This is a genomic window from Actinomadura latina NBRC 106108, assembly GCF_001552195.1.
Taxonomy (GTDB): domain Bacteria; phylum Actinomycetota; class Actinomycetes; order Streptosporangiales; family Streptosporangiaceae; genus Spirillospora; species Spirillospora latina.
Genome location: NZ_BCQS01000001.1, coordinates 55556 through 110565, shown reverse-complemented (window position 1 = coordinate 110565; position 55010 = coordinate 55556). Strand labels below are relative to the sequence as shown.

At 70.9% G+C, this 55010-nt stretch carries 57 protein-coding genes and 2 pseudogenes (2 of these 59 running past the window's edge); 35 read left to right on the top strand and 24 right to left on the bottom strand.

Features of this window, described 5'->3' with window-relative positions:
* The 4 genes and pseudogenes from AL2_RS39990 to AL2_RS39680 all read left to right on the top strand — a co-directional run.
* A pseudogene (locus AL2_RS39990) lies at positions 1 to 536 on the top strand (helix-turn-helix domain-containing protein) (it extends 549 nt beyond the left edge of the window).
* A complete protein-coding gene (locus tag AL2_RS00535) occupies positions 536 to 727 on the top strand; it encodes a DUF397 domain-containing protein (RefSeq protein ID WP_067627898.1) in 192 nt (63 codons plus the stop codon). The pseudogene AL2_RS39990 and the gene AL2_RS00535 overlap by 1 nt, the downstream one beginning before the upstream one ends.
* Before the next feature lie 21 nt (positions 728 to 748).
* Complete coding sequence (locus tag AL2_RS35885) at positions 749 to 1009, top strand: DUF397 domain-containing protein (protein WP_083945801.1); 261 nt, start codon at positions 749 to 751, stop codon at positions 1007 to 1009.
* Positions 957 to 1088 (top strand): hypothetical protein, encoded by a 132-nt coding sequence (locus AL2_RS39680; protein ID WP_281181554.1) that lies wholly within the window; start codon positions 957 to 959, stop codon positions 1086 to 1088. Before AL2_RS35885 ends, AL2_RS39680 begins: the two co-directional genes overlap by 53 nt.
* 21 nt (positions 1089 to 1109) lie before the next feature.
* Here the strand turns inward: AL2_RS39680 and AL2_RS00530 are convergent, their stop codons facing one another.
* The 4 genes from AL2_RS00530 to AL2_RS00515 all read right to left on the bottom strand — a co-directional run bounded on the left by AL2_RS00530 (position 1110) and on the right by AL2_RS00515 (position 4363).
* On the bottom strand, positions 1110 to 1685 hold the full coding sequence (locus AL2_RS00530; RefSeq protein WP_067627890.1) for a GNAT family N-acetyltransferase: 576 nt from the start codon (positions 1683 to 1685) through the stop codon (positions 1110 to 1112).
* Positions 1686 to 1861: 176 nt separating this feature from the next.
* Positions 1862 to 2350, bottom strand: a complete 489-nt coding sequence (locus AL2_RS00525) for a Fic family protein (protein WP_067627887.1) — start codon at positions 2348 to 2350, stop codon at positions 1862 to 1864.
* Between the two features lie 54 nt (positions 2351 to 2404).
* Positions 2405 to 2914 (bottom strand): GNAT family N-acetyltransferase, encoded by a 510-nt coding sequence (locus AL2_RS00520; protein WP_168444621.1) that lies wholly within the window; start codon positions 2912 to 2914, stop codon positions 2405 to 2407.
* 60 nt (positions 2915 to 2974) lie between these two features.
* Positions 2975 to 4363, bottom strand: coding sequence for an MFS transporter (locus AL2_RS00515; protein ID WP_067627881.1), 1389 nt, complete (start codon positions 4361 to 4363; stop codon positions 2975 to 2977).
* A gap of 83 nt (positions 4364 to 4446) precedes the next feature.
* Between AL2_RS00515 and AL2_RS00510 the strand changes: the two genes are divergently transcribed.
* Positions 4447 to 5025 (top strand): TetR/AcrR family transcriptional regulator, encoded by a 579-nt coding sequence (locus AL2_RS00510; protein ID WP_067627880.1) that lies wholly within the window; start codon positions 4447 to 4449, stop codon positions 5023 to 5025.
* 38 nt (positions 5026 to 5063) lie between these two features.
* Here the strand turns inward: AL2_RS00510 and AL2_RS00505 are convergent, their stop codons facing one another.
* Complete coding sequence (locus tag AL2_RS00505; protein WP_067627877.1) at positions 5064 to 5483, bottom strand: nuclear transport factor 2 family protein; 420 nt, start codon at positions 5481 to 5483, stop codon at positions 5064 to 5066.
* Positions 5484 to 5570: 87 nt separating this feature from the next.
* Between AL2_RS00505 and AL2_RS00500 the strand changes: the two genes are divergently transcribed.
* Together AL2_RS00500 and AL2_RS00495 are read left to right on the top strand one after the other, a co-directional pair.
* Positions 5571 to 6425 (top strand): helix-turn-helix domain-containing protein, encoded by an 855-nt coding sequence (locus AL2_RS00500; RefSeq protein WP_067627874.1) that lies wholly within the window; start codon positions 5571 to 5573, stop codon positions 6423 to 6425.
* Positions 6422 to 6829 (top strand): phosphoribosyl-AMP cyclohydrolase, encoded by a 408-nt coding sequence (locus AL2_RS00495; protein WP_067627871.1) that lies wholly within the window; start codon positions 6422 to 6424, stop codon positions 6827 to 6829. The genes AL2_RS00500 and AL2_RS00495 overlap by 4 nt, the downstream gene beginning before the upstream one ends.
* Here AL2_RS00495 and AL2_RS00490 read toward each other — a convergent pair.
* Positions 6822 to 8684 carry a cellulase family glycosylhydrolase gene (locus AL2_RS00490; RefSeq protein WP_067627868.1) on the bottom strand — a complete coding sequence of 621 codons (1863 nt, stop codon included), beginning with the start codon at positions 8682 to 8684 and terminating at the stop codon, positions 6822 to 6824. The two genes, AL2_RS00495 and AL2_RS00490, sit on opposite strands and share 8 nt — an antisense overlap.
* 77 nt (positions 8685 to 8761) lie before the next feature.
* Here AL2_RS00490 and AL2_RS00485 point away from each other — a divergent pair, with 77 nt between their 5' ends.
* Entirely contained in the window at positions 8762 to 9352 is a 591-nt protein-coding gene (locus tag AL2_RS00485) for a TetR/AcrR family transcriptional regulator (protein ID WP_067627865.1), read from the top strand.
* A gap of 179 nt (positions 9353 to 9531) precedes the next feature.
* Here AL2_RS00485 and AL2_RS00480 read toward each other — a convergent pair whose 3' ends face one another.
* On the bottom strand, positions 9532 to 10194 hold the full coding sequence (locus tag AL2_RS00480; RefSeq protein WP_067627862.1) for a hypothetical protein: 663 nt from the start codon (positions 10192 to 10194) through the stop codon (positions 9532 to 9534).
* The gene (locus AL2_RS00475) at positions 10191 to 10796 is read right to left on the bottom strand and encodes an RNA polymerase sigma factor (RefSeq protein ID WP_245666228.1); all 606 of its coding nucleotides are present in this window, start codon (positions 10794 to 10796) and stop codon (positions 10191 to 10193) included. The genes AL2_RS00480 and AL2_RS00475 overlap by 4 nt, the downstream gene beginning before the upstream one ends.
* A gap of 115 nt (positions 10797 to 10911) precedes the next feature.
* On the opposite strand from AL2_RS00475, the gene AL2_RS00470 reads away from it, so the two are divergent.
* The 3 genes from AL2_RS00470 (at position 10912) to AL2_RS00460 (ending at position 14373) form a co-directional block, all read left to right on the top strand.
* Positions 10912 to 11427 (top strand): hypothetical protein, encoded by a 516-nt coding sequence (locus AL2_RS00470; RefSeq protein WP_067627851.1) that lies wholly within the window; start codon positions 10912 to 10914, stop codon positions 11425 to 11427.
* Between the two features lie 41 nt (positions 11428 to 11468).
* The gene (locus tag AL2_RS00465) at positions 11469 to 13592 is read left to right on the top strand and encodes a bifunctional polysaccharide deacetylase/glycosyltransferase family 2 protein (RefSeq protein ID WP_067627848.1); all 2124 of its coding nucleotides are present in this window, start codon (positions 11469 to 11471) and stop codon (positions 13590 to 13592) included.
* A gap of 172 nt (positions 13593 to 13764) precedes the next feature.
* Positions 13765 to 14373, top strand: a complete 609-nt coding sequence (locus AL2_RS00460; RefSeq protein ID WP_067627845.1) for a TenA family protein — start codon at positions 13765 to 13767, stop codon at positions 14371 to 14373.
* Positions 14374 to 14386: 13 nt separating this feature from the next.
* Here the strand turns inward: AL2_RS00460 and AL2_RS00455 are convergent, their stop codons facing one another.
* Together AL2_RS00455 and AL2_RS00450 are read right to left on the bottom strand one after the other, a co-directional pair.
* Positions 14387 to 15478 carry an alkene reductase gene (locus tag AL2_RS00455; protein WP_067627842.1) on the bottom strand — a complete coding sequence of 364 codons (1092 nt, stop codon included), beginning with the start codon at positions 15476 to 15478 and terminating at the stop codon, positions 14387 to 14389.
* Complete coding sequence (locus AL2_RS00450; RefSeq protein WP_083945797.1) at positions 15475 to 15891, bottom strand: RidA family protein; 417 nt, start codon at positions 15889 to 15891, stop codon at positions 15475 to 15477. Before AL2_RS00450 ends, AL2_RS00455 begins: the two co-directional genes overlap by 4 nt.
* Positions 15892 to 15962: 71 nt before the next feature.
* Here AL2_RS00450 and AL2_RS00445 point away from each other — a divergent pair, with 71 nt between their 5' ends.
* Positions 15963 to 16400, top strand: a complete 438-nt coding sequence (locus tag AL2_RS00445; protein WP_067627839.1) for a MarR family winged helix-turn-helix transcriptional regulator — start codon at positions 15963 to 15965, stop codon at positions 16398 to 16400.
* A 57-nt stretch (positions 16401 to 16457) separates the two neighbouring features.
* On the opposite strand, the gene AL2_RS00440 is transcribed toward AL2_RS00445, so the two are convergent.
* Genes AL2_RS00440 through AL2_RS00430 form a run of 3 tightly spaced genes read right to left on the bottom strand, consistent with a single transcriptional unit; the run spans position 16458 to position 20008 of the window.
* Complete coding sequence (locus tag AL2_RS00440) at positions 16458 to 18761, bottom strand: heavy metal translocating P-type ATPase (protein WP_067627836.1); 2304 nt, start codon at positions 18759 to 18761, stop codon at positions 16458 to 16460.
* Between the two features lie 32 nt (positions 18762 to 18793).
* Entirely contained in the window at positions 18794 to 19765 is a 972-nt protein-coding gene (locus AL2_RS00435; protein ID WP_157437934.1) for a DUF8832 domain-containing protein, read from the bottom strand.
* Positions 19766 to 19801: 36 nt separating this feature from the next.
* The gene (locus AL2_RS00430; RefSeq protein ID WP_067627830.1) at positions 19802 to 20008 is read right to left on the bottom strand and encodes a heavy-metal-associated domain-containing protein; all 207 of its coding nucleotides are present in this window, start codon (positions 20006 to 20008) and stop codon (positions 19802 to 19804) included.
* Between the two features lie 187 nt (positions 20009 to 20195).
* On the opposite strand from AL2_RS00430, the gene AL2_RS00425 reads away from it, so the two are divergent.
* Both AL2_RS00425 and AL2_RS00420 read left to right on the top strand, forming a co-directional pair.
* Positions 20196 to 21059: an Fpg/Nei family DNA glycosylase gene (locus tag AL2_RS00425; RefSeq protein WP_067627827.1), complete on the top strand. Its 864-nt coding sequence runs from the start codon at positions 20196 to 20198 to the stop codon at positions 21057 to 21059.
* A 99-nt stretch (positions 21060 to 21158) separates the two neighbouring features.
* Positions 21159 to 22019: an LURP-one-related/scramblase family protein gene (locus AL2_RS00420; RefSeq protein WP_157437933.1), complete on the top strand. Its 861-nt coding sequence runs from the start codon at positions 21159 to 21161 to the stop codon at positions 22017 to 22019.
* Between the two features lie 336 nt (positions 22020 to 22355).
* Here the strand turns inward: AL2_RS00420 and AL2_RS00415 are convergent, their stop codons facing one another.
* From AL2_RS00415 to AL2_RS38385, 4 genes are all read right to left on the bottom strand, one after another.
* Positions 22356 to 23225, bottom strand: coding sequence for a hypothetical protein (locus tag AL2_RS00415; protein ID WP_067627822.1), 870 nt, complete (start codon positions 23223 to 23225; stop codon positions 22356 to 22358).
* Between the two features lie 91 nt (positions 23226 to 23316).
* Positions 23317 to 24444, bottom strand: coding sequence for a helix-turn-helix domain-containing protein (locus tag AL2_RS00410; protein ID WP_210748028.1), 1128 nt, complete (start codon positions 24442 to 24444; stop codon positions 23317 to 23319).
* 220 nt (positions 24445 to 24664) lie between these two features.
* On the bottom strand, positions 24665 to 25084 hold the full coding sequence (locus AL2_RS00405) for an SSI family serine proteinase inhibitor (RefSeq protein ID WP_245666226.1): 420 nt from the start codon (positions 25082 to 25084) through the stop codon (positions 24665 to 24667).
* Positions 25085 to 25211: 127 nt separating this feature from the next.
* Entirely contained in the window at positions 25212 to 25397 is a 186-nt protein-coding gene (locus AL2_RS38385; RefSeq protein WP_210748029.1) for a helix-turn-helix domain-containing protein, read from the bottom strand.
* A gap of 139 nt (positions 25398 to 25536) precedes the next feature.
* On the opposite strand from AL2_RS38385, the gene AL2_RS00400 reads away from it, so the two are divergent.
* The 4 genes from AL2_RS00400 (at position 25537) to AL2_RS00385 (ending at position 30519) form a co-directional block, all read left to right on the top strand.
* On the top strand, positions 25537 to 25872 hold the full coding sequence (locus AL2_RS00400) for a rhodanese-like domain-containing protein (protein ID WP_067627813.1): 336 nt from the start codon (positions 25537 to 25539) through the stop codon (positions 25870 to 25872).
* A 155-nt stretch (positions 25873 to 26027) separates the two neighbouring features.
* The gene (locus AL2_RS00395) at positions 26028 to 27524 is read left to right on the top strand and encodes a purine-cytosine permease family protein (protein ID WP_245666224.1); all 1497 of its coding nucleotides are present in this window, start codon (positions 26028 to 26030) and stop codon (positions 27522 to 27524) included.
* 76 nt (positions 27525 to 27600) lie between these two features.
* The gene (locus AL2_RS00390; protein ID WP_083945796.1) at positions 27601 to 29607 is read left to right on the top strand and encodes a sensor histidine kinase; all 2007 of its coding nucleotides are present in this window, start codon (positions 27601 to 27603) and stop codon (positions 29605 to 29607) included.
* Between the two features lie 369 nt (positions 29608 to 29976).
* The gene (locus AL2_RS00385) at positions 29977 to 30519 is read left to right on the top strand and encodes an ATP-binding protein (RefSeq protein ID WP_245666222.1); all 543 of its coding nucleotides are present in this window, start codon (positions 29977 to 29979) and stop codon (positions 30517 to 30519) included.
* A gap of 192 nt (positions 30520 to 30711) precedes the next feature.
* Here the strand turns inward: AL2_RS00385 and AL2_RS00380 are convergent, their stop codons facing one another.
* On the bottom strand, positions 30712 to 31926 hold the full coding sequence (locus AL2_RS00380) for an arginine deiminase (RefSeq protein WP_245666220.1): 1215 nt from the start codon (positions 31924 to 31926) through the stop codon (positions 30712 to 30714).
* A gap of 30 nt (positions 31927 to 31956) precedes the next feature.
* Between AL2_RS00380 and AL2_RS00375 the strand changes: the two genes are divergently transcribed.
* From AL2_RS00375 to AL2_RS00365, 3 genes are all read left to right on the top strand, one after another.
* The gene (locus AL2_RS00375) at positions 31957 to 33162 is read left to right on the top strand and encodes an MFS transporter (RefSeq protein ID WP_067627806.1); all 1206 of its coding nucleotides are present in this window, start codon (positions 31957 to 31959) and stop codon (positions 33160 to 33162) included.
* 251 nt (positions 33163 to 33413) lie between these two features.
* Positions 33414 to 34598: an elongation factor Tu gene (tuf, locus tag AL2_RS00370; RefSeq protein WP_067627802.1), complete on the top strand. Its 1185-nt coding sequence runs from the start codon at positions 33414 to 33416 to the stop codon at positions 34596 to 34598.
* 186 nt (positions 34599 to 34784) lie between these two features.
* The gene (locus AL2_RS00365) at positions 34785 to 35663 is read left to right on the top strand and encodes an endonuclease/exonuclease/phosphatase family protein (protein WP_067627798.1); all 879 of its coding nucleotides are present in this window, start codon (positions 34785 to 34787) and stop codon (positions 35661 to 35663) included.
* Positions 35664 to 35736: 73 nt separating this feature from the next.
* On the opposite strand, the gene AL2_RS00360 is transcribed toward AL2_RS00365, so the two are convergent.
* Both AL2_RS00360 and AL2_RS37945 read right to left on the bottom strand, forming a co-directional pair.
* Positions 35737 to 37293, bottom strand: a complete 1557-nt coding sequence (locus tag AL2_RS00360) for a long-chain-fatty-acid--CoA ligase (RefSeq protein ID WP_083945794.1) — start codon at positions 37291 to 37293, stop codon at positions 35737 to 35739.
* An 87-nt stretch (positions 37294 to 37380) separates the two neighbouring features.
* Positions 37381 to 37551, bottom strand: coding sequence for a hypothetical protein (locus AL2_RS37945; RefSeq protein WP_168444622.1), 171 nt, complete (start codon positions 37549 to 37551; stop codon positions 37381 to 37383).
* A 238-nt stretch (positions 37552 to 37789) separates the two neighbouring features.
* On the opposite strand from AL2_RS37945, the gene AL2_RS00355 reads away from it, so the two are divergent.
* On the top strand, positions 37790 to 38521 hold the full coding sequence (locus tag AL2_RS00355; RefSeq protein WP_067627791.1) for a response regulator: 732 nt from the start codon (positions 37790 to 37792) through the stop codon (positions 38519 to 38521).
* Positions 38518 to 39648 (top strand): sensor histidine kinase, encoded by a 1131-nt coding sequence (locus AL2_RS00350; protein ID WP_245666218.1) that lies wholly within the window; start codon positions 38518 to 38520, stop codon positions 39646 to 39648. Before AL2_RS00355 ends, AL2_RS00350 begins: the two co-directional genes overlap by 4 nt.
* Positions 39649 to 39739: 91 nt before the next feature.
* Here the strand turns inward: AL2_RS00350 and AL2_RS00345 are convergent, their stop codons facing one another.
* Positions 39740 to 40096 carry a hypothetical protein gene (locus AL2_RS00345; protein WP_067627787.1) on the bottom strand — a complete coding sequence of 119 codons (357 nt, stop codon included), beginning with the start codon at positions 40094 to 40096 and terminating at the stop codon, positions 39740 to 39742.
* 229 nt (positions 40097 to 40325) lie between these two features.
* Here AL2_RS00345 and AL2_RS00340 point away from each other — a divergent pair, with 229 nt between their 5' ends.
* From AL2_RS00340 to mptB, 3 genes and pseudogenes are all read left to right on the top strand, one after another.
* A complete protein-coding gene (locus AL2_RS00340) occupies positions 40326 to 40661 on the top strand; it encodes an STAS domain-containing protein (RefSeq protein ID WP_067627952.1) in 336 nt (111 codons plus the stop codon).
* Between the two features lie 133 nt (positions 40662 to 40794).
* On the top strand, positions 40795 to 41538 hold the full coding sequence (locus AL2_RS00335) for a glycosyltransferase family 2 protein (protein ID WP_067627785.1): 744 nt from the start codon (positions 40795 to 40797) through the stop codon (positions 41536 to 41538).
* Positions 41535 to 42689, top strand: a pseudogene (mptB, locus tag AL2_RS39985) (polyprenol phosphomannose-dependent alpha 1,6 mannosyltransferase MptB); the annotation flags it as partial. The gene AL2_RS00335 and the pseudogene mptB, both read left to right, overlap by 4 nt.
* Positions 42690 to 42876: 187 nt before the next feature.
* On the opposite strand, the gene AL2_RS38910 reads toward mptB, so the two are convergent.
* Positions 42877 to 45093: a hypothetical protein gene (locus AL2_RS38910; RefSeq protein WP_067627780.1), complete on the bottom strand. Its 2217-nt coding sequence runs from the start codon at positions 45091 to 45093 to the stop codon at positions 42877 to 42879.
* A 54-nt stretch (positions 45094 to 45147) separates the two neighbouring features.
* On the opposite strand from AL2_RS38910, the gene AL2_RS00320 reads away from it, so the two are divergent.
* From AL2_RS00320 to AL2_RS00285, 8 genes are all read left to right on the top strand, one after another.
* Entirely contained in the window at positions 45148 to 46452 is a 1305-nt protein-coding gene (locus tag AL2_RS00320) for a glycosyltransferase 87 family protein (protein ID WP_245666216.1), read from the top strand.
* Positions 46452 to 46907, top strand: a complete 456-nt coding sequence (locus AL2_RS00315) for a DUF4446 family protein (RefSeq protein ID WP_083945792.1) — start codon at positions 46452 to 46454, stop codon at positions 46905 to 46907. The genes AL2_RS00320 and AL2_RS00315 overlap by 1 nt, the downstream gene beginning before the upstream one ends.
* 73 nt (positions 46908 to 46980) lie before the next feature.
* Complete coding sequence (gene pheA, locus AL2_RS00310) at positions 46981 to 47922, top strand: prephenate dehydratase (RefSeq protein ID WP_067627771.1); 942 nt, start codon at positions 46981 to 46983, stop codon at positions 47920 to 47922.
* A gap of 102 nt (positions 47923 to 48024) precedes the next feature.
* Positions 48025 to 49065 (top strand): hypothetical protein, encoded by a 1041-nt coding sequence (locus AL2_RS00305; RefSeq protein WP_067627769.1) that lies wholly within the window; start codon positions 48025 to 48027, stop codon positions 49063 to 49065.
* A 131-nt stretch (positions 49066 to 49196) separates the two neighbouring features.
* Positions 49197 to 49907 carry a DsbA family oxidoreductase gene (locus AL2_RS00300; protein ID WP_067627766.1) on the top strand — a complete coding sequence of 237 codons (711 nt, stop codon included), beginning with the start codon at positions 49197 to 49199 and terminating at the stop codon, positions 49905 to 49907.
* 168 nt (positions 49908 to 50075) lie between these two features.
* Positions 50076 to 50876 carry a class I SAM-dependent methyltransferase gene (locus AL2_RS00295; RefSeq protein ID WP_067627949.1) on the top strand — a complete coding sequence of 267 codons (801 nt, stop codon included), beginning with the start codon at positions 50076 to 50078 and terminating at the stop codon, positions 50874 to 50876.
* A 52-nt stretch (positions 50877 to 50928) separates the two neighbouring features.
* Positions 50929 to 52188, top strand: a complete 1260-nt coding sequence (serS, locus tag AL2_RS00290) for a serine--tRNA ligase (RefSeq protein WP_067627763.1) — start codon at positions 50929 to 50931, stop codon at positions 52186 to 52188.
* A 62-nt stretch (positions 52189 to 52250) separates the two neighbouring features.
* Positions 52251 to 53054, top strand: coding sequence for a Cof-type HAD-IIB family hydrolase (locus AL2_RS00285; RefSeq protein WP_067627760.1), 804 nt, complete (start codon positions 52251 to 52253; stop codon positions 53052 to 53054).
* A gap of 61 nt (positions 53055 to 53115) precedes the next feature.
* On the opposite strand, the gene AL2_RS00280 is transcribed toward AL2_RS00285, so the two are convergent.
* Positions 53116 to 53658, bottom strand: a complete 543-nt coding sequence (locus AL2_RS00280) for a bacterial proteasome activator family protein (protein ID WP_067627757.1) — start codon at positions 53656 to 53658, stop codon at positions 53116 to 53118.
* 13 nt (positions 53659 to 53671) lie between these two features.
* The gene (locus AL2_RS00275; protein ID WP_067627754.1) at positions 53672 to 54628 is read right to left on the bottom strand and encodes an NAD(P)H-quinone oxidoreductase; all 957 of its coding nucleotides are present in this window, start codon (positions 54626 to 54628) and stop codon (positions 53672 to 53674) included.
* A gap of 158 nt (positions 54629 to 54786) precedes the next feature.
* On the opposite strand from AL2_RS00275, the gene AL2_RS38905 reads away from it, so the two are divergent.
* Positions 54787 to 55010, top strand: the 5' end (the start) of a protein-coding gene (locus AL2_RS38905; RefSeq protein WP_245666214.1) for a MinD/ParA family ATP-binding protein. Its footprint extends 1837 nt past the window's final position; the window shows 224 of its 2061 coding nt (coding positions 1-224); the start codon lies at positions 54787 to 54789; its stop codon lies off the right edge, out of view.

Below are 55010 nucleotides of genomic sequence, written 5' to 3'. Positions count from 1 at the left end.
GCGTACCACACAGACCTGATCCCGGGTCTTCTCCAAACTCCGGAGTACGCACGCGCCGTCATGGCCTCCGTCCCCGGGAGCCGCACTGGCGATATCGATCACCTCGTGGCTTACCGCATGGCGCGCAAGGAGGCGCTCACAAGAGTCGATCCTCTGTCGGTCAAAGCCGTGATCGGCGAGGCAGCGGTCCGCCAGTGGATGGGGGACGGGAGGTGATGCTCGGACAACTCCAGTACCTACTCGAACTGACGGAGTGGCCCAACATCGAGGTTCAGATCCTGCCGTACACCGCCACCACGAACCCTGCTGTTGACGGATCCTTCACGATCCTTCACGTTGAAGCGGGGAACTTCCCCATCGTCATCGTTGACGGGTTCAGGCGGACCGTCTTCATCGAAGAGGATGAAGACGTCGCAGCCTACGGAGACGTTCGTGCGGGCCTCTGCCGGATCGCTCTCTCCGAGGCTGAGACCTGTCAACGGATCGAGCAGGCCATCCGGGACATCCAACTCCCATTGGCCGAGAGGACCAGCTGATGACTCACTGGCGCAAGAGCAGCTACAGCGGAAGCCAGCCGCAGAACTGTGTCGAGTGCGCGCTCATGCCTTCCGGGCGGCACGGTGTGGTCGGTGTTCGCGATTCGACCGATCCGGATGGGCCGCGTCTCGTCCTGAGCCATGCGGCATGGGACGCGCTGCTCGTCCAGCTCAAGGAGCGTCAGGTCTGACGTGGACGAGAGGAGCAGTAGATGACTCGTTGGAGGAAGAGCAGTTACAGCGCTAGCCAGTCTGAGACGTGTGTTGAGTGCGCGCGTCTACCTCACGGGCGGGACGGTGTCGTGGGTGTTCGTGACTCGACCGATCCGGATGGGCCGCGTCTCGTTCTGAGCCAGGAGACATGGGACGCGCTACTCGTCCGTCTCAAGGATGGCGGGTCAGTACCGTGCTTCGCTGCCGTTGTCGCGCCAGACCCTGGCCTACGCCACCGGCGTCGTCCGGCGACGCCGTAAGAAGATCGGCAGCCAGGGCCGGGCGCTGCCGCCCGGCCCGCAGTGCGTCAGGTCGATGGGACTGTGCCAACTCTGCTGAGACCGGACAGCGGGAGGTCCGTCACTTGGGAGCGGGCCATTCCTCGGCCAGGAGCGCGTATGTGAGACCGTCGAGCCATCCCTTGGTGCGGTGGAGAGAGTCTCTCACCGTGTGCTGTTCGCGGCGCATCCCAACCCGCTCCATCAGCCGCCACGAAGGTTCGTTGTCGTAGAAACAGTCCGCGTGCAGACGGCGCAGGCCAAGACTCCCGAAGGAGATGTCGATGAGGGCGCGTACCGCTTCGGTGGCGTAGCCCTTGCCGCCGTACGAGGGATCCAACGTCCACCCGAGCTCTCCTTGGACGCCCTTCGCCTGGTCAGCGACCTCCTCCTGGGCCCAAGCGTCCTGGACCTGCAGCGTCAGATCGCCGATCACCCGGCCGTCCAGTTCGACGATGAGCAGGTCTGCGAGCAGACTCTCGCGGAGAAAACGCTTGCGGTAGTCGTCGTACGATGCCGGTGCGGCCAGGACCCATTCGTGAGTCTCCGGCAGTTGCCGGAAGGTCCAGGTCGCGTCCAGGTCGTCGGGGGTAGCACGGCGCAGCAGCAGTCGGTCGGTGGAAATCGGCCAGTCCAGCGTGTCAAGAGGGTGGCGCATGGGCTTCATGCTGACAGGGAGCCGTGCGCCACTCAAAACGGATTACTGCGGGCGACATCCCTCAACCAGCGTCATCACCTGGACCAGCACCCGCCCACCGAGCAACTTCGACGTACATGCCGAGACTGTCGACGGGCCGGCCGTCGACGTCCCTGCGGCGCCCGCCGGGCGGTACCTCAGTATCCGGCGTTCTGGGGGTGGCACGACAGCAGGAAGGCCAGCATTCGAGTCGCATCGCGTTCCAGATAGAAGTGGGCCATCTCCGAGTCGAATTCCTGCCGTCGCGCCACCGGAACGCTGATCCCATCGATTCCGTGCATCATCAGATGACCGTTCATCATCGCTCGCCCGGTCCGCTTGTTCCCATCGAAGTAGAACTGCTGAAGAGCAGCGAAGAGGAAATAGGCCAGGGCCTGTTCGGTCACATCTGTGATTTCTTCCGTAAGCCAGGCCACCCCCTCGGCGTGGAGTGCGCGCAAGCTGTCTCCACCAGGCTCGGTCTCCGGAGGCGGATACCGGCCGTGGCTGACGTCCGGATTCCGCGCGATCGTCTCCTCGCCTCGGAACTTGCCGGGCTCACGCCCCTCGTAGCGCCTGACGATCGCGTGCAGACGGTCTGAGGTCGCTTTGTTCAGGACGAAGTCGCCGGTGGTGACCAGGCCCAATAGTGCCCGGTAACAGCCCTATTACCGTACTGTTGCCTTTGGTTGTGGGCAGCGTTAGCGGGTGGGGCTTTGTTGGGCGTAGATGAGGGCGGGGGCGCTCTTGTAGTCGGTTTTGCGGAGGAAGTGGTGGCCGATGCGTTCGGCGACCGCTATGGAGCGGGTGTTTCCTGGGCGGATGACTGAGATGACCTCGTCGGCGTCCAGGGTGGTGAAGCAGTAGGTGATGGCGGCGCGGGCGGCTTCGGTGGCGTAGCCCTTGCCCCAGTGCGTGCGGGCCAGGCACCAGCCGACGCCGAGGCCGGGGAACCCGTGCGGCTGCCAGGGGCCCGCGCGTCCTACGAAGTGGCCCGTTGCCCGTTCGACCACGGCCCAATGGGAGTAGCCGCGGATTTCGTGGTGTCCTATGAACAACGCCAGGTTGCGCCAGGCGTCGGCCGGGGTGCGGCCGATCGGGTCTGCCAGGCCGTCCGCCACTTGCGGGTCGGCCATCATCGCCGCGTAGTCGTCGAAGTCGCCCCCCGTGAGGGGCCGCAGGGTCAGCCGTTCGGTTTCCAGTACCGCCACGATCACAGTGTGGCGGGTGCGGCCCCCACGAAAGGTTCGGTAAGGGCGGGCGACGTGACGTTAGTCGTTGGCGTGCAGGGCCTCCCGGGGGCGGGGTGGGGTTAGGGCGGCGGCAGTCAGGGCGGCGATGGTCGCGGTGATCGCGGCCAGGACGAAGCCGTTGGTGAAGCCGTCGAGGGTGTCGCCGGTCAGGCTCGCGGCGGCGACGCTGGAGATCACCGCTGCCCCGATGGACGCGCCGAACTCGTGGAACGTGCTCACGATGCCGGATGCGATGCCCGATTCGTGTGGTGCCACCTGGCCCAGCGCGGTCGCGGAGGCGACGACGAACATCGCGCCCGTTCCGGCGCCCGCGATCGATGTGCCGATCACGGCGGTCACCGGGTTCAGGACGAGGGCGGGCAGGGCCATGCCGACGGCGGCGGTGAGCAGGCCGGCGACGGCCGGCGGGCGCGCTCCGGCCTTGGCGAGCGTCCGGCCGGTGAGGTTGGCGCCGAACATCGTCGCGAGCGCGACCGGGAGGAAGAGCAGGCCGGTGCGCATGGCGCCGTAGTCCTCCCCGTGCTGGAAGTAGAACGTGCCCAGGAAGAACACCGCGATCATCAGGGCGGTCGCCATCAGGATCAGGAAGGTGCCCGTCGCCACCGGACGCCTGACCAGGAGCGAGACGTCCATCATGGGCGAGCGGGCGGTTCGCTGGCGGAACACGAACGCCACGTAGCCGATCGCGGCGAGCAGGATCAGCCAGCCGGTCGCGGACGTGAGCCAGCCGTCGTCCCCCGCGCGGATGAACGCGTAGATCAGGGCGCCGGACGAGGCCGTGACCAGCAGCGCGCCGAGGACGTCCAGCCTGGGGCGGGGCGCGGTGACGGTCTGGTGCGGCAGTATCCGAGCCAGGACGGCGACGATCACCAGGCCGATGGGGACGTTCACGTAGAACACCCACGGCCAGCCGGGCCCGGCGGTCAGCGCCCCTCCCACGAGGACGCCCAGCGCGGCGCCGCCCCCGCCCAGTGCCGACCAGACACCGAGCGCCTTGTTCCGCTCGTCGCCGTCGAAAAGGCTGACCACCAGGGACAGGGCGGACGGGGAGAGCAGTGCCGCGCCGAGGCCCTGCGCGACGCGGCCGCCGAGCAGGACGCCGGCGGAGTCGGCGAGCCCGGTCACCAGGGACGCCGCCGTGAAGACCAGCAGACCGGTGAGGACGACGCGTTTCGCGCCGACGAGGTCCGCGAGCCGGCCGCCGAGCAGCATCAGCCCGCCGAACGTGAGGGTGTAGGCGCTGATCGTCCAGGTCACGGCCTGGCGGCTCAGGTCCAGGTCGGTCTCGATGTGCGGCAGCGCGATGGCCACGACGGTGACGTCGAGGATCAGCATGAGCTGCGCCACGCCGAGGAAGCCCAGGATGCGCCACCGCAGCGGGTGCGCGGGCGACGGAGGGTGGGTCATACGATCATCTCCTTAACTCGTACTACGTCATACGAGTTCTTGGAGAGTAACACGTACATTCGTGTACGAGTTAGGATGCGGGCATGCCTCCTGCCAGCACCGGCCGGCGTCGGCGCGCGGACGCCGAGCGCAGCATCGCCCGCATCGTGTCCGCGGCCCGCGAATGCCTGAGCCGCGATCCGAACGCGAGCATCGACGACATCGCCAAGGCCGCCGGCGTGGGACGCATGACCCTCTACGGCCACTTCCACAACCGGAAGGAACTGGTCGACGCCGCCATGGCCGACGCCGTCCGCGCCGGTGAAGAGGTGCTGGCGGGCGTCGATCTCACCGGGCCCGCGCAAGAGGTGCTGACCCGGTTGCTCGAATCGAGCTGGTCGCTCGTGGCCGAGTCGACGGCGATCCTCGCGGCGGCCCAGGGAACCCTCTCTGCCGGACGCATCCGCGAACTCCACGCCGGACCCGCGCAACGCGTCGAGGAACTCATCCGCCGGGGCCAGGACGAAGGCGCCTTCCGCACCGACATGCCGATCGCGTGGCTGGTCAACGTCGTGCAGTACGTCCTGCACGGCGCCGCGGAGGAGAACCACGCCGACCGCCTCAAGCCGGAGGAAACGGCCCGGGTCGTGATCGCCACCGTCCAGTCGATCCTGGCCGCCTGACCCCGAGGACGGCGGCCAGGCGGTCCGGGTGTGACGCGTCAGCCGATGAACTGGTGGTCGGTGCGGATGCGGCCGTCGGCGTTCAGGGCGAGGACGTCCACGCCGCCGCCCACCGCCTCGCGCGTGCCGGTCGCCACCATCGACCAGCGGACGGCGACCACGTCCGGCAGCAGGACGGCCGGGTCGGCGGCGACCTCGAACACGTGCCCGCCCGCTGCGACGAACATCTCGTAGGCCCTGGCCACCCGGGCGGTCAAGGCGTCGTGGCCGCGAACCTCCAACGGCGGCGCGGGGATGGCGAGCGACGCGGCGGCGTCCCGGATCTCCTGCGGCGGGACGACGAGCACGTGCAGCGCGTCGGGCGCCCACAACTCGTCGATGAGCGCGCTCCGCGCCGCCGGGTCGGGCTCGTTCCACTGGGCGACGTATCGGTCGGTCAATCGCTTCAGATTCGTCATGCCGAGCAGTGTGCGGGCCCGCGGTGCGACGTTGCGATTCCCCGCAGGGAATCGTGCCGCCGTGCGGCGGCCGGATTGAATGGGACCATGACGGTGTCGGCAGAACCCGAGCAGTTCGCCCATGAGCTGCGGCGATGGCGGACGCGCCGTCGCTTCAGCCAGCTCGACCTGGCCATCCGGGCCGACACGACCCAGCGTCACCTGAGCTTCCTCGAACAGGGGCGCTCGCGCCCCGGACGCGCCATGGTGGTGCGGCTCGCCGAGTCCCTGGACCTGCCGTTGCGGGAGCGGAACGACCTGCTGCTCGCCGCCGGATACGCACCGGTCTACGCGGAGTCGAGCCTGGACGCCCCCGAACTCGGGCCGGTGCGCGAGGCGCTGGAACGCATCCTCGACGGACATATGCCGTATCCGGCCGTCGTTGTCCGGCCGTACGGGGAACTGGTCGCCGCCAACCCGGCGTTCGGTCTGCTCGCCGAGGGCGCCGCGCCCGCCCTGCTGGAACCGCCGGTGAACGTGCTGCGCCTCGCCCTGCACCCGGACGGGATGGCCCGCAGGGTCGGGAACCTGGCCGAATGGGGCCGCCACATCACCGGGAGCCTGCGCGACCAGGCCGTCCGCGCCCCCGGCCCCGGGCTGGCGGAATTCATCGAAGAGCTGGACGGCTACCTGCCTGCCCCCGAGTCGCCGGCCGGCCATCTCGGCTTCGCCGTCCCGCTCCGGCTGCGGGTGCCGGAGGGCGAACTGCGCCTCATCACCACGCTCACGTCGTTCGCGACCGCCGTCGACGTCACGCTCTCCGAGCTGCGCCTTGAGGCGTTCCTGCCCGCCGACGAAACGACCGCGGCCATTCTCAGGCGACGCGGCGACGGCCGCCGGGCGTCCTCGTCCGAGTGTCAGGGAACGACGCCGCCCGCTCCACCGGGCAGGATGGCGGGGTGAACGAACTCGAAGAAGACACCCGGCTCACCCTCGACTTCGACAAGCTCGCCGGCGTCGCGGCGACCGGCGCGCGGGTCGTCCCCGTCGTCCTGCAGGACGCCACCAGCGGCGACGTCCTGTTCATCGGCTACGCCAACGACCAGGCGCTCAAAGCCACGCTGGACGAGAAGATCGCCGTGCTGTGGTCGACGTCCCGCAACGAACTGTGGCGCAAGGGCGCGACGTCCGGGGACGTCCTGGCGTTGGTCGACGTCCGCGTCAACTGCGAGCAGAACTCCCTCCTCTATCTCGTCAATCGCACGACGGGCGGTGCCTGCCACACCAAGGACGCCTCCGGCGAGGCCCGCCCGACCTGCTACTACCGTTCGGTGACCAATGCGGACACGCTTCGCCACATCAATTAGCGGCGGGGAATTCGTCCGTCAGCCAGGTGGCCAGGGCCGTGCGGGCGGCGTTCAGTTGCGCTTCGGTGGGCGGAGTGCCGGTTGCGGTGTTCACTACCAAGGCGAAGTGGACGGCGTTGTCCTGAGCGGATATCCGCAGCTTATTGGCGGTCGAGGAGCCGGTCTCCGCTGCGGCGGCGATCGGGCCGGACGCTGGGATGCCGTTCAGTGCGGCCAGGTCGCTTACGACGGCAGTGCCGGACGGAGAGAAGGACTTCGGCAGGTGTAGCTCGGTCGGGGTGGCCGTGCCCGGCGAGCGCCAGACGAGGATGCCGTACTGGCGGTTCTGCAGGAGTGCGGCGACGTCCGGCATCGAGGACGGGACGGTCAGCCACGCCTGTTGCGTCCCGGCGCCGCCAAAGCCCGAGCGCGCGAGGTCTTCGAAGGCGAAGCCCAGAGTCTCGCCATTGACGGCGGACGGGTAGAGGCGGTCGAGGACGCGCTGGTCGAGGCGGAGAGTGACATTGCCCGCGTCGTCGGTGGCCGCGACGGAATGGTCCTCGTCGTTCCAGCCGTCACCGTCCGTCTGCACCTTGTCGGGGTTGCCGTTCATCAACTCGTGGTGGCGGCCGCTGTAGATGTCCCACTGCCATTGAAGGGACGACAGAACCGTGCCGCCGGACGCAGGGGAGTTCCACCAGTTCTTCCCCGGCACGCCGTAGTCCATGGCCTGATACATGGCGCGGATCATCCACGGCGTGCGGTTGTCCGACATCTTGTTGCCGAACTCGGACACGATTGGCGCGGTCCCCAGGTCGGCGGCGCGCTGGCGGATCTCGTTCATCGCCGAGTCGTAGGTTCCGTCGGACGCGGCGGACGGGTCCAGCGTCATCCGGGCGCCGTCGTAGTAGTGGGTGTTGAACACCATCCGGGTGCCGAGTTGCCCGACCGTCGTCATTCCGCCCTGCTCGAAGAAGCCGGTGTTCCAGAACACGAGCGGCTCGGCGAAGGCCGGTTTGGACGTCCAGCCGGCCTGGTCCATGGCGGTGCGAATGCGCTGGTAGAAGGGCATCAGGTAGGTCTTCTCCCAGTCCACGCCGCTCTTGCCGTCGAGACCGCCGTCGAACGGCTCGTTGAACGGGTCGAAGCCGACGATGTTCTGGAATGCCGGCTGCGGGAGTTTCTGCTTGAGGTACGTCATCGTCGCCTTGGCCTGCGTGAGGTAGGCGTCTTGGACGCCGACCTGACCGGCCGAAGTGGAGAGCACCCGGTTGCGCCAGAAGTCGTAGGCGGCCTTCCGCACGGCGGTGTTGGTCTGCATGTTCTGGCCCCACATGATGCAGATGCCGCATGACTCCTTCGGATAGCCGCCCGCGTCGATCACCCACTTGGGAGCGCCGTCCCCGGTGTACCAGCTGCCGGAGTTGAACAAATGCGACGAGTAAAGGTCCTGGTGGTAGTCCAGCAGGACGCGGAATCCGCGGTCGGTGAACGCCCTGATCTGCGCGATGGCCCGGTCGAGATAGGCGTAGTCGATCCGGTCGGGGGCCGGTTGGACGCCTTCCCAGCTGATGAGGAACCGGATCGCGTTGGCGCCGGTCAGGTCGCGCATCGCCTGCGCCGACTTGGCGGCGTCGGCGGTGCTGCGGAACGGCAGGAGGTCGTTCTCGTAGAGCTTCGTGCTTCCCGAGACGTTGAAGCCGCGCAGCGTGATCTGCCGGCCGGCGTCGTCCCGGAACACCCAGTCCTGCTGCTGGGGCGCGATCACTACGTCGGCGCGGGCGCGGGGCGCGAGGGCCGTCGCGCCTGCCGCGACCATCGACGCGGTCAGGACGATGCTGAGGGAACGGGCGGACGAAGCGCGCATCACTGCCATGGCGGGGGCCTTTCCGAGGGCTCTTGCCCAGCAGTCTGCAAGAACCTTCTTGCATCTGCAAGAACTATCTTGCGTCCGTGCCATCCACCACGCGCGAGCGCATTCTCGACGCCGCCCTGGAGCTGATCCAGCAGCAGGGATTCGGCGGCACGACCGTCACCGACATCGAGGAACTGGCCGGGCTCTCCCCCGGCAGCGGCAGCTTCTACCGGCATTTCCGCTCGAAGGAGGAGGTCTTCCGGGAGGTCTTCGAGCGCGAACTGGCGCGGGCGCAGCGGCGCCGCGAGGAGTTCGAGCGCGGCCCGGTCGCCGATCCCCGGGAGGCGCTGACGCGCCGCCTCGTCCAGCAGCTGGAGTACCTCACGCAGGTCAGGCCGCTGATGAACCTGCTGGCCCGGGAGCACGGCCGGTTCCCCGACCTGACGCGCCGGATCCGCAGCGTCCTCGTCGACCAGGGCATCGCGGAGGAGGCCGCGCACCTGGCCCGCGACCTTCCGGCGGGTTCGGAGCACGATGACCCGCATGCCCTGCTCGCGGTCGTGGTGTCCGCCCTGACCGGATACGAACTGTCCCGCGGCTTCTTCGGCCGCCCCCCGGCGGACGTCGCCCCCGACCGCTTCGCCGCGGCCCTCGCCGCCCTCATCACCGGCCGCCTCGACCGCGACTGACTGCCCGGCCGGATGCGGTCAAGAGCTGGAGAGCTTGATCGTCCGCTGCGACGTTTGTGCCGAGTGCCACCCTGCTCGCTGGGCCTCAAGGGACGCAGGCGCACATGGTTCGGCACGTCCGGCCTCGACCTGTCGGACCTGGAGGTCCCCCAGTTCGAAGGCTGCCTCTGACCGGGCGGTCAGCCGGTGCCGATGACCTTCTCCAGGCCCCGGCCCGAGTTGTCGCCCGCAGGGGAGCCGTTGTTCGTCCCCGCGCCCTTGCCCTTGCCGGGGTTCGTGGTCGGCGGAACGCCGTTGCTGTCGCCGGGGCTGCGCGGTGGCGTGCTGGTGCTGTGCGGGTTCGGGCTGTTCCTCTGCCGGCCCGGTGCGGTCGTCTTGCCGTGCGGCTGCTCCTTCGCCGTCGCCGATGAGGACGGCGGAGCGGACGGAGAGGAGTGCGGAGTGGGAACCGGCGACGGCGAGTACCGCGTGGCCGGGGTGCTGTCGTGGCCGTCGCCGCCGTGCTCGGAGTGCGACGGGGACGGGGCGGGCGCCGGTTCCTGCCCGGGGAAGTGCCCGGTCGCGTAGGCGACGCCCCCGGTCAGCAGGATCGTGCCGCCGATCAGCGCGATGACCTTGGCGGTCAGGAACCGGCGCAGGACGGCCCGCCGGGACGCGCGCGCCGGGGCGGGGGCCGCCCGGAACGCGGCGGCCGCGGCGTCCTCACCCGCGAGTTCCGCGGGGCGGCCGGGCGCGGCGGCGGCCGAGAGCAGCGCGTGCAGGGGGGCATGCCCGCCCGCGCCGTCGAGCAGCCGCTCTGCGGCGTGCTGGTCGAGCCGTCCGGCCTCGGTGTGGTCGCTCATGACACCCCCTCAGCGCCGGTACTGCCGCTTTTGTCACCCTGGACGAGCGGCCGGGCGGCCTCGGTGTCCGCCAGCCGGTCGGCGAGTCGGCGCAGGCCGCGGTAGGCGGCGGTGCGGACGGCGCCCGCCCGTTTGCCGAGGACCTTGCCGGCCGACTTGGCGTCCAGGCCCACGACGACGCGCAGCAGCACCGCCTCGGCCTGGTCGCGGGGGAGATCGGAGATCAGGCGCAGGGCGCCCTCGGTGGCGATGCCGTCCAGGGCGTCCAGCTCGGTGTCGCCGTCGCCGGCCATCGTGAGGAGTTCCTCGGCGGGCAGGTCGGCGCTGGGGCGGCGGGACTTGCGGCGCAGATGGTCCAGGGCGCGGTGCCGGGTGATCGTCGCGGTCCAGCCGCGGAAGCCGTCCATGTCGCCGCGGAAGGTGCGCAGGTCGCGGGCGATCTGCAGCCACGCCTCCGACGTCACGTCCTCGGCGTCCGGGCCGACGAGCGCGCCCGCGAACCGGACCAGGCGGGGCTGGACGTCGCGGTAGAGCATGCGGAAGGACTCCTCGTCGCCGTCCTGCGCCGCCCGTAGCGCACGACCGAGTTCGTCCTCGTCCACCGCGCCATTGTGCAGAAAATCTTGCCGCGGTGTGACATGTACGCGTGGGTTCGCGCTGAACGGTTGACGCCCGCCCCGCCTGGACGTCACTTTCCCGCACGAATACTGGACGAACATGATCGGCAACTCCCCGTATGACCGGGACGAACTTCTCGTCACCGGCATCTCACCGGTCGCGGAGCCGTTGACCGAACCCGCGACGGTGCCGTCCACCGATACGAGACCGCTGACCGAGCCGGTCCCCGTGTTCGTCGACGCGTCCGGCTCGCGGGCGCGGCTCGGACGGCGGCTGGGCCTGCTCGCCGGCGCGCTCCTGCTCGTCTTCCTGGGCGCGCTGGGCCTCGGCATGACGACGGGGACCAACGTGCCGCTGACGCCGTGGAGCGAACCGTCCGCTCATCCGCGTGTGAAGGTGAGCCATCCCCAGGTGAAGCCGACGAGAACGCCGGAACCGCCCGTCGCCGCTAGGCCGAACCCCACCCAGCGGGTTGTGGCCCCTGCTCCCTCAACGGCACCCCAGTCGTCGTCCTCCGCTGCGCAGCCCACGCCGACGGCCGTCCCGTCCACGAGCCGTCCGGGCAACTCCCAGGTGAGTCCGCCCGCCTGGGGACGCAAGAAGAAGACCCGCTGACCGTGCGACGCAGTGAGCCGCGGGGCCATTGGGTTCTGCTCATGCTCGGTGGCCTGGCGCTCACCGTGCTCCTTCTGCTGGACGGCTTCGCGCACGGCGCCGTCGGTGAGGCCCCTAGGGACGTCCCCAAGCGTCCTGTACCGGCTCCATCTCAGGTCCTCTCCGGCGGGCCCGTGCTCAACCTCGCGGACGGCACGCCGCGCAGCCGCCGCATGCCGCCGAAGACGATCGCGCTGACGTTCGACGACGGCCCCGACCCCGAGTGGACGCCGCGGATCCTGGACGTCCTGCGCCGCCACAACGCCCGCGCCACGTTCTTCGCCGTCGGCGCGCACGTGGCCGAGAACCCCTCGCTGACCCGGCGCATGCTCCGCGAGGGCCACGAGATCGGCTCGCACACGTACACGCACGTCGACCTCGCCACCGCGCCCGCCTGGCGGGGACGCCTGGAGATGGACCTCACGCAGCGGGCGCTGGCGGGCGCCGCCGGCGTCCACACCCGGCTGATGCGGATGCCGTACTCGTCCCGTCCGGACGGCATGACCGCGCCGGAGTGGCGGGCGGCCGAGCGGGCGGGCGCGGACGGGTACCTCGTCGTCCTCACCGACCGCGACACCGAGGACTGGGCGCGGCCCGGCACCGCGAAGATCGTCCAGGCGGCGCTGGCGGCGGAGCGGCGCGGCGAGGGCGCGGTCGTGATGCTGCACGACTCGGGCGGCGACAGGGCCGAGACCGTCGCGGCCGTCGAGCAGATCATCGAACGGCTGCAGCCGCGCGGGTACCGGTTCACCACGCTCACGCAGGCGCTCGGCCTGCCTTCGGCGGAGGTCCCGGTGCAAGCGCCGGAGCGGGCCGTCGGCTGGACGCTGGTCGCCGCGCAGCGCGCCGCGTCGGCGCTCACCGGGACGATGGGCGCCCTATTCGCCGCCGCCGGGATCCTGTACGTGCTGAGGCTGCTGTTGCTGCTGATGTTCGCGCACGTCCACATGCGCCGCGTCCGCCGCCCGAGCCCGCCCGTCATGCCGGAGATGAGGCAGGTCGGGGAACTGCCGCCCGACCCGTTCCCGCCCGTCTCGGTGATCGTCCCCGCGTACAACGAGGAGGCGGGCATCGCGGCGACGATCGCGTCGCTCCTCGACACCGACTATCCGGGCACCGTCGAAGTGATCGTGGTGGACGACGGCTCCGCCGACAGCACCGCCGCGATCGTCGAGTCCATCCGGCTGCCCGGCGTCCACCTGATCCGCAAGCCGAACGGCGGCAAGCCGAGCGCGCTCAACGCCGGCATGTTCGTGGCCCGGTCCGAGATCCTCGTGCTGGTGGACGGCGACACCGTCTTCCAGCGCGACACCATCCGGCACCTCGTCGCACCGTTCGCGGACCCGTCGGTGGATGCGGTCAGCGGCAACACCAAGGTCGCCAACCGGGGCGGCATCCTCGGACGCTGGCAGCACATCGAGTACGTCATCGGATTCAACCTCGACCGGCGGATGTTCGACATCCTGCAGTGCATGCCGACCGTGCCGGGCGCGATCGGTGCCTTCCGGAGGTCGGTGCTGGCCGAGGTGGGGGGCGTGCCAGGCGACACCCTGGCCGAGGACACCGACCTCACCATGGCCATCTGCCGTACCGGGGCGCGCGTCGTCTACGAGGAGAAGGCCCTCGCCTGGACGGAGACACCGTCGTCCCTGCGCCAACTCTGGAGGCAGCGCTACCGCTGGTGCTACGGGACGATGCAGGCGATGTGGAAGCACCGCCGTTCCGTCATCGAGACCGGTGGCTCAGGCCGCTTCGGACGCCGCTGCCTGCCCTACCTGACGGTGTTCCAGGTGCTCCTTCCACTGTTCGCACCCGCCGTTGACCTGTTCGCCCTCTTCGGACTGCTCTTCCTGGACCCGGCCGTGCCCGTCCTCACCTGGATGGCCTTCGTCGCCGCACAGGCCGCCGCCGGCGCCTACGCCCTGTGGCTGGACGGCGAACCCCTCCGTCCGCTGTGGGTACTGCCGCTCCAGCAGTTCGTCTACCGGCAGCTCATGTACCTGGTAGTCGTCCAGTCCGTGGTCACGGCGCTGCTCGGGTCGCGCTTGGGGTGGCACACCATCCGGCGTACCGGGACCTTCGCGGAGGGCCGGGAACAATCCCGGGGGCCCGTCGGTTACACATGACGGTCGGTGTGCCTGGTGTCCCCGGGCCTCACCTTTTGCCTTCACGGAATACCGTCCGGCTGGAGCCGTGTTGTGCCTTTCGCCGAGAGGCGACCCACACACCGGCCGCAAGACCAGGACCCCGCCGGGCCACCCGGCGGGGTCTGGTCGTGTCTAGGGCAAACTGGCCGCCATGAGCCTCGCCGCGCACCTGGAAGACCTCGGCCGCCCCTTGATCGATGAACAACTCGCGCACCCCACGGTGGCGGGCATCGCCCAAGGGAACCTGGACGAGGCGGTGTTCCGCTCCTGGCTCGAGCAGGACTACCTCTACCTGCACGACTACGTCCGCGTGTTCTCCCGCCTCGCATGGCAGGCCCCCAACGCCCACGTGGGCGACCTCGTCGACCTGGCCTACTCCACCTTCCACGACGAACTCGACCTGCACCGCTCCCTCTCCGCCGAGTTCGGCGCGGACCTGGAGGGCGCCGAGAAGGGTCCCGCCTGCGCCGCCTACACGTCCTTCCTCCTGGACGCGGCCGCCGACTACGCCGAAGGTCTCGCCGCCCTCTACCCCTGCATGTGGGGCTACTCCACGCTCGGACAGCGCCTCGCCGAGCACCCGCCGTCCGACCCGCGCTACCGCCGCTGGGTCGACACCTACGCCGACCCGGGCTTCGCCACCCTGACCCGCCGCATAGCCCAGATGATCGACGAGTCCGCCGCCGACAAGGACACCGCCGCACGCTTCTTCCTGGAAGGCATGCGCCACGAACTGGCCTTCTGGGACGTCCCCCGCTGATCCCGCCCGGGGCTCACGTCGCGGGTTGGGGGACACGGGCCGTGAGGTAGCTGGTGTAGCCCTCGGCGTGGCCGCCGTAGATGAGGTTCTCGTCGGGGGTGGCCAAGGGGGCGCCCGTGGCGAAGCGGTGGGGAAGGTCCGGGTTGGCGATGAAGTAGCGGCCGAAGGAGAAGGCGTCCGCCAAGCCCGCCGCCACCACGACCTCGCCGGCCTTCTGGGTTGTGGGCTCGGGTCCGTTGAAGTTCCCGATCAGGGTTCCCGACCAGCGCGGACGCAGGTCGGCCAGCGCTCCGTAGGCGCCGCGTTCGATGACGTGGAGGTAGGCGAGGCCGAGCGGATCGATGGCGTCGACGAGCGTCCGGTAGGTGCCCTGCGGGTCCTCCTCGGCGATCTCGTTCTCCGGGTTGTGCGGGGAGATGCGCAGCCCGACGCGTCCGGGGCCGACTTCGGCGGCGACGGCGTCCACCACGTCCAGCGCGAAGCGCAGCCGCCCGGCGCGGGAACCGCCGAACCGGTCGGTGCGCCGGTTGGTGTTCTCGGCGAGGAACTGCTGGATGAGATAGCCGTTCGCGCCGTGCACCTCCACGCCGTCGAACCCGGCGCGGATCGCGTTGCGGGCCGCGGCGGCGAAGCCGGCGATGGCCGCCTCCGCCTCGGCGGTGGTCATGGCGCGCGGCGTGACGTGCTCGACGTCGCCCTCGCGGGTGTAGATGGGCTCGCCCTCGATCCGGACGGCGGAGGGGGCGAGGGGCGTCGCCCGGCCGGGCAGGGTGAGCGGGTGCGTCATCCGTCCCACGTGCCAGAGCTGGGCGAAGATCGTCCCGCCGGCGGCGTGGACGGCTTCGGTGACCTCGCGCCATCCGGCGACCTGCGCGTCCGTGACCAGGCCCGGGACGCCGGGGCCGCCCTTGCCGAGGACGTGCGGCCACAGCCCCTCGGTGACGATCAGCCCGGCCGACGCGCGCTGCGCGTAGTAGGTCCCGGTCAGCGGGTGCGGGACGCCGGTCGCGTCGTCGGCGCGCCCGCGCGTCATCGGCGCCATCACGATCCGGTTGGACAGCGTCAGGTGGCGGCCTTCGTAGGGGGTCAGCAGCGGGCTGGTCATCGGCTCGGCCTTTCGATCGCGGTGGCTTCGACTTCGATACGCCAGTCGGGTTGAGCGAGGGAGGACACCTCCAGGAGCGTGTCGGCCGGGTAGGGCTCGCTGAGGAACTCCGCGCGGAGCCGGATGACGTCGTCGAGGTCGGCCGCCATGTCCCGGACGAAGATGCCGATCTTCACGACGTCGGCCAGGTCGGCGCCCGCCGCCGCCAGCACGCGCTGGACGTTCCGGAACGCCTGGCGCCCCTGGTCGAGGAAGCCGCCGGGCACCGTCCTCCCCTGCTCGTCGATGCCGGCCTGCCCCGACACGTGGATGAACCCGCCGGCCCGGACGGCCTGGGAGATCCGGTACGGCTCGTACCAGTCGGGGGTCGTGGCGATGCGTTCGATCATGCTCTGCTCCAAGTGCATGTACATGCATGAGTTGTATGTACATGCAGATATTGGCATTGCATGTAAGCTGGTGTCAATCAGGAAGCGGGTGCGGGATGAGCGTGGACGAGAAGGCGGCCGCCACGGCGGACGATCTGATCTGGGACGGCGTCGTGACCCTCCACGGGCGCGTCGAGCACCGGCTCGCCAAGGCGCTCCAGGGCCGCCACGGCATCGGCCTCTCGGAGTACCGGGCGCTGTGCCGGCTGTCCCGCGCCGACGACGGCGAACTGCGGATGCAGGAGCTGGCCGACCTCATCGGCCTCAACCAGAGCTCCGTGAGCCGCCTCGTCGCCCGGCTGGAGTCCGCCGGGCTCACCCGCCGCGACATGTGCCCCAAGGACCGCCGCGGCGTCTACACCGTCATCACGGACGAGGGCCGCACCGTCCAGCGGAACGCGGCCCCCACCTACGCCGAGACCCTCACCGAGACCCTCGACGACGCCGCGAAGGACCCCGCGCTCGCCCCGCTCGTGGCCACCCTCCGCCTTTGAGCCGCCCGCATGCGTGAGCGCGCGGTCCCGGGTGGGGCCGCGCGCTCGTGGGCTGAATCAGTTGGATGCCGGGATCTCCCGGCGGGCCACCGGCTCGGCGGTCGCCGGGGCGGGGGCGTCCGCGGCGGTCGTCAGGGCCTTGAACCGGCGCAGGCGGAGGCTGTTGCTGACCACGAAGACCGACGAGAACGCCATCGCGCCGCCGGCGATCATCGGGGTGAGCAGGCCGGTCGCCGCGAGCGGCAGCGCCGCCACGTTGTAGGCGAACGCCCAGAACAGGTTGCCCTTGATGGTGCCGAGCGTGCGGCGCGACAGGCGGATCGCGTCGGCCGCGGCCCGCAGGTCGCCCCGGACGAGGGTCAGGTCGGACGCCTCGATCGCCACGTCCGTCCCCGTGCCCATCGCGAGGCCCAGGTCGGCCTGGGCGAGCGCGGCGGCGTCATTGACCCCGTCGCCCACCATCGCCACGGTCCGTCCCTCGGACTGGAGGCGCTTGACGACATCCACCTTGTCCTGGGGCAGGACTTCGGCGATGACCTCGTCGATCCCGACCGTGTCCGCGACCGTCCGGGCCACGGTCTCGTTGTCCCCGGTCAGGAGGACGGGGCGCAGGCCGAGGGCCTTCAGCTGGGTGATCGCCTCGCGGGAGGTCGGCTTGACCTGGTCCGCGACGGTGATCACCGCGCGGGCAGCGCCGTCCCAGCCGACCGCGACGGCGGTGCGGCCGAGCGACTGCGCCTCCGCCATGGCGCGCTCCAGGCCGGGGGTCAGCTGCTGCGACCACTCGGCCAGGAGCTGCGGACGTCCCGCCAGGACGCCGTGACCGTCCACGACTCCCTGGACGCCGAGGCCCTCGACGTTCGCGAAGTCCTCGACCGTGCCCAGATCGCCGGCCCTTTCCAGGGCGCCCTTGGCGATCGCCTGGGCGATCGGGTGCTCGGACGCGTTCTCCAGCGCCCCGGCCAGGCGCAGGACGTCGGCTTCGGCCACGCCGTCGGCCGTGATGACGTCGACCAGGGCCATCTTCCCGGTGGTGACGGTGCCGGTCTTGTCCAGGACGACGGTGTCGATCGCGCGGGTCGACTCCAGCACCTCGGGGCCCTTGATCAGGATGCCGAGCTGCGCGCCGCGCCCCGTCCCGACCATGAGGGCGGTCGGGGTGGCGAGGCCGAGCGCGCACGGGCAGGCGATGATCAGCACGGCGACGGCGGCGGTGAACGCGCCGGCGAGGGGTTCGCCGGTGCCGATCCAGAACCCGAGCGTGCCGATCGCGAGCGCGATCACGATCGGGACGAAGATCCCGGAGATCCGGTCGGCGAGCCGCTGCACCTGCGCCTTGCCGGTCTGCGCCTCCTCCACCAGCCGCGCCATCTGGGCGAGCTGGGTGTCGGAGCCGACGCGGGTCGCGCGCACCAGGAGGCGGCCGCCCGCGTTCACGGTCGCGCCGGCCACGGTGTCACCCGGCCCGACCTCGACCGGGACGGACTCGCCCGTCAGCATGGAAGCGTCCACGGCGGACGAGCCCTCCTCGACCGTCCCGTCCGTGGCGATCTTCTCGCCGGGCCGGACGACGAACACGTCCCCCGCGGAGAGGCCGTCGACCGGGATGCGCTCCTCGCGTCCGTCCCGGATGACCGTGACGTCCTTGGCGCCCAGCTCCAGCAGGGCGCGCAGGGCCGAGCCTGCGCGGCGCTTGGACCGCGTCTCGAAGTAGCGTCCGGCCAGGATGAACATGGTCACCCCGGCGGCGGCCTCAAGGTAGATGTTCATCGACCCGTCCGAGCGGGTCATCGAGAACTCGAAGCCGTGCTTGATGCCGAGCTCGCCGGCGGTGCCGAAGAACAGCGCCCACAGCGACCAGCCGAACGCGGCGAGCGTGCCGAGCGAGATCAGCGTGTCCATGGTCGCCGCGCCGTGCCGCAGGTTGATCGCCGCGGCGCGGTGGAACGGCCAGCCCGCGTACACGACGACCGGCGCGGCGAGCGTCAGCGACAGCCACTGCCACCCCTCGAACTGGATCGCCGGGATCATCGCCATCGCGATGACCGGCACCGACAGGACGACCGACGTGATCAGCCGCTGGCGCAGCGGGCGCAGGCCGTCGTCCGGCTCCGGTTCCCCGCCGGACGCGGGGGCGGCCGGCAGGGCGGCGCTGTAGCCGGCCTGCTCGACCGTGGTGATCAGCTCGTCCGGGGACACTCCCGGGGCGAACTCGACGCTGGCCTTCTCGGTGGCGTAGTTGACCGTCGCGGTCACGCCGTCCATCTTGTTGAGCTTCCGCTCGATGCGGTTGGCGCACGACGCGCACGTCATCCCGCCGATCGCCAGCTCGATACGCCCGGACTCGATATCCGTGCTCATCGCTCCTCCTCTGCCTTGATCGTGCGGGACGTTCAGTGCGTGTGCGGCTGGTCGTCGTGCCCCGGCTCCTCCGCCGGTACCCCGGCATCGCCGGCGTGCACGGTGAACTCGGCCGTGCGGACCTTGCCGCCGTGCTTGAAGTCCAGGTACAGACGGTATGCGCCGGCGCTGGGCGCCTCGGCGAAGAACGTGATGCCGGGGCCCGGCTTCGTCTCGCCGTCGCCCGGTTCCCCGTCCGGGTGGACGTGGAGGTAGGCGAGGTCGCCCTGCCGCAGCGCGACCAGGTGCCCGTAGGCCTCCAGGTACGGCTGCAGGTCGGTGACAGGCTTACCGTCCTTGCTGACCGTGAGGGTGAGTTCGGTGGACTTGCCGGGAGTGAGACCGCCGGTGAGCCTGACCTCGTACCCGTCCACCTTCGCGACCTGCTCGGGCTTCGGCAGCGGCGTGCGCCGCAGATCGCCCGGGGCGAAGATGTCGGTGCCGAGGGTGAGCTGCCGTGTCGCGCCGTCCGGCTGGATGTCGGTGAAGAACCGGTACACGCCGGGCTCCGGCAGTTCGATCGGGACGGTCCAGACGCCGCTCCCGACCTCGGTCGGGTGCAGGTGCTGGAAGCCGGACAGGTCGCGCTGCGCGACGATCAGGTGCAGGCGCTTGCCGTGCAGCGGCTTGAACCCGGTGACGGGCTTGCCGTCCGGCCCGTTGATGGTGAACCGGAAGTCGGTCTTCTCCCCGGGGGTCAGGGTCGTCCTGCGCGGGGTCAGCGTGTAGCCGTCCTCGGAAACCTGGAGGCCGCCGGGCGCGTGCGGCGCGGCTTCGCCGCCGTGGCCGCCGCCGTGCCCGCCGCCGGTGTCGCCCTCATGGGACGCCATCTCCGCCGTGCCGCCGACGGGGCCGACCGCCTTGCCGATCCCGGCGGTGCCGCCGAAGACGACGGCGAGGCCCAGGGCGTAAGCGCCCACCTTCGTCGCGCTGTTCATGCCGATCCACTCCGCTCGGTTGCTCACCGTGCGCACCCCGCCCGGAGGCAGGGCGCCCGCCGGTCATGACTTCAGTACGTATCCGGCCTCTTCGACGGCGTCCTTGACCTGGGCGGTGTCGAGAGGGGCCTCGCTGGTGACGGTGACGCTGCCGGTCGCGAGGTCGACGTCGACGGCGGTCACGCCGGCGATCTGCTCGACCTCTTCGGTGACCGAGCTCACGCAGTGGCCGCAGGTCATCCCGGTGACGGTGTAGGTGGCGGTGCTCATGCGCATCTCCTTCTCATTTACCCCGAGGGGGTATCTTGACGCCCTCATGCTGTCATAACCGGACGCCTATGCCAACCCCTAGGGGGTATGTGTCTATTTCGAGATCCGGGTCACAGCGGTCCGCGGAGTTATCCACAGGGTTGTGGACGACGTTCCGGCGGCGCGGCCCGTCGCGGATACTGAAGCCATGCCTGAGCTACCTGAGGTGGAGGCGCTGGCGGGGTTCCTGCGGGAGCGCGTGGTCGGCCACGTCGTCGCCCGCGTCGATGTTCTCGCCATCTCCGCGCTGAAGACGTACGACCCGCCGGTGACCGCGCTTGGCGGGCTGACCGTCACCGGCGCGTCCCGGCACGGCAAGTTCCTCGACCTGGACGTCGACGGGCTGCACCTCGTGATCCACCTGGCCCGCGCCGGCTGGCTGCGCTGGCGGGACGAGATCCCGGCCAAGCCCGTCCGGCCCGGCGGCAAGAACCCGCTCGCGCTGCGCGTCCACCTGGACGACGGCGCCGGCTTCGACCTCACCGAGGCCGGGACGAAGAAGGGCCTCGCGGTCTACGTCGTCCGCGACCCGGCGGACGTGCCGGGCGTCGCGTCCCTCGGCCCCGACCCGCTGGCCGACGCGTTCACGGCCGCGGCGCTCGCCGCGATCGTCAACGGGAAGCGCACCCAGATCAAGGGCCTGCTGCGTGACCAGAAGGTGATCGCGGGCATCGGGAACGCCTACTCCGACGAGGTCCTGCACGTGGCGAAGATGTCCCCCTTCAAGATCGCCGCGACGCTGACCGAGGAGGACGTCGCCGTCCTGCACCAGGCGATCGTCACCACGCTGCGGGACGCGGTGGAGCGCTCGCGCGGCCTCGAGGCCCAGGACCTCAAGGGCGAGAAGAAGACCGGCCTGCGGGTGCACGGGAAAGCCGGCCAGAAATGCCCCGTGTGCGGCGACACGGTCCGGGAGGTGTCGTTCGCCGATTCGGCGCTGCAGTACTGCCCCACTTGCCAGACCGGCGGCAAGCCGCTCGCCGACCGCCGCATGTCGCGCCTGCTCAAGTAGCCTGCTCGGCTGAATCCGGCCGCCGGGCCCTGACACCGGGCAGGGGCGGCGTATCGTGTCGCGAGTCAACCGCGGTGATCACCTTGCTCAGGAGCCACCATGGGATACCCCCCGCCCCCACCCCCCGGGCCTGGTGGCCCTGGTTACGGACCACCGCACCCGGGCTACGCCCCGCCGCCCGGCCGCGCGCCCGCCCAGCCCGGCTACGGCTATCCGCCGCAACAGGGACATCCCATCCCGCAGCAACTGGGCTACCCGCCGCCCCAGCAGGCCGGGTATCCGCCGCAGCAGGCCGGCTACCCGCCCGCTCAGCAGGGCGGTTACCCGCCGCAGCAGCCGCAGGTGCCTCCGCAGGGCGCCCCGGACCTCTACGGCTCGCCGATCCTCGTCTACGACCAGCCGGCGCAGTTCTTCTCGACCGAGGCCAACTACACGGTGTGGAGCCCGCAGGGACAGCCCGCCGCCTACGTCCGGGAAGAGGGCGTGAGCGGTGCGAAGAAGGCGTTCCGGGTCATCAACCAGGCGAGCCAGACCAAGGCCGAGCGCAAGCTGACGATCTACCGCCCCGACGGGATGCCGTACTTCCTCTTCTACAAGCCGTACGGGTTCATGGGCACGCCCCAGATGCAGGTGCTCACCCCGCAGGGCGGCCTCATCGGGTACCTGCGCAAGCGGGCGCTGCGCGGCTGGGAGATCCTGACCGCGCAGGAGCAGCAGATCGGCTACTACGAGCTGCTGAGCGGCCGGGTCACCGACTGGCAGCAGCAGGAACTCGCCCGCATCCAGCGCGGCTTCGACGGCTACGGGGAGTTCCTGTCGCAGATGTTCACCGGCGCCGACCGCTACGTCCTGCAGATGCACGTCCAGCCACCGGAACCGATGCGCACCCTCATCCTGGCCTGCCCCTTGGCCTTCGACACGGCCGTCTCCCAGAACCGCAGCATCGGCGGCTGGATCTAGCCGACCCGGCCGAGGCCGCCCTGGTATGGTGCCGCCGACCGAGTCATCCAGCCGTCCGCACGAGTATGCGGAGCCTCGAGAGCACCCGCCGCCGCGCCGGACGAACACGACCGGTCGCCGCTGACGACGTCCCCGACCGGGCCTCGATCTCGTCGCCACGATCGAGTGTGAGGGTGGACGGCGCCACGGCGGTGTTGATCGCTGCTCTCCGTGAGAAGTCCCGCGAACACGAAGCGTGAATTGTCTTGCACCAGTAGCCGCCGCAGGTGAGGAGCATGGACCGCTGGTGCAATGAGTCAAGGCCCAGGGCGGAAGCCGGTAGCCCGATCCTGATGTTCAGAGGTGGGACAACTCAGTTGCCACGCGGTTGATGTAGGCGGGCGCGGCGAGGCGGATCGTCTCTTCGGAGACGTCACCGGTGTGCGCTTCGACGGCCAGGTTGACGCCAGGTGTTCCGGGGCCGCCGAAGAGCTGGCGGAGAAGATCGAGTCCTTCTGATGCGATGGCCCCCACGCGAGGGTCCCGGACGAGCACGATGAAGGCCGCCGTGACTTCCCGGATGGGAACGGTGGCCATGATCCGGTAGACATCGCCTGCATCCTTGTTGGTGAGGCGGTCTGGGTGGGTGTGGACCTTGGCGTGACGTTCGGCGATCTTGTAAGCCTTGGCGATCAGGAGGGCCGCAGGGCAGGCAACGTTGGCGGTCACGCAGCGCTCATCGGCCGGATCGAGACTTTGGATGACCATAGGGGAGCGGTTGACGGCGCAGACCTCCAGGCCGGTGACCCACCGTGCGGTCATTTTCCCGTGCGGAGGGATCTTGGCACTCCTGCTTCCGGTCTTGTTTGCGAGTTCCTTGCCAACAAGGATGTCCAGTTCGATCGGGACGTCCTTGCCGTCCACCTGTTCGGTGCGCGCCCACAGGCCCGGCTGGTTGTCTTGCATCAGGGTGAATCCTGCAGTCCGCAGTGCTTCGTCGACAAGCGGTTGATCACCCAGCACGTCAGGGTCAAGGCTTAGATCGGCATCGGAGGTGAAGGGCGCATTCCGCATAGAGGCGCCGGGCGTACGCAAGTAGACGGCTTGGGCCCCGACGACGGTGAGTGCTGCCAGGTGTGGGCGGAGGGCCGTGAGGCCATCGAGTAGAACTCGCCGTGAGGCGATGACCAACTGATTCCGGTCGAGGCCCTCAGGGACCTTGGCCATGTCGGACTCCTCCGCTTTCTCTGAACCGGCCATATTCCTGCTGTGGCTAGCCGATGCTGTCGGCATTCGAGGCTAGACCCAGAGAGCATGATCAGGATGGCAGTCGGTCCAACTGCCACAGAGAGGTGTTTTCCTCCATGTAACCCAGGAGCGCTTGGCCCTCTGAGGGCATCCGGCCGGGGCCGGAGAGGCAATCTATGACAAGCTGGCTCAAAGCAACCCGAAGTACCCCCGCGTCGTCTACGGTCCGCGCAAAAACTACCGGGTCGTGGGCCCGCAGTAGGAAAACATCCCCCCCCTTATCGACCCGCAACAAGCCGAGTTCGTCCCCGATTTCGTCGGGCAGGCGTGGTGTGCCAGCGGGGTGATACAGCATCAACTGCCCCCCCACAGCCAAAGGCGCCACCGCGCGCGCGGCATATGACCCTGTTAGGGCGATCTGCTGTCTGTATTCCTCAGGCAGTGCGCGCAGCGCCTTGAACACTGCCTCGATGCCGTTCGGGGCGATCATCCGTACGTAAGAGTTATGCCGCAAGAGTCGGTAACTCTCGGCACGGACGCGCAGTAGTTGCGGCCAGTCCACAAATGTGATGATCCGGCCCTCACGGCGGATCAGCAGTTGATCCTCCATGGTATCGAGGAGCCGGGAGACATAGGGCAGGCTGAGTTCGGTGGTATCGGCGAGTTCAGTGGCGCGGTACGGCGGGGTGACATCGGCGAGGAGCCGTACAAGCCGACCAGCTTTGAGTCCGGCCAGAGTTGCCTTGCTTCTACTGGCAGTCCTCGACTGCGGAGAGCGGCTTGCGCTCTGGGTGTAGATGGTGATGGCCGGTCGGGAGACTCGCAGGGACGCGTTTCCGGTCAGGTCGATGTACCCAATGCCGTACTCACGTAGCAGTGCTTGGACGCGTGGTGAGATCCAGGGGGCGATCACGACAAGGTTCGTGTAGTGGTTCACCTGTCGCAGCAGGCTCCACTTGGGCAGCAACTGCTCTTCCACCAAGCGGGCGGAAACGCTCCTCTTCAGGTCGATCATCAACTGGGTGAGGACACTGTCGCCATCCGCCTTCACCTCGACCAAGGCGTCCAACGGGCGGTCCCCCTTTGCCTCCTGCATGGGTGGCTGGACGGAGACCTGCCAGCCGGAGCCCAGCAGGTCGCGCAAGACGGTCAGCCCCTGCTCGAGGAGCGAGTCCGGAGTCAAGTCGTCGGGGCTCACCTTGTCATCTTGACATGAGGGCTCTGGTTCCATCCAGGCAAACTTGCTTGATTGGCCGACTTTTCTCGTCGAGGCAAGTTGGTGATCCAGGCAAGTTTGCTTCGATCGCCTACTTGCCTCGTCGAGGCAAGTAGGCGTTTTAGGCAAGTTACGAGTCAGGCCCCGGCGAGGGACCGGGGCCTGAGGGTTGAGGAACGGAGCCGGAACGGGGAGGGCTCGTTCAGCGGACCTTGGGGACGTTGCCGAAGAGCGGGGCGACCTGGGTCCAGCGGTGGAGCTGGCAGCCGTCCGCGCGGGTGAACTTGGTGTCGATGTCCTTGCCCTGCCAGGTGCCCTTCACCGTGGCGATCTCAGGACCGCCGTAGATGTCGGTGCACATGGCGTCCTTGGGGACGGGCTTGAAGGGTTCCTTGGCCTTGGTCAGGGCCGCGCATGCGTCGGCGGCCTTCGGATGGGTACCGCCAGGAGGGCCGCAGGTCAGCGTCCAGGTCTTGGCGGGGGCCTCCGCGGAGGCCCTGACCGTGATGGTGAGGGAGTCACCCGGGGTGCCGGAGGGCTGCACGGACATCGTGCCGGACGGCGCTTCGGCGGGGTTTCCGTTGGCCTGTTCATCGCCGCAGGCGGCCAAGGTCAGGAGCATGGCCAGCCCAGGCGCTGCGAAGAGAAGCGTCCGATACCGCATGCGTGATTCGACGCAGGGCGGGTGCGCGGGGTTCCATGGGGGTGTGTTGACGTCCTCCCTGAAGGCCGGGGATTCCAACCGTCCCCTATACGGAGAGGAGAGTGGGTTGAGGTTCGCGGTTCATCGGCCCGCCCGACGGCGTGCCTCCCCGCGCGGCCATCCACCAGGCGTGCTGTTCAACAGCCAGGTTCCAGACGTACCGGGCGTGCGAGCAATGCTCCAGCAGCCCCGCCTCCTGGGCAGGGGTGGGACACAGCCGGTACCGCGACACGCCCCGCAACCTACCGACCGCCACCGACAAAACCCGGACCGACAAAACCCGGACCGACAAACCAGGAGGCCAAAGTGCCGACGTGTTCCGCGTTTCCTCCCCGCCCTCAAGGACGGGGTCTCCACGCTGTAGGTATCCAATGAATTTCGGGGAAGACGTGCCGGCCGTGGGCGCGGCCGACGTTCCGCAGGACGGCTACCTGCTGGACGTCCGGGAGCAGGACGAATGGGATGCGGGTCACGCGCCCGAGGCCGTCCACATCCCCATGCGGCAGCTCGGCGATCGCGCCGGGGAGATCCCCCGCGACCAGGATGTCTTCGTGATCTGCCGGTCCGGGCAGCGGTCCGCGCAGGTGACGGTGGCGCTGAACCAGGCGGGCTGGCTGGCGAAGAACGTCGACGGCGGGATGAAGGGCTGGGCGGAGGCCGGGCGCCCGATGGAGGGCGCCGGCGACGGCCCGCCGTATGTGGCGTGATCTCCCTTTTGGGTGGTTGACGGTCGGTTGTACGATCGGGGCTGACCGATAACCGCGGGAGCTCGGGCCACAAGCCGGGCTGAGAGGGCGGCCGTGCAGGGCGCCGCCGACCGCATGAACCTGTCCGGGTAATGCCGGCGTAGGGAGCGTGCCCCGTGACGTCCGATGTCGAGAAGCGCCCTCGGGACGAGCGGCCGAACAACGAGGTCCCCTTCACCCTCGACGAACCCGCCCCCCGGGTCCTCGGGTTCTGGGACCAGAGCGCGTTCTGGGCCAACCTCGGCGTCAGCCTCCTGGCCTTCTCCGGTGCCTACACCGTCCTCGCGCCGGACGCCGACGGCAGGCCGACCATCTCCATCATGGCGGGCATCGTCGCCATGGCCGTCGGGACGATCATCGGCGGGCTGATGCTCGGGCTCGCCGCGGTCCCGGGCGCCCGCACCGGGCAGCCCGCGATGGTGCTGCTGCGCGGCCTGTTCGGCGCGCGGCTGTCGTACGCGCCGACGATCCTGAACATCGCGCAGCTCGTCGGCTGGGGGACGTTCGAGCTGATCGTCATCGCGGACGCGGCCCGTGAGCTGTGGGACGGGGTGCCGCGCTGGGGCTACGTGATCGCCGCCGGAGCGATCACCACCGTGCTGACGGTCTGGCCGCTCGGCTCGGTGCGGCTGCTGCGCCGGTACGTGACGGTCGCGGTGGCGATCGCGCTCGTCTACTTCTACGTGGAACTCGTCCGGCAGCCGCTGCCCGACCTCACGCAGGGCTCGTGGGGCGGCTTCTGGATCGGGGCGGACGCGGCGCTGGCCGTGTCGATCTCCTGGGTGCCGGTCGCCGCCGACTACACCCGGCATTCCCGGACGGAACGGGCGGCGTTCGGCGCGGCGTCCGTCGGCTACTCGGTCACGCAGATCATCGCCTACGTCCTCGGCCTGCTGGCGCTCGCGCTGGTCGCGGGCGACAGCACCCGGATCTTCGACCCGTTCCTCGGCGCCACGCTCGGCGTGGTCTTCTTCGCGATCTTCGTGCTGCGGGAGGCGGACCAGTCGTTCGCCGACACCTACTCCACCGCCGTCTCGATCCAGAACCTCTTCCCGCGCGCCGACCGCCGGGTGCTGAGCGTGCTGCTCGGCGCGGGCATCACCGTCCTCGCGCTGGCCCTGGACATCGGCGACTACGCGGGCTTCCTGACCCTGATCGGCTCGGTCTTCGTCCCGATGCTGGGCGTCCTCGCCGCCGACTTCTTCCTCGGCCGCCGCCACGACCCGCGCGCGGAAGCCTCGCCAGGCGGCGAGGGAGCGGCGGCGTCCGGCACGGACGCGGCGCCGGCTGAGGCGGGGGCCGTGCCATCCCCCGCCGGCGCCCCTGCCGAGAGCGCCGGGGCGTTGTCCAAGGCGGCGGCCGCGGCGCCGCTGGACGGGTGGGACGTTTCGCGGCGGGCGCCGTCGCGGTGGGGGATGATCGGCGCGTGGGCGGCCGGCTTCGTCGTCTACCAGCTGATCAACCCGGGCACGGTCGAGCACTGGGCGGGGTTCTGGCGGGACGTCCAGGCCGCGCTGCACTTCGTCCCGCAGAGCTGGATGAGCGCCTCACTCCTGTCGTTCCTGGTCGCCGGGGTCGCCGCTCTCCTCATCGGCAGGGTTACTAGGCGGTAGCCTTACCAAAAGGTAAGGTGCACGTGGCAATTTACGATGCAAGTTACCCGGCGGCGTGCCGGAGTCCGGTGGCACGATGACTGACGTGTACCAGCACGTCCATGATCCGATCGCGCGGGCCGTCATCGAGAGCGCCGCCGACGCCATCGTGGCCGTCGACCAGCGGCATCGGGTGACCGTGTGGAACCCGGCCGCCGAGCGCATGTTCGGCTGGAGCGCCGCGGAGATGATCGGGCGCGTCCCGCCGATCGTCCCGGACGAGCTGAAGGCCGAGCACAACGCCGTCCAGGAGCGGCTGCTCACCCGGCCGGCCGGCGAGGGCGAGAACGGGCAGATCTCGATCGCGACCCGCCGGTTCCACCAGGACGGCCGCCTCATCGACGTGCGCATCGACACGAGCCTGCTGAAGGACCCGAGCGGGACGATGCTCGGCTGGATGGGCGTGTACCACCCGGTCGAGGAGGACGAGATCGTCCAGCACCACATGGCCGAGCGGGCCCGGCTCGTCCGTCGGCTGAACGACATCGTCGCCGACCTGAACGCCGAACTGGACCTCGGCGTCGTCCTCGACCGGATCACCACCGCGCTGCTCGAGCTGACCGGCGCCGACGCGGGCGGGTTCGTGCGGATCGAGGGCGAGAGCCTCCGGCTGGTCAGCATGTCCGGGCTGCCCGAGCACATGCGGGGCCGGACGGCGGAGCTGCGGACGAGCCTCGTCGGGGAGCTGCTGCGGTCCGGGAAGACGGTCAAGCTCGCGACCGGTGAGCGGCGGCTCGGCGACCTGATCTGGTCTGAACTGCCCGGTCTGCACACGATCGCGCTCGGCCTGTCGTACCTGCAGAACCGGCCGTACGGGGCGCTCTACGCGCTGTTCTCCGGCAGCAAGGCCGGGCACACCGAGCTTGAGCTGCTGGAACTCCTCGCCGGGCACGCCGGCGTCGCGGTCGGCAACGCCGTCGCTTACGCGGAGGTCGTCCGGCAGCGGGCGCACGAGCGCGCGGTGATCGACTCCAGCGCCGACGGCATCGCCGTCCTCGACCACGACCTCGTCGTCCGGCAGTGGAACCCGGCCGCGCACGTCCTCACCGGCATCCCGCCGGAGGGCGCGATCGGCCGCCCGCTGCCGTTCGCCATGCCGGGGCTGGGCGAGATGCTGACGTTCCGGCTGGAGTCGGGGACGTGGCTGAACGTGCTGGCCGCCGAGATCGAGGAGACCGGCGAGCTGGTCGTCGACTTCCGCGACGTGTCCGAGGCGAAGGCCCTCGAAGAGGCCAAGGACCTGTTCCTCGCCACGACCAGCCACGAGCTGCGCACCCCGATCACGGTCGTGCAGGGGTTCGCGTCTACGCTGGTCAACCGGTGGGACGAGATGGCCGACGCCGACCGCCGCACCGCCGTCGCCACCATCGCCGAACGCGCCCAGTCGCTCGGCCGCCTGGTCGAGCACCTCCTCCTCGGCTCCCGCGCGGGCGCCGACGAGCTGGCCGTGACGATCGAGTCGTTCAACCTGACCCGGGTTCTGGAAGGCGTCGTCGCGGGTTTCCGGTCCCTGTCGCCCCTGCACCGCGTCGAGCTGGAGATAGAGCCCGGTCTGCCGTCCTGCAGGGGGGACGCGATGGCGACCGACATCGTGCTCGGCCAGCTGCTGGAGAACGCGTTCAAGTACTCCCCGGACGGCGGGACGGTCAGCGTCCGCGCCCGCTGTGAGGGCACCGACATCGTCGTGACGGTCGAGGACGAGGGGATCGGCATCCCGGCCGGCGACCATGAGCGCATCTTCGAGCGGTTCGTCCAGGGCGAGTCGGGGGACCGCCGCCGTTTCGGCGGAATCGGACTCGGTCTCTACATCGTCAAACGGCTGACGGAGGCACAGGGCGGGAGAATTTCAGCCCATCCGGCTGAACGTGAGACAAATCACATGGAATCACGCAAAGTCTCGATACGCGCCGAAGCGGCCGAAATGGAACGAACCATAAACCCTCCGCACACGCTCCTGCGGACCGCGGACGGCCGCGGACCCGCAGGTGGCGCGCGTGCGGGCGACGGAACATGCATGCGCCTCGTGCTGCGCGGCGCCGGCTGACCGCCCGTTGGCCACTCACCGTGAGGACACTCCCTCCCCGGTGGCCGGTGAGACCGTTGTGACCTGGGCGTTCAGCGGACTCGACGGGTGGCAACCTTGGCTGGTGCGAGAAAGTACGGTGACCGCAGGGTGTGATGGACGAAACGAGCGCGGTAGGCATGAGTCCGCCGTCGGCTGGATAGATCTTTGATGGTTGCCGTTGGTGACGAGATTCCGTTCGGGGGTGATCACCGTGACCGAACGACCGGTGACTCGTTGTGCAGGTGATGCACTCGATCGTCTGGGTTTCCGGCCTTGGACATCAGGGCATTTCGGTCGTACCGGAAGAGCGACGGCGGGACTCGTCCGAGTAAGCGGAACCACGGGGAGGTGAGGGCGTCGAGCGTCGTACTGCTGCCACACGCACCGTCCAGCGTCGCGGTCGCCCGCAGGCGCCTCAGCTCGGAGCTGGCCGGCTCGGGGGTCTACGAGTCGGTCGTGGACGACGCGAGCGTCATCGTCAGCGAACTCATCAGCAACGCGCTCCGGCACGCGCGCCCGTTGCCGTCCGGCCAGGTCAAGCTCTGCTGGCTGCGCCGCGGCGACCTCCTCGAACTGGAGGTCAGCGACGGCGGCGCCATGACCGAGCCCCGGCGCGGCCCGGGCACGCTGTCCTCGCTCGGCGGGCGCGGACTCGGCATCGTCGAGGCCCTGTCGGACGGCTGGGGAGTGCGCCACGAGGACGGCTCCACCACGGTCTGGGCCGTCCTGCGCACTCCCAGGTCAGGCGCCGAGAACGGAAGATCCGCCCCCGTCGGGATGCATGCCGTCCCCGATCTGGCCGACTTCCCGGACCTCCTGGACGAGCCGGACGAAGATCTTTGCCACCGAACGAGGAATGGAACGGCCCCAAGTAGGGCATATCCGGCTTAGGAGGACCCCGCCTGGAAGGAACCCCGCCCTACCTTGTATGGTCCTCCCAAAGCTCGGGCGATGTCGTGCCCCCGTCGACACCGCCCGAGCTGTTTTTATTTCTTTGCTCTCGGCGTCGGCCCGGGGCCTCCTTCAACGACAAAGTGCGATCGCTGGCATCGACTCCGACTCGCCTAGCGGCTCGCAGCGCGATCAGGTTCTCGCTTCGTCGCGGAGGGTCGGGCAGGACATGCACCGGGGGCCGCCCCGGCCGGTGCCCAACTCGCTGCCGCTGATCCGGATCACTTCGATGCCCGATGCCTCTAGCTGGGCGTTCGTTTCTATGTTGCGTTCGTAGGCGACGCATAGGCGGGGCGCTACGGCCAGAGTGTTGTTGCCGTCGTCCCATTGTTCGCGTTCCGCGGTTACCGGGTCCAGGCCGGTGTCGATCACCTTGAGGCGGTCCAGCCGCATTGCTTCGGCCGCGGCTTCGAGGAAAGGACGCGGTTCTGAGACGCGTAGGTCGCCGTTGGCGAGGGTGACCTTGTGGGCCATCAGGGAATGGGCGACCGGCGGGTACATGACGACGGTGTCCACGTCGACCATGGTGCAGACCGTGTCGAGGTGCATGGTCGCTCGTTCTTGGGCGATGGGCACCGCTAGGACGGTGTGCGCCAGGCCGGCGTCGAAGACCTGGCGTGCCAGGCGTTCTACGCCGGCGGGGGTTGTGCGTTCGCCGGTTCCCACTGCGATCACGCCGGGGCAGAGGAGGAGGACGTCGCCTCCCTCGACGTGTTCGAGGGATGGCGAGTAGACCGGTTCGACGCCCGCGAAGCGGGGGTGGTGGGCGTAGACCAGGGCGGTCAGGGCCGACTCGCGGCGGCGGGCTTCCATGGCCAGGCTCGTCACCGCCACTCGGTCGCCTATCCAGGTGCTGTTGTCGCGGGTGAACAGCAGGCCGGGGAGCGGGTCGATGATGAAGTCGAGCGTGTCCATGAGGCGGTAGACCAGGCCGTGCCCCAACTTGAGCTCCTCGTGGGCCAGGCCGCCGATCAGGGTCTGGGTGAGGTTCTCCGGGTCGAGGTCGCGCAGGTAGTCCTCGACTATGCGGCGGAGCTGATCGCCTAGGCGCAGGTCGATGACGGCGTCGGCTATCGCCTGGTCCCGGGCCGCCTCGTATTCGAGGGCGTCCTGCAGCAGTTCGGTCAGGTAGAGGACCTCGACGCCGCGCGAGCGGAGGGCCTCCGCGAACGCGTCGTGCTCCTCCTGGGCGCGGCCCGCCCAAGGGATCGCGTCGAACAGCAGTTTGTCGCTGTTGCGCGGGGTGAGGCGTTTCAGTTCCGCGCCGGGACGATGCAGGAGGACGGTCCGCAGCCGTCCGACCTCGCTGGTGACCCGGTGCTGGTGCGCTGTCTTGGCTGCCGTCACTCTTCGCAGTGTATGTGCCAGCATGCGAGCGTGATCGGAAGGACCGCGGCGCTGCCGCTTCACCTGACGTCCGCGACGATGCTGCGGGTGTCGGCCGAAGGCGTTGCGACGGCGCTGGTCCTGACGGTCGAGGCGCGGACGGGGAACGCCGCCACCGCGGGGTATCTGCAGACCGCCATGACGCTCCCGTACGTGCTCAGCGGGCCGATCATCGGCAACGCGCTGGACCGGGTGCGCAGGCCGCGTTCCGTGGCGGTCGTGCTGGCCGCCTGCTACGCCTTCGCGACCGCGCTGCTGCTGGTGATGGCGGGGAGTTCGCCGCTCCTCCTCGCGCTGTGCGTCGCGGCGGTGATCGGGTGCACGGAGCCGATCGTCGTCGCGCTGACCAGTCTGCTGCCCCGGTTCGTCCCGGCTGGACGGCTTTCGCGTGCCTATGGGCTGGAGGCGTCGAGCTACAACCTCGCCGGTATCGCGGGACCGGGCCTGGCGGCGGGCCTGGCCGCGCTCGCCGGAGGCCAGTACGCGGGGACCGCTGTGATCGCGGTCGGGGTCGTGGGGCTGCTGACGCTGCCGCTGCTTCCCTTCCCGGGGCCGGACGTGAAGTCCGCGGGTGGCACGGAGACGGCCTCGCCGGACGGGCCGCGCTGGACGTCGGTGATCACGGGCGGGCTCGTCGTGCTGGCCGAAGGGCGGGTGCTGCGGGCGCTGACGGTGGCCACCACGCTCGCCTGGACGGGATTCGGCGGCGTCGCGGTCACGGCGGTGCTGCTCGCGGAGCACATCGGGGCGCCGCCGAGCGCGGGCGGGCGGCTGCTCGTCGCGCTCGCGGTCGGGTCGCTGATCGGGTCGCTCGCGTCCAGCCGGTGGCTGACGCCGAAGCACGCGGAGCCGGTCATGCTCGCCGGGCTGGTCGCGTTCGGCGCGGCGCTCGCGGCCCTCGCCGTGACCCCGTCGATGCCGTGGGCGACGGCGGCGTTCGTCGCGGCCGGGATCGCGGAAGGGCCGGTGTTCGCGGCGACGCTGATGCTCCGGCAGCGCGAGTCGCCGCCCGACCGGCTCGGCCAGGTCAACACGACGGCGGGCAGCCTCAAGATCGGCGCGTCGGCGGTGGGCGCCGCGCTGACCGCCGCCGCCGCGGACGCGATCGGGCCCGTGGGGCTGGTGCTGGCGATCGCCGCGTTCCAGTTCGCGGGCGCCGCCGCCGGGCTGGTGCTGCTGCGCGCGACCTCGGCGTGAAAACCGGTCGACTTCCCGCATACCGCTCCGTAGTGTGCGGGGCATGTTCTTCGCAGCCGGCACCAGGACGCTCGCGGGCACCAGCCCGCTGAGCGCGGTGCCGGCTGCCTTCTCGGCAGTCGCAGCCGCCGCGGTCGTCGCCGGCGGCCTGCGAAGCTGACCCCTCTCCGTCCCGCCCTTCCGGAGAACCAGCGGAGGGGGGTGGTCGCAAGCACGGGTTCTCACCGGATCCACCAGTGAGGACAAGGCCGATGGCCAAGCAGCTATACGAGCGCGACAAGCCCCACCTCAACATCGGGACGATGGGGCACGTCGACCACGGCAAGACGACGCTGACCGCGGCGATCACGAAGGTGCTCGCCGAGCGCGGGCTGGCGTCCGCGGTGCCGTTCGACCGCATCGACCGCGCCCCCGAGGAGCGCGACCGCGGCATCACGATCAACGTCGCGCACGTCCAGTACGCGACCGCGACCAGGCACTACGCCCACGTCGACATGCCCGGGCACGCCGACTATGTCAAGAACATGATCTCCGGTGCCGCGCAGGTGGACGGGGCCGTTCTCGTCGTGTCCGCGCAGGACGGGGCCATGCCGCAGACGCGCGAGCACATCGTCCTCGCGCGGCAGGTCGGCGTCGAGCACATCGTCGTCGCGCTGAACAAGGCCGACATGGTCGAGGACGCCGAACTGCTCGACCTGGTCGAGCTGGAGGTCAGGGAGCTGCTCTCCGAGTACGGGTTCCCCGGCGACGAGGTGCCGATCGTGCGGGTGTCCGGGCTGCGCGCCCTGGAGGGCGACCCGTACTGGACGGCGCGGATCGGCGACCTGCTCGACGCGATCGACGGCTACGTGCCCGTCCCGCGGCGGGTGCTGGACAAGCCGTTCCTCATGCCGGTCGAGAACGTCCTGACGATCACCGGGCGCGGCACGGTCGTGACCGGGGTCGTGGCGCAGGGCGCGATACGGCTCGGGGACGCCGTGGAGGTCGTCGGGCTCGGCGAGTCGTTCGGGTCCGTCGCGACCGGGCTGGAGACGTTCGGGCAGGCGATGGACCGGGCCGAGGCCGGCGACAACACGGCGATGCTGCTGCGCGGCGTCAAGCGGGACCAGGTCAGGCGCGGGCAGGTGGTCAGCGCGCCGGGCGCGATCCGGCCGCACCTGCGGTTCCGGGCGCGGGTCCGGGTGCTGACCGCCGGCGAGGGCGGACGGTCCAGGCCGTTCTTCCACGGCTACCGGCCGCAGTTCCACTTCCGCACGACGGACGTGGCCGGGGCCGTCGACCTCGGCGGCGACGGCGGCATGGCCATGCCCGGCGACACCGTCGAGATGGTCGTCGAGCTGGGCAAGCCGGTGGCGATGACCGAGGGGCTCGGCTTCGCGATCCGCGAGGGCGGCCGGACGGTCGGCGCCGGCACGGTCGGCGCGCTGCTCGACTAGCGCGCCGCTCGAGTCGGGGGGCGGGGGTCCGGCGGAGGTATCCGCCGGGCCCCCCTAGTCTGGGGCGTGCGGAACAGTCGTCACACCAGGAGTGACCGCCCGGTCGCGTGAACCGCTGGCGGATGCGATCTTGATGTGGTGAGATTCCGGCATCACCCCCGCAGATAGCCCCCTTCTGGAGAATGTGTGCGATCCCCCCGCGCCCTGATTCCTCTGCTCTCGGTCTGCGCCGCCGCCGCGGTCGTCGCCGCGGCCGCCACCGGCGCCAGCATCGAGGGCCTGCCGGGCGGTGGCGGCCCCGCCCACGCCGACGCGCCCGCGCCCCGCCCCGCCGCCGTGACGATCAACGCGGTCACCTGGAACGTGTGCGGCGGCCCCGGCTGCCCGTCCGGCGCGGCGCCCGCGAAGCTCACCCGGCAGGTCGTCCAGCGGCTGCGCGCCACCGAGGTCGGCGGACGCAAGGTCAGGACCAACGCCGTCCTCCTGCAGGAGGTGTGCGAGGGGCACGTGCGCGCCTTCAAGAAGACCATGGGCACGTGGACGTGGGCGTTCGGCGCGTCCCCCGGCGGCGCGTCGTGCGCGCAGGGCCAGGGCAGGGCCGGCGTCGCCATCGGCACCGACGCCCCGCTCACCGGGACCCGCCAGGTCAAGCTCCCGGCCCCGGCCGGCCGGGCGCGCCTCGCCCTCTGCGGCGAGGTCCCGTCCTGGACGACCCGGGTGTGCGTCACGCAGCTCAGCCCGGCCGAGGGGAACGAGTGGCGGCAGAAGGAGGCCCGCGCTCTCGCCACCCTCGCGGGCAGCGGCCGCGTTCTCATCGGCGGCGACCTGGCCGCCGGGCCGGAGAGCCCGGCCCTCGACCCGCTCTACGGCGCCTACGCCGAATGCGACCAGTCCGGGGCGTCCCGGACGGGCGCGAAGACCCGGCAGGACTGGCGGGGCACCGCGGTCGAGAAGACCGACTACCTGTTCATCACCAAGTCGGCCGCCGTCTCCTGCAGCGTCCCCGCCACCCGCACCAAGGCGTCCGACCACCGCCCCATGTCCGCCGAGATCCGCTTCCCGTGACCGCGCCGCCGGGGCCAAGGCAACTCCCTGACCCCGGCGTCTGAACCTCGGCCGGCGGCGACCCCGGCAGTGCCTAAGACACTCCCCGGTCCTTGTCCTGCCAGTACGGGGCGCGGAGCTCGCGCTTGAGGATCTTGCCGGTGGGGTTGCGGGGGATCTCGTCGCGGCGTTCGACGGAGCTCGGGCACTTGAAGTGGGCCAGGTGCTCGCGGCAGTAGTCGATGAGGTCCTGCTCGGAGACGTCCGACGTGAGCACGACCAGCGCCTTCGGGGTCTCGCCCCAGCGCTCGGACGGGACGCCGATGACCGCGCAGTCGGCGACGTCCGGGTGCCCCATCAGCACGTTCTCGATCTCGGCCGGGTAGATGTTCTCCCCGCCCGAGATGATCATGTCCTTGACGCGGTCGTGGATGTAGAGGTAGCCGTCCTCGTCGAGGTAGCCGACGTCGCCGGTGCGGAACCAGTTGTCCTCGGAGAGGGCGGTGGCGGTCGCGTCCGGCATCCCCCAGTACCCCTTCATGTTCTGCGGGGTCTGGCAGAGGATCTCGCCGACCTGGCCGGCGGGCACCTCCTCGCCGGTGGCCGGGTCGACGATCTTGAGGGTGGTGGTGGCGTTGGCGAGCCCGGCGCTGCGCAGCCGGTGCGTGTGCGGGCTGTCCGGGTCGTGGTCGGCGGCAGGCAGCATCGTGATCGCGCCGGTGACCTCCGTCAGCCCGTAGACCTGCATGAAATCGGTGCCCGGCAGCATCCGTATGGCGCCGCGCAGCACGTCCTCGCTGATCGGGGACGCGCCGTACAGGACGAGTTCGAGGCTCGACAGGTCGCACTCGGCGACCTCCGGGATCAGCTGCATGAACTGCAGCAGCACCGGGACGAGGAAGATGTGCGTGACGCGGCGCCGGTCGATGGCCTGCGCGATCAGGGTCGGGTCGGGCTCGCGCGCGATGACGCCCGTGATCGTGTTGTAGACCGCGGAGACGGTGAGGATGTTGCCCGCGACGTGGTACATCGGCATCGCGACCATGAGGACGGACGACTCGTCGATGTCCCACACGTCGGTGGTCACGTCCAGCGCCGCGAGGAAGTTGTCGTGCGTCAGCATGACGCCCTTGGGGAGGCCCGTGGTGCCGGACGAGTAGAGCTGGACGAACACGTCTCCGGTGTCGGGCTTGTGGTCGGGCGGGGTGTCGGACGCCCCGTCGATCCACGCGGCGTAGTCCTCGTAGGCGTGGTCCGAGCCGTCGATGACCACCATGCGGGTGGTGTGTTCGAGCTTGCCGGCGATCGCGTCCAGGACCTGGACGAACTCGGGCCCGACGATGAAGACCTTCGCCTGCGCGTTGTTGACGATGTAGGCGACCTCGTCCGGGGCCAGCCGGTAGTTCACCGGGACCTGGACGGCGCCGATGCGGGCCGCGCCGAACAGCTGCTCGGCGTATTCGAGGGAGTTCTTGTCGAGGATCGCGACCCGGTCGCCGTGCCCCACGCCCGCGGACACGAGGGCGTTGGCGACCTGGTCGGCACGCCGGTCGAAGTCACGGAAAGTGATCTCCGCGTCGCCCGCGATGTACGCGACGCGATCGGGATGTGAGCGTGCGCGATCGCGCAGCACCTCTGTCAGACCCGGCACGATTATTGTCCCTTCGCCGATGACCGCCTGGTTATCCGGCATCATGCGGTCACCGGCGACGCCCCGCAAGGGGGATGAGCTGCTTGCCTACCGGCTTTTGGACATCTTGGACACGGCGGTCACAGCGAGTACCACGATGACGGCGACGAGTCCGATGAAGAAGAAGAACTTCAGCATCGAGATGATGGCGCCGACGACGGTCATCGCGAGCCACACCGCGAGCACCACGCCGATGATGGTCAGGATCGTCTTACCCATGCCCCCACCGTATGCGCCCTCCCCACGAAGCACATCACCCTTCCGAACGACTCAGACCCCCACCGCACGGCGGATCCGACCCTGACGTCCCCCGGCCCCGGACCCTGAGCCGCCCCAGGGCCGCCCGGACGGTGCATCGGCGATCAGCCGCTCGCAGGTCGTGCGGGTCAGGGGCGCATTCCTTACAGGGTGGTGACGGGAGGGAGCGGCGGCGCCGGGAGCCGCTTAGCGTGTGGGGGTGAACTCCGTGACCCCCGCCGGACGCGTCCTGGTGGTCGACGACGATCCGACGGTGGCCGAGGTCGTCGCCCGCTACCTGGCCCGCGACGGGCACGAGGTGGTCTGCGTGGCCGACGGCCCGACCGCGCTGCGCAGGGCGCTCGACCAGCCGCCCGACCTCGTCGTCCTCGACCTGATGCTGCCCGGCATGGACGGCCTGGAGGTCTGCCGGAGGCTGCGCGAGACCTCGACCGTGCCGATCGTCATGCTGACGGCGCTCGGCGCGGAGACCGACCGGCTCGTCGGGCTGGAGACCGGCGCCGACGACTACGTGACGAAGCCGTTCAGCCCGCGCGAACTGGCGCTTCGCGTGCGGTCGGTGCTGCGCCGGGCGCGCGGCGCGCTCGTCCCGACCGGGTCGTCCGGGCCGCTGCGCGACGGCGATCTGGTGGTGGACGTCAGCGCGCACGAGGCGCATCGCCGCCGCCCCGGGCAGCAGGGCGAGCGGCTCGCGCTCACGTCCCGCGAGTTCGACCTGCTGGCGTTCCTCATGCGCCACCCGAGGCGCGCGTTCACCCGCGACGAGCTGCTCGAACGGGTCTGGGACTGGACGTTCGGCGACTCGTCCACGGTCACCGTCCACGTCCGGCGGCTGCGCGAGAAGATCGAGGACGACCCGACCGCCCCGCGCCGCATCGTCACCGTGTGGGGCGTCGGCTACCGGTACGAGCCCATCCGGGACGAAGCATGATGATCCCCTTCGAGGACCTCCTGTGGGTCGTCTTCTACTCGGTGCTCGCCGCGTTCACCGTCGCGGCGGTGGCGCTCGGCGCCCTGTTCCGGCTGCGCGGACGCTCGGTCGCGACCCAGTTGACCGTCGTGGGCGTGGCGACGGTGCTGGCGACGATCTCCGGCATCCTCGTGATCTCGTTCATGATGGTGCTGAACGAGCATGACCGGGCGGTCGTGCTCGCGGTGGTGACGTCCGCCGGCGTGGTCGCGATGGCGGTGTCGGTCCTGCTCGGCCGCCGCCTGGTGGCCGCGAACCGGACGCTCGTGGAGGCCGTCCGCGCGGACCGGTTCCGGCCGCCCGCCGCGCGCCTGCCCGCCGAACTGGCCGAGCTGTCCCGGGAGCTGGAGGCCGCCTACGACCGGCTGGCCGCGTCCCACGCGCGCGAGCAGGCCCTTGAGGCGAGCCGCCGCGAGCTGGTCGCCTGGGTGAGCCACGACCTGCGCACCCCGCTGGCCGGCCTGCGCGCGATGGCCGAGGCCCTGGAGGACGAGGTCGTCGCCGATCAGGGCACCGTCCAGCGCTACCACGGCCGCATCCGGGTCGAGGCCGAGCGGCTCACGGAGATGGTGGACGACCTGTTCGAGCTGTCCCGGATCCACGCGGGCGCGCTGCGGCTGTCCCGTGCACGCGTCGGCCTCGCGGACCTGGTCGCGGACGCGGTCGCCGGCACCGAGGCCCTCGCCCGGGCCAAGGGGGTGCGGCTGCACGGCGACGTCCGGGAGGGCCTGCCCGTGCGGGTCGACGCGGGGGAGCTGGGCCGCGCGCTCCGCAACCTGGTGGTCAACGCGATCCGGCACACGCCGAGCGACGGCGCCGTCGAGATCATCGCCGAGGTCAGCGGCGGGGAGGCGCGGGTGACGGTGGCCGACGGGTGCGGCGGCATCCCCGAGGACGACCTGCCGCGCGTGTTCGACGTGGCCTTCCGCGGCGCCACCGCCGGAGGGGCCGCCCGCACTCCGGGCGGCGGCGCGGGCCTCGGCCTCGCCATCGCGCGGGGGATCGTGGAGGCCCACGCCGGGCGGATCGGCGTCGCCAACGACGGCCCCGGCTGCCGCTTCGAGGTCCGCCTCCCGCTCACCGCCTAGCGCCCCCATGCGGGCCGGGCGTGCGGGTGCGGCGGCGGGGCGTGCGGGCATGGTGAGGCGGGCATGGTGAGGCGGCTGGACGCCGAAGAGGCTAGGGGTCGAGGGATTCGGAGATCATCCGGAAGGTGGGGCAGGGCCAGCGCGACATGCAGGCCCGGCAGCGCCGGATGGGCCGGTCCGGGTCGCTGGTGATGCCGCCGGACTCCTGCGCGCGGTGCAGGTCGAGCAGCCGGGCGCCGAGGTCGGCGAAGGCGATGACCTCCTCCCGGGCACCGGCGAGGAAGGCGAGGTCCTCGCGGGACAGGCGCGTCCTGATGGGGATGAAGCCGTTGCGGTTGACCAGGCGGGACAGCACCTGGGTGGACGTCCGCCACGAGCTGGACTTCGCCGAGCGCGCCCGGATCGTCTCCAGGCGTTCGCGCAGCCGCGTCTCTCTCGGATCGGCCATGTGTTGCACCCGCTCAGCCTCTCTCACTCCGGGCCCCCGTGCGGCGCGAACCGTGGAGAACACCCGGCTGGGAACACGCCGTCGGCACCTGAAATCAGGACAATACCGTCTGTAGTAATCAAAGCGTACGGGGCTGGCAAGGCGGCGACACGCCCCGGAAACGCCCATGGCGCAGGGGAGTTGGCGGACAGCCTGGCCCCGGGGCCGTTCGCGAGATAGTGTGCCGGACGTGGAGCTAAATGTCTCGACCGCGTCTCAAGGAGGTCACGCCGTCGTTACGGCGACCGGCGAACTGGACCTGTACACCGCGCCCAGGCTGCAGGCGGCCCTCGCGGGGCTGCTCCGCGAGCAGGCGACCCTCATCGTGGTCGACCTGAGCGGCGTCGAGTTCTGCGACTCGACGGGCATGAACGTGCTGCTGTCGGCCATGAAGCGGCTCAAGGAGCAGGGCGGCTCGCTGGAGCTCGCCGCCCCGCGCCCGGCCGTCCGGCGGATCCTGCAGGTCACCGGGCTCGACACCGTCTTCACCGTCACGGAGAAGGCACCGGTCCTGGACGCTGGCTGAACCGCCGGCGACCGGACCGTCCGATCGGACGGCGGCCTGCGGGTGAACCCCGGGGGTCGCCGCGTCGGCGCGCCGGTAACGGTTCGCGGCGGCATTCCACCCCGCACGCCCGTCCCGGACTACCATCGCGGATATGCACGACGTAGCGGTGATCATCCCGGCCAAGGACGAAGCCGACCGCATCGCGGCCACGGTCAAGGCCGCGCAGGAGCTTCCCGGCGCCGACCTCGTCGTGGTGGTCGACGACGGCTCGTCCGACGGCACCGGGCGGGCGGCCCGCGAGGCCGGGGCGCGGGTCGTGCGGCACAGCCGCAACCGCGGCAAGGGCGCCGCGATGGAGACCGGCGCCGAGGCGGCCCGGCTCCTGGACGGGCTGGACGCCGAGGGCCGCGATCGGCCCCGCCACCTGCTCTTCCTCGACGCCGACCTCGCCGAGACCGCCCGCGAGGCCGCACCGCTCGTCGCACCCGTCCGGGCCGGTGACGCCGACATGACGATCGCGGTGTTCACCACGACGGTGAAGCTCGGCGGGCACGGGTTCGTCGTCCGGCTGTCCCGCGAGGGGATCCGCCGCGCCACCGGCTGGGAGCCGGACGCGCCGCTCAACGGGCAGCGCTGCCTGACCCGGGCCGCGTTCGACGCGGCGCTGCCGCTCGCCGCCGGGTTCGGCGTCGAGACGGCGCTCACCATCGACCTGCTGCGGCAGGGGTTCCGGGTGCGGGAGGTCGAGGTGCCGCTCGCGCACCGCGCCACCGGCACCGACTGGCGCGCCCAGCTGCACCGCGGCCGGCAGTTCCGGGACGTGGCGAGGGCGCTCGCCGTCCGCGAGCCGGCGGTGGCGCGGCGGCTGGGCCGGCTGCGCGGCAGCCGCCGGTGACCCGTCGTCTCGGGACGGGCGGGCTGTGGGGCATCGGGGTCGGCATCGCCTGCTTCCTCGGCACCGCCCTGCTGGGCCCGTCGGTGTTCGAGCCGGATCTGGAGGGCTCGCGCGGCCAGCCGCCGTACTCGCTCGTCGTCCATCCGTCGCCGTACCTGGTGATCGGGCTGGTCGTCGCGGGGATCGTCGCGAGCACCGCGGGGCTCGGGCTGTGCTTCGCCGCCGTCCGGAAGGGCTGGCGCGTCCCGGCGCTGCCGCTGGTGATCGCCGGGCTGCTGGCGGCGGTCGCGTTCATGTGCATGCCGCCGGTCGGGTCCACCGACCACCTGAACTACGCCTCGTACGGGCGCATGGCGGCGACGGGCCACGACCCGTACGTGACCAGCGCCGACGACCTGTCGAGGGACCCGGTCGCCGGGGCGCCGGAGGAGTGGCGGACGACGCCGTCGGTCTACGGGCCGCTCGCGACCGGCGAGCAGGCGCTGGCCGCGTGGATCGGCGACGGCTCCGTCCGGCTGACCGTGTTCGTCATGTCGGTCGCGAACGTGCTCGCGTTCGCGGTGACGGCGCTCATCCTCTACCGGGCGTCCAGGACCGGGGAGCGGCGGCTCCGCACCGCGCTGCTGTGGACGTGCAACCCGCTGGTGCTGTTCCACCTGGTCGCGGGCGCGCACAACGACGTCCTGGCGATCGCGCCGATGGTCGCCGCCCTGGCCGTGTTCGGGCGGCGGGCCGGATGGGTGCGCGCCCTGGCCGCCGGCGCCCTCGCCGGGGTCGGCACGGCGATCAAGCTTCCGGCCGCGCTCGTCGCCGGCGGGCCCGCCTGGGCGCTGCTCCGCGAGCGGCGGTGGCGGTCGCTCGGCCGCCTGGCCGCGCTGGCCGCCGGCGGCGCGGCCGTCACGGTGATCTCCTACGTCCTCGCCGGGCCGCACGCGCTCGACCAGGTCCGCGAGGCGAGCAACATGGTGTCGTTCGCGACTCCCTGGCATCTGCTGGACGAGTCGCTCGGACGCGGCTCGCAGCGCGACATCATCAAGATGGGCGCGATGCTGCTCGGGCTGGCACTGTTCCTGCTGCTCGTCCGGGCGCTCCCCAGAGTCGACGCGGAGGAGCACCAGCGCTTCGCCGTCGCGTTCGTCCTCGCCTGGCTGCTCGTCGCGCCCTACGCGCTGCCCTGGTACGACGGCTTCGGCTGGGCGCTGCTGGCACTGCTCCCCTGGACGCGCATCGACTGGATCCTGCTCGCCCACACCGCGGCCCTCAGCCTCGCCTACCTGCCGGCCCGCGCCCCCGCCCGCATCCGGCTGCCGGACGACCTGGAGTGGCTGTTCACCGTCGTCAGGCCGACCGTGATTCCGTGGACTCTTCTGGCGATTCTGACGGCGCTGGTGGCGGCGTGTCTGCGTTCCTCAGGTCGATCTCCAGCGACCGGAGCCCGGCCGCGAGCATCAGCGGGGTCGCCAGGCTGAACGCCACCGACAGGATCACCACGCCGGAGTCGTTCACCAGCGTGCCGATGACGCCGACGGCCAGCGCGCAGATCAGCGCCGGCCGCATCGACAGGCTGTGCTTGTAGGCGCCCTGCAGCAGCGAGACCCGCCACCGGGTGGGCCGCGCCAGGACGAAGAACAGGAACACGACGGCGGCGGCGACCGCGAGCGTGTACGGCCAGTACCCGAGGCTGTTCAGCATCGCGTTGAACTTGCGGGTGACGATGCTCCAGGCGTCCCCGTCCATGAGGTCCTGCCAGAACCGGCCGAGGTGCGTCGGGTTGGCGCTCCGCGCGTTCAGGTAGGAGATGAACAGCACGATCACCGCGCCGGCCGCGAAGAAGATCCCGAGCCTCAGCGCCGAGACGCGCTGCCCGGCGACCATCAGGCCGAGCATGGCGAACGCCGGGACGATCGCGAGCACGCCGCCGAAGTCGCTGCCGAACGCGGGCAGCCCGTCCACCAGGACGGCGAACACCCCGATCACGGCGACGATCCCGACCGCGATCTCCTTGCGGCGCCGGCGCAGCGGGTACTCGGTCAGCCACGCCGCCGTCAGGATCGCGGCGACCGCGAACAGCGAGAACGCCTGGTTGCCGAATCCGTAGAACCGGCCGGCGACCAGCGCCGTGTAGCCCATGAGGGTGTTGAGCTGGAGGTTCGACCCCGTCATCACGTCCAGCGCGAGGACGACGCCCGTCACCCCGGTGATCACCAGCCCGGGGACGACCACGGAGCGGCGCCACGGCCCGGCGAGCGCCACGCCCGTCAGCAGCCCGGCGAAGCCCAGCACCGTGCAGATCAGGACCGGCGTCGGATGCTCGGCCCGCCACCACGGCAGCAGCCCGGCGAGGAACGACGCGCCCGGCGCCGCCCCGCCCAGCAGCGCTATCACGCGGGTGCCGCCCAGTATCCGCGCCCGCGACCGGCGGTCGCCGCCGAGGCGCCGCAGCGCGAGCACCGCGACCCCGTACAGGACGAGCTGCGTCGCGAACAGCACCCAGTAGAAGGACGTCTGCACGGTGCGGATCGCCTGCGCGGCGACGTCCTCGTCCACGAGGGCGTCGACCCGCTCCTGCGTGGACGCCTTCGACGGCTGCGACTTCCACACCGACCCGATGGCCTGCTTCGGCTGCCGCAGCCCGAGCAGCTTCATCGCCGTCGCGGTGACGTCGGTGAGCGTGGCCAGGCCCTCCTGCCGGGTCGCGCTGGACGTCATGAAGCCGGGCTCGTACCCGTCGCCCTTCGCGATGGCGACGCGCAGATGCGGGTCGACGCCGATGTCGGACAGCCCCGCCAGCAGGATGGTCGTGCCCTGGGGGACGCCGGTGACGACCTGGGAGACCCGGCGGTCGGCGGCGCGCGCGGCGGCGGCGCGCTTCTCCTCCGACAGCGGGATCTGGTCGCCCTTCGGGTCGACGCCCGCGTCGATGTAGCCGCGGAACAGTTCGTCGACGTCGACCGCGGCGAGCGGGCATCGCACCCAGTCCGCGGCGGTGACCTTGTCGGGGGACGCGACGTAGCGGTCCACCCGGCCGCCGCCGTTGCCGACGCCGAACACCGCGCCCGGCCCGACGGCCATCGTGCAGCCGCCCGCGTTGTGGACGGCGTCGCCGAGCAGCCCGATCTCGGCGTGGTAGTTGGTGCCCGCGTTGTCGCTCTTGATGGCCGGCCAGCCGGCGGCGATCGCGCCGTCCTTCGGCACCGGGCCGGTCGGGGAGTCCTGGCCGGGGAGGATGGGCGCGGACGGCAGCGCGCAGTCGCCGTGCGGCAGCCGGGACCGCTGCCCCGCCGACACCGTCAGCCAGCCGTCCGTGGGGCAGGTGTTGACGCGGGTCGTCCGCACGCTGAGGCCCGCCGCGGAGCCCTCCGCCGTCAGCCCCCACAGCGCGGGGGTGTTCTGCCGGGTGATGTCGCTCCACATCAGCCCCGGCACCCCGATGATCACGACCCGTCCGGTCGCGGCCCGGGCGTCGGCCTGCGCGGGAAACCACCCGAGAACCCCGGTCAGCACCGTGGCGAGGGTCGCGAGGAACACAGCGATCTTCGGTCCCCGGCGCATCATGGCGTTCAGGGTACAAGAGCGTTACTACCGTGCAGGGGCCATATCCTGCGGGCTGTGGACGATCCCATGGCGCGACAGGCCGGTGATGCCCGGGGCGGACGGCTGCGCCGGCTCCTCCTCCTGGCCGGTATCGCCGTCGCCGTGCTCGCGGTCGTCCCGATCGTCTCCCGGTGGCTCGGCAACGAGCCCGACCAGCGGCTCGTCGACCTGGAGGTCTACCGGGAGGGCGGGCTCGCCGTGCTGCGCGGCGCGCCGCTGTACGACTTCCTCACGCAGCCGCCGCAGCTGCTGCCGTTCACCTACCCGCCGATCGCCGCCGCGCTCGCCGTCCCGTTCACGCTCCTGCCCTGGCGGGCCGCGCAGTGGACCTGGGTCGTGCTGATCTACGTGTCGCTGGCGATCGTGGTCTGGTACGCCTTCCGCGACCTCATCCGCCGGACGGGCCGCTGGGCGCCGCTCACCGCCGGCGTGCTGTTCGCCGCGATGGCCTGGCTCGACCCCGTCCGCGACCAGGTCCGGTTCGGGCAGGTCGGGCTGTTCCTGCTCGCCATGTGCCTCGCGGACTGCTGCGCCCGCACGCCCCGCTGGCCGCGCGGCGCCCTCGTCGGCCTGGCCGTCGCGATCAAGCTGGTGCCGGGCGTCTTCCTGATCTACTTCCTGCTCACCGGACGGCGGGACGCGCTGGCCAACGCGGTGCTCACCGCCGCCGCCGCGACGCTCGCCGGGTTCGCGCTGCTGCCCGCCGACTCGTCCGCCTACTGGTTCGGCGCGCTGCTGCAGGGCGGCGACCGGACGGGCGCGGTCGACGGCACCACGAACCAGGCGATCAACGGCATCGTCGCGCGGATCTTCGACGAGGGGCCCGTCCGGACGGCCGTCTGGCTCGTCCTCGCGCTGGTCGTCGCCTACTACGGCTTCAGGTGGGCCCGCCGCGCCACCCTCGCCGCCGACGAGCTGACCGGGCCGGGCGCGTCCAGCCTGCTGCTCGGCGGCGTCGCGATCGTCGGGCTGCTGTCCGTCGTGCTGTCCCCGGTGGGGTGGATCCACCACCTTGTCTGGATGATCGCGGTCGTCGGGGCTTTGGCCGGTGACGGACGGGACACGCGAAGATGTCTCCTCGCGCTCGGTGCGTGGTTCATGTTCCTGTGGCCGCTGCCCTGGTGGGGACGCGGCTGGATCGGCCCGGAGCACTCCGCCATAGCGGAATTCGCGGGCCAGGTCCTGCGCGACTCGTTCGGGATCGCCGCGCTGGCGTCCATCGCCGTCCTCGGCACCTGGCTGGTGAAACGAGTGAAACCGGACACCGTTCAGGGGGATCCTTCGCAACCGAAGGCGCAGGTGGGTACGCTCGCCCCGTGATGCTAGTCGCGGTGGCCGTAGCGGGCCTGGTCGCCGGTATTGCGGGGCTGTCCATCGCGGTGGTCGCGCACAACCGGGTCAACCAGGTCGTCGACGAGTGCGGGGAAATGCTCAGGCGCCAGCTCCAGGTCGCCAGCGGATCGGTCGACGAGCGCGCCCTGCGCGACCTCGCCATCGTCCACTACGACGCCCTGAAGGAGATGTCCGGGCACCGGTCCTTCTCCCTCGCCCTGATCAACGCGGTCGGGGACGGGGTCGTCGTCAGCTCCATCAACGGGCGGACCGAGACGCGGACCTACGCCAAGGCCGTCCAGGCCGGGCACCCGGTCGAGACGCTCTCCCCCGAGGAGAGCCACGCCCTGCGCGCGGCCCGGCTCGGCAAGGGCCCGGTCGTGTCGATGGACGACCCGCTGGCCGACTTCGGCAGCGGCGACCGCACGTCCGCGCGGGCGTAGCGGCGGCTCGGGCTTCACCCGCCGGGAAGTAAACTCGGCGTGTTCGACCACACCACTCGCCCCGGGGGACCCCGTGACCGCAGACAGCAGGCAAGCGCGCTACGCCTACCTGGGTCCGCAGGGCACGTTCACCGAGGCGGCCCTGCTCACGCTGCCGGGCGCCGCCGGCGCCGAGCACGTCCCGTACGCGACCGTCCCGGCCGTCCTGGAGGCGCTCCGCAACGGCGAGGCCGACACGGCCGTCGTCGCGCTGGAGAACTCCGTCGAGGGCTCGGTCCCCACCACGCTGGACGAGCTGGCCACCGGCGAGCCACTCCAGATCGTCGGTGAGATCCACCTGCCGGTCTCGTTCGCGCTGCTGGTTCGCCCGGGGACGGCGCTGGACGACATCAAGACCGTCGCGTCCCACCCGATCGCGCAGCCGCAGTGCCGCCGCTGGCTGCTGGAGAACGTCCCGCACGCCGAATGGCGCGCCGCCACGTCCAACGCCGAGGCCGCCCAGCACGTCGCCGACGGCCATTACGACGCCGCGCTCGCCGGCTCGTTCGCCGCCGCCCGCTACGGCCTGTCGATCCTCGCCGAGGACATCCACGACGTCGCCGACGCGGTCACCCGCTTCGTCGTCCTGCACCGCCCGTGCACGCCGCCCGCCCCCACCGGCACGGACAAGACGACCGTCGTCGCGTTCATCGGCGAGGACCACCCGGGCGCCCTGCTGGAGATCCTCACCGAGTTCTCCGTGCGCGGCATCAACCTGACGCTGATCCAGTCGCGGCCCACCGGCGCCGGCCTCGGCTCCTACCTCTTCTGGATGGACTTCGAGGGCCACGTCTCCGACGCCCGCGTCGGCGAGGCCCTGATGGGCCTGCGCCGCGTGTGCGCCGACCTCCGCTTCGTCGGCTCCTACGCCCGCGCCGACGCGGTCAGCCCCGAGATCCGCCGCGGCACCCACGACAGCGACTTCACCAAGGCCGCCGCCTGGCTCACCGGCATCCGCACCGGCCGCTCCTCCTGACCCCTGACCTGCCCGTTCATGGGGCGGCGCAGTTCTTACGAAGATCGAACGTATGCGCCCGAGGTCTGGCACGACCGGCCTTGAAGATCATTGACTGGACGCATGCACACACTCCCCATTCTGCGCAGGGTCGGCCGCCGCACCCTCACCGCCGCCCTGCCGATCGCCCTGTCCGCCGCCGTCCTGGTTCCGCTGCGGGCCTCCGCGGCCGAGGTCCAGGTCGTGTCCACGACGGTCACCCCGTCCCGCATCACCTCCGGTGAGCAGGCGATCCAGACGGTCACCCTGGCCGAGCCGGCCCCGGCGGGGGGTGTCAACGTGCAGCTCCTGGACGGCAACGAGTACAAGGACCTGACCTATTTCCAGGCCACCAAGAACAAGGTCACGGTGCCCGAGGGGGAGCGCAGCGTCAGCTTCGCCATCCGGGTGCAGTCCGCGATCAGCGAGGGGACGGTGACCCGGCTGACCGCCGGAGTCGGCGGTTCGGTCGCGGAGACGTCGATCACCGTGGACCAGATCGACGGGCGGTATCAGGACGTCACCTCGTTCACCGTCGACAAGCGCATCGTGGTGGAGGGCAAGAAGTTCACCGGGACGGTGCGCCTCAAGTCCCCGGCGCCGGTCGGCGGCCTGGCCGTGGACCTGCGCAAGATCCCCTATGAGAGTGGGGCCATCCGCATGCCCTACTACGTGGTGGTCCCGGCCGGCGCGACGAGCGCGACCTTCACCATGGACTCCGATGCCTACGACAAGCCCCGTTTCGCCACGGTGATGGCGGCGCTCGGCACGGCCAGGCAGTTCGCCGGCGTCATCGGAGTGCCGAAGAAGTTCTCCATCGGCGTTCTCGGCCCGGTGCGGCACCGGGCCGGCAATGCCGAGAACTTCGGGGTGGTCGGCCTGGGGGACATCTGGCACCCGTTCGGCGCCAGGATCAACCTGACCAGTGACACGCCCGGCGTCACCACCTCCCTCAACGTGCCTTCCGACGGAAGCATCCCGGCCGACAAGGACGGCGCGCAGTTCAGCATCAGTGTCGCCGACTCGGTCCCGGTCGGGACCAAGGTGAAGCTGACCGCGAACTGGGTGCTCGGCCCGGCTCCGGTGACGACGGAGTTCACCGTCCAGGACCGACCGTCCGCCTGACCGGTGAAGCAGGCCGGCCGTCCCGTACGCCGCCGCGCGGCGCGGGGCGGCCGGCCTCCTCCGGTCCAGGGAGAAACAGATCCGGGCCGGGACGTGTTGCACGCGGTGATACCGAAGAGAAGGGTGCCCCCGTGCGTGTCGAGATCTGGTCCGATGTCATCTGCCCGTGGTGCTACATCGGGAAGCGGCAGTTCGAGAAGGCCCTTGAGGGCTTCGAGCATCGCGACCGGGTGGAGGTGGTCCACCGGTCCTTCCAGCTCGACCCGTCCTTCCCGCACGGGGAGACCGTCGACGTGGCCGACATGCTGGCGGAGAAGTACGGCATGACGCGCGAGCGCGCCGTCGAGATGAACCGGCAGATGGAGGAGCGCGCGGCCGGGGTGGGGCTGGAGTACCACCTGGAGGGCGGCCGGGCGGGCAACACCGCCGATGCGCACCGGCTGATCCACCTCGCGGCGAAGCACGGCGTGCAGGACGAGGTCGTCGAGGCGCTCTTCAAGGCGCATTTCACCGACCGCCGCTCGGTGTTCGACCACGACTCCCTGGTGGAGGTCGTGGCGGAGGCGGGCCTGGACGCGTCCGAAGCGCGCGACGTGCTCACGTCCGGCCAGTTCGCCTCGGACGTGGACGCCGAGCATCGCGCGGCGCGCGACATCGGCGCGACCGGCGTCCCGTTCTTCGTCGTCGACCGCCGCTACGGCGTCTCCGGCGCCCAGCCGACCGAGACGTTCGCCGACGTCCTCACCCGCGCTTGGACGGACGCCCACCCGGCCCTCACCACCATCGGCGAAGAAGCCGGGACCTGCACCGACGACACCTGCGCGGTCCCCGACAAGCCCTGACCGGCGCCGGTCGGCGCAGAAGACCGACAAGCTGGGCCGCTTCCGCAAGGGTTTCAAGGCGTCCAAGGACGGCACATGGCGCGCCTACACCAGCGCCACGTCCTACTACGTCAAGACCTACAGGGACGACTACGTGGACGTGCGCTGACGTAGGGTGCCCTGGTGGGCATGGACTTCGATCTTTACGAGCGGGAACTGTGGGCCGGGCGGGCCGCCGCGTACGAGCGGGGCTTCGCCCGGCTCACCCGTTACCTGGTGGGTCCGCTGCTGGACGCGGCCGGGGTGACCGATGGGACGCGGTTCCTCGACGTCGGGACGGGCCCGGGGTTCGTCTCGCGGGAGGCCGTCCGGCGCGGCGCCCAGGTGTCGGCGATGGACGCCGAGGAGAGCATGGCGGACACGGCCGCCCGGAACGTCCCGGGGCTGGACGTGCGCGTCGCCGTCCTGCCCGAGGTGCCGTTCGAGGACGAGGCGTTCGACGGGGTCGCCGGCAACTGCGTCATCAACCACGTGGGCGACCCCGGCGCGGCCGTCACCGAGCTGCGGCGGGTGCTGCGGCCGGGCGGGCGGCTGGCGCTGTCCTGCTGGGCGATGCCGGGCAGCGGCGCCCTCGCGATCGTCCGGGAGGCGATCGAGCAGGCCGGTGTGCCGTGGCCGGACGACATCCCCGAGTCGCCGTTCCTGCGGTACGGCGAGCCGGTCGCGTTCCGGCGGCTGGTGGCGGAGGCCGGGCTGGCCGAGGTCGAGGTCGAGGAGGTGACCTGGGAGCACGTCGTCGACCCGGAGGAGTGGTGGGAGACGGGCGCGCTGTCCAGGGTCGGCACCAACGGCGTCATCGTGGGGCGGCAGGACGCGGAGACCGTCGCCCTGATCAAGGACGCCTACGACACGATCATCGCTGATTACGGGGTGGACGGCGGCAAGGTCGCGCTGCCCGCGCACGCGCTGCTGGCGAGCGGCGTCCGGTGAAGCGCGGTTATGCGCGCGCGGAGCGAGGGGCCGGAACGGTAGCCTCGGGTCTGTGATTGACCTGCGAGCTCTTCGAGAGGATCCGGAGCGGCTGCGCGCGTCGCAGCGCGCCCGCGGTGAGGATGACGCCGTCGTCGACCGGCTGCTGGACCTGGACGGGCGGCGCCGCTCGGCGCTGACGTCGTTCGAGCAGCTCAGGGCGGAGCAGAAGAGTTTCGGCAAGTCCGTCTCCAAGGCTAAGGGCGACGAGCGGGACGCGCTGCTCGCCCGCGCGAAGGAGCTGTCGCAGCAGGTCAAGGAGCAGGAGGCGGAGGCCGGCCGGCTCGGCGAGGAACTCGACGCCGTGCTGAAGGGCGTCCCGAACCTCATCGAGGAGGGCGCCCCGCCCGGCGGCGAGCAGGACTTCGTCGTCCTGGAGCACGTCGGCGAGCCGACCGCGTTCGACTTCGAGCCGAAGGACCACCTCGAACTCGGCGAGGGCCTCGGCGCCATCGACATGGAGCGCGGCGCGAAGGTGTCGGGCGCGCGGTTCTACTACCTGACGGGCGTGGGCGCGCGGCTGCAGTACGCGCTGCTGAACCTCGCCATGGAGACGGCGATCGGGAACGGGTTCGTCCCGATGTACCCGCCGGTCCTGGTGAAGCCGGAGGCGATGGAGGGCACCGGGTTCCTCGGCGCGCACGCCGCCGAGGTGTACCAGCTCCCGGCGGACGAGCTGTACCTGGTCGGGACGTCGGAGGTGCCGCTCGCCGCGTACCACATGAACGAGATCATCGACGAGCTGCCGCGGCGGTACGTGGCGTGGTCGTCGTGCTTCCGCCGCGAGGCCGGCTCCTACGGCAAGGACACGCGCGGCATCATCCGCGTCCACCAGTTCGACAAGGTGGAGATGTTCTCCTACTGCGACCCGGCCGACTCGCACGCCGAGCACCTGCGGCTGCTGGAGTGGGAGAAGGAGATGCTCGCCAAGGTCGAGATCCCGTACCGGGTGATCGACGTGGCGGCCGGCGACCTCGGCTCCAGCGCGGCCCGCAAGTACGACTGCGAGGCATGGGTGCCGACGCAGGACACCTACCGCGAGGTCACCTCGACGTCCAACTGCACGGAGTTCCAGGCGCGGCGGCTCGCGGTGCGGTCCAAGGACGCGGACGGCCGGAACCAGCCGGTCGCGACGCTGAACGGCACGCTGGCGACGACCCGCTGGATGGTGTCGATCCTGGAGAACCACCAGCGGGCCGACGGCTCGGTGCGCGTCCCGGAGGCGCTGCAGAAGTTCCTGGGGCAGGACGTCCTGGAGCCGATCAAGCGCTGACCCCGGGGCGCCGGTGTCGGCGGCGTCGCTTATGGTTTGTGGCATCTGCCCAGGAAGGTGACATGAGCCAGCTTTCGCCGCGCGTGATCGCCACTGACCTCGACGGCACGATCGTGCGCTCCGACGGCACGATCTCCGCCCGGACCGTCGACGCCCTGGCCCGGGTCGAGCGGGCCGGGGCGATGCTCGTCATGGTCACCGGCCGGCCGCCGCGCTGGATGACGGACGTCGCCACGGCCGTCGACCACCACGGCGTCGCCATCTGCGCCAACGGCGCCGTCGTCTACGACCTGCACACCGAGACGGTCCTGCAGACGCGGGAGATCCGGCCGGACGTGATCGCGGAGGCGGTCGGGCGGCTGCGCGGCATCTCGCCCGAGCTGCAGTTCGCGGTGGAGCACCCGGCCGGGTTCTACTTCGAGAACAGCTACATCCTCGGCCGCTGGGACGCCGAGGACTTCGGCGGACGTCGCGTGGACGCCGACGAGCTGGTCAGCAGGCCCGGCACCAAGCTGCTCGCCTTCCACCCGGACGCCGACCCCGACACGCTCTCGGAGAAGGCCGTCCAGGCGGTGGGCGACCTCGTGACGGTGACGCACTCGTCCGGGCGGGGGCTGCTGGAGATGAGCGCGCGGGGCGTCACCAAGGCGAGCGCGCTCGCCGCGCTCTGCACCGAGCACGGCCTCGTGTCGGACGACGTCACCGCGTTCGGCGACATGCCCAACGACCTGCCGATGCTCACGTGGGCGGGCACGTCCTACGGTGTCGCGAACGCGCATCCGCTGGTGCTGGCGGCCGTGACGCACAAGACGTCCCGGAACGACGACGACGGCGTCGCCGAGGTGCTGGAACAGCTCTACCCGTAGCGACGGCCGCACCCCTCCCGTGCGGGGGTGCGGCCGGTTCGCGGTCCTACAGGTGGCGGTCCTACAGGTAGGGGCCGGACGAGCGCGGGCCGGGGTGCTGCTGCTCATCCTCCGGGGGCTGCATCATCCCGGCGGGCAGGGCGCGCCGCATCTGCTCCAGCTGCGCCCGCGCCGCCATCTGCTGCGCGAACAGCGTCGTCTGGATGCCGTGGAACAGGCCCTCCAGCCAGCCGACGAGCTGCGCCTGCGCGATCCGCAGCTCCGCCTCGCTCGGCACCGCCCCCTCGGTGAACGGCAGCGACAGCCGCTCCAGCTCCGCGACCAGTTCGGGCGCCAGGCCGTCCTCCAGCTCCTTGACGGACGACTTGTGGATCTCCCGCAGCCGGGCCCGGCTCGCCTCGTCCAGCGGGGCGGCCTTGACCTCTTCGAGAAGCTGGCGGATCATCCCGCCGATCCGCATCACCTTCGCGGGCTGCTCGACCATCTCGGTGACCGACTTGCCCTCGGACTCGCCCTCGCCGGCGCTCTCCATGGCGATGCCGCCCGGGCCGACCACGAGGACCTGCGGTTCCTGTTCAGACTGGTTCTTCGAAGGCTCGCTCATAAACTCCACATCCTCACACGGTCAACAAGATCTTGCCGACGTGACCGCTCTCTTCGAGCAGCTCGTGCGCGCGCGCCGCGTCCGCCATGGGGAAGCTCCGGTCGATGACGGGCCGGACCTTCCCCGACTCCAGCAGCGGCCACACGTGCTCGCGGACCCCGGCGACGATCTCCGCCTTCTCCTCCGGGGGACGGGCCCGCAGCGTCGTCGCGTGCACCAGCGCCCGCTTGCGCAGCAGCGTGCCGAGGTCCAGCTCCGCCTTCGCGCCGCCCTGCAGGCCGATCACCATCAGCCGTCCGCCGATGGCGAGCGCTTCCACGTTCCGCGCCAGGTACTTGGCGCCGATCAGGTCGAGGATCACGTCGTACGGGCCGCTGCCGACGAAGTCGTCCTCGCGGTAGTTCACGGTGACGTCCGCGCCGAGTTCGCGGCAGCGGGCGGCCTTCTCCTCGCTGCCCACGGTCGTCACGACCCGCGCGCCGCGCGCCTTCGCGAGCTGGATCGCGAACGTGCCGATGCCGCTGCCGCCGCCGTGGACGAGGAGCGTCTCGCCTTCGCGCAGCCCGCCGAGCTGGAAAACGTTCGACCACACCGTGCACGCGACCTCCGGGAGTCCGGCCGCCGCCGCGACGTCCACCCCGCGCGGCACCGGAAGCACCTGCGCGGCGGGCACCGCGACCCGTTCGGCGTACCCTCCCCCGGCCAGCAGCGCGCACACCTCGTCGCCGGTGTTCACCCCGGTGACGTCCGCGCCCAGTTCGGCGACCCGTCCGGACACCTCCAGGCCCGGGTACGGGGGCGCGCCCGCGGGCGGCGGGTAGAAGCCCTGCCGCTGCATGACGTCGGCGCGGTTGACCGCGCTCGCCGCCACCTCGATCAGCACCTCGCCCGGCTCCGGTCGCGGGTCGGGGACACGCGTCCATTCGAGGACGTCGGCGCCGCCCGGCTCGCGGATCACGATGGCATGCATACCGATCACGCTACCGGGCGCCGCACCCCCGCTTTGCCGCCCCAAGCCCGATCTACACGGGGGATGCGTGCTAGTGGGTCATGGGTATCCTGCGTGGGGATCGGTTTGCCCACCTGCACCGTGTTGATCATCAGAGGCGTGCCCGAGGGGGAAGAACGGTGGCGAGGAACGAGCACGACGGGCGCTCCCTGGAGGAGCGTCTCGCTTCTCTCGACGCGATGAGCGAGGACACGGCGGAACCGTCCCCCCAGGGCGAGCAAGGGGCGCGACCGGCCCCCGCCCAGCAGGAGAACGCCCCGCCGCCTCCGCCGCCGCCTCCGTCGCCCGCCCCGGACGACAACCCGTGGCTGGCCGCGCCGCCCGCCTTCCAGGGAGCCCCGGA

Excerpts from the sequence above, each read along its gene's own strand:
- AL2_RS00460 (WP_067627845.1), top strand. The coding sequence starts at position 13,765 with ATGAGCCTCGCCGCGCACCTGGAAGACCTCGGCCGCCCCTTGATCGAT.
- AL2_RS00275 (WP_067627754.1), bottom strand. The coding sequence starts at position 54,628 with ATGCATGCCATCGTGATCCGCGAGCCGGGCGGCGCCGACGTCCTCGAA.
- AL2_RS00415 (WP_067627822.1), bottom strand. The coding sequence starts at position 23,225 with ATGGCCAAGGTCCCTGAGGGCCTCGACCGGAATCAGTTGGTCATCGCC.
- AL2_RS00530 (WP_067627890.1), bottom strand. The coding sequence starts at position 1,685 with ATGCGCCACCCTCTTGACACGCTGGACTGGCCGATTTCCACCGACCGA.
- AL2_RS00425 (WP_067627827.1), top strand. The coding sequence starts at position 20,196 with ATGCCTGAGCTACCTGAGGTGGAGGCGCTGGCGGGGTTCCTGCGGGAG.
- AL2_RS37945 (WP_168444622.1), bottom strand. The coding sequence starts at position 37,551 with ATGGGTAAGACGATCCTGACCATCATCGGCGTGGTGCTCGCGGTGTGG.
- AL2_RS00490 (WP_067627868.1), bottom strand. The coding sequence starts at position 8,684 with ATGGCAGTGATGCGCGCTTCGTCCGCCCGTTCCCTCAGCATCGTCCTG.
- AL2_RS00450 (WP_083945797.1), bottom strand. The coding sequence starts at position 15,891 with ATGTACATGCACTTGGAGCAGAGCATGATCGAACGCATCGCCACGACC.
- AL2_RS00390 (WP_083945796.1), top strand. The coding sequence starts at position 27,601 with ATGACTGACGTGTACCAGCACGTCCATGATCCGATCGCGCGGGCCGTC.
- AL2_RS00305 (WP_067627769.1), top strand. The coding sequence starts at position 48,025 with ATGCACACACTCCCCATTCTGCGCAGGGTCGGCCGCCGCACCCTCACC.
- AL2_RS00285 (WP_067627760.1), top strand. The coding sequence starts at position 52,251 with ATGAGCCAGCTTTCGCCGCGCGTGATCGCCACTGACCTCGACGGCACG.
- AL2_RS00280 (WP_067627757.1), bottom strand. The coding sequence starts at position 53,658 with ATGAGCGAGCCTTCGAAGAACCAGTCTGAACAGGAACCGCAGGTCCTC.
- AL2_RS00420 (WP_157437933.1), top strand. The coding sequence starts at position 21,159 with ATGGGATACCCCCCGCCCCCACCCCCCGGGCCTGGTGGCCCTGGTTAC.
- AL2_RS35885 (WP_083945801.1), top strand. The coding sequence starts at position 749 with ATGACTCGTTGGAGGAAGAGCAGTTACAGCGCTAGCCAGTCTGAGACG.
- AL2_RS00470 (WP_067627851.1), top strand. The coding sequence starts at position 10,912 with ATGATCGGCAACTCCCCGTATGACCGGGACGAACTTCTCGTCACCGGC.
- AL2_RS00345 (WP_067627787.1), bottom strand. The coding sequence starts at position 40,096 with ATGGCCGATCCGAGAGAGACGCGGCTGCGCGAACGCCTGGAGACGATC.
- tuf (WP_067627802.1), top strand. The coding sequence starts at position 33,414 with ATGGCCAAGCAGCTATACGAGCGCGACAAGCCCCACCTCAACATCGGG.
- AL2_RS00515 (WP_067627881.1), bottom strand. The coding sequence starts at position 4,363 with ATGACCCACCCTCCGTCGCCCGCGCACCCGCTGCGGTGGCGCATCCTG.
- AL2_RS00335 (WP_067627785.1), top strand. The coding sequence starts at position 40,795 with ATGCACGACGTAGCGGTGATCATCCCGGCCAAGGACGAAGCCGACCGC.
- AL2_RS00465 (WP_067627848.1), top strand. The coding sequence starts at position 11,469 with ATGCTCGGTGGCCTGGCGCTCACCGTGCTCCTTCTGCTGGACGGCTTC.
- AL2_RS00500 (WP_067627874.1), top strand. The coding sequence starts at position 5,571 with ATGACGGTGTCGGCAGAACCCGAGCAGTTCGCCCATGAGCTGCGGCGA.
- AL2_RS00295 (WP_067627949.1), top strand. The coding sequence starts at position 50,076 with ATGGACTTCGATCTTTACGAGCGGGAACTGTGGGCCGGGCGGGCCGCC.
- AL2_RS00535 (WP_067627898.1), top strand. The coding sequence starts at position 536 with ATGACTCACTGGCGCAAGAGCAGCTACAGCGGAAGCCAGCCGCAGAAC.
- AL2_RS00405 (WP_245666226.1), bottom strand. The coding sequence starts at position 25,084 with ATGCTCCTGACCTTGGCCGCCTGCGGCGATGAACAGGCCAACGGAAAC.
- AL2_RS00400 (WP_067627813.1), top strand. The coding sequence starts at position 25,537 with ATGAATTTCGGGGAAGACGTGCCGGCCGTGGGCGCGGCCGACGTTCCG.
- AL2_RS00430 (WP_067627830.1), bottom strand. The coding sequence starts at position 20,008 with ATGAGCACCGCCACCTACACCGTCACCGGGATGACCTGCGGCCACTGC.
- AL2_RS00350 (WP_245666218.1), top strand. The coding sequence starts at position 38,518 with ATGATGATCCCCTTCGAGGACCTCCTGTGGGTCGTCTTCTACTCGGTG.
- AL2_RS38910 (WP_067627780.1), bottom strand. The coding sequence starts at position 45,093 with ATGATGCGCCGGGGACCGAAGATCGCTGTGTTCCTCGCGACCCTCGCC.
- AL2_RS00440 (WP_067627836.1), bottom strand. The coding sequence starts at position 18,761 with ATGAGCACGGATATCGAGTCCGGGCGTATCGAGCTGGCGATCGGCGGG.
- AL2_RS00455 (WP_067627842.1), bottom strand. The coding sequence starts at position 15,478 with ATGACCAGCCCGCTGCTGACCCCCTACGAAGGCCGCCACCTGACGCTG.
- AL2_RS00315 (WP_083945792.1), top strand. The coding sequence starts at position 46,452 with ATGCTAGTCGCGGTGGCCGTAGCGGGCCTGGTCGCCGGTATTGCGGGG.
- AL2_RS00480 (WP_067627862.1), bottom strand. The coding sequence starts at position 10,194 with ATGAGCGACCACACCGAGGCCGGACGGCTCGACCAGCACGCCGCAGAG.
- AL2_RS00505 (WP_067627877.1), bottom strand. The coding sequence starts at position 5,483 with ATGACGAATCTGAAGCGATTGACCGACCGATACGTCGCCCAGTGGAAC.
- AL2_RS00445 (WP_067627839.1), top strand. The coding sequence starts at position 15,963 with ATGAGCGTGGACGAGAAGGCGGCCGCCACGGCGGACGATCTGATCTGG.
- AL2_RS00510 (WP_067627880.1), top strand. The coding sequence starts at position 4,447 with ATGCCTCCTGCCAGCACCGGCCGGCGTCGGCGCGCGGACGCCGAGCGC.